Annotated in this window: 53 protein-coding genes; 35 read left to right on the top strand and 18 right to left on the bottom strand. The window is 72.0% G+C overall.

Annotation, left to right across the window (positions count from 1 at the left end; translation table 11 throughout):
• Positions 1-98: 98 nt before the first annotated feature.
• Positions 99-302: a DUF7455 domain-containing protein gene (locus KSO98_RS06715; RefSeq protein WP_225284322.1), complete on the bottom strand. Its 204-nt coding sequence runs from the start codon at positions 300-302 to the stop codon at positions 99-101.
• Between the two features lie 197 nt (positions 303-499).
• Between KSO98_RS06715 and KSO98_RS06720 the strand changes: the two genes are divergently transcribed.
• Together KSO98_RS06720 and KSO98_RS06725 are read left to right on the top strand one after the other, a co-directional pair.
• Positions 500-2,563 carry a DNA gyrase/topoisomerase IV subunit B gene (locus tag KSO98_RS06720; protein ID WP_225284636.1) on the top strand — a complete coding sequence of 688 codons (2,064 nt, stop codon included), beginning with the start codon at positions 500-502 and terminating at the stop codon, positions 2,561-2,563.
• Between the two features lie 20 nt (positions 2,564-2,583).
• Complete coding sequence (locus tag KSO98_RS06725) at positions 2,584-2,967, top strand: hypothetical protein (protein ID WP_225284323.1); 384 nt, start codon at positions 2,584-2,586, stop codon at positions 2,965-2,967.
• 9 nt (positions 2,968-2,976) lie between these two features.
• Here the strand turns inward: KSO98_RS06725 and KSO98_RS06730 are convergent, their stop codons facing one another.
• The gene (locus KSO98_RS06730; RefSeq protein ID WP_225284324.1) at positions 2,977-3,225 is read right to left on the bottom strand and encodes a DUF4242 domain-containing protein; all 249 of its coding nucleotides are present in this window, start codon (positions 3,223-3,225) and stop codon (positions 2,977-2,979) included.
• A gap of 76 nt (positions 3,226-3,301) precedes the next feature.
• Positions 3,302-5,581, bottom strand: coding sequence for an FdhF/YdeP family oxidoreductase (locus tag KSO98_RS06735; RefSeq protein WP_225284325.1), 2,280 nt, complete (start codon positions 5,579-5,581; stop codon positions 3,302-3,304).
• Positions 5,582-5,683: 102 nt separating this feature from the next.
• Between KSO98_RS06735 and KSO98_RS06740 the strand changes: the two genes are divergently transcribed.
• Positions 5,684-6,475 (top strand): formate dehydrogenase accessory sulfurtransferase FdhD, encoded by a 792-nt coding sequence (locus KSO98_RS06740; protein ID WP_225284327.1) that lies wholly within the window; start codon positions 5,684-5,686, stop codon positions 6,473-6,475.
• Here the strand turns inward: KSO98_RS06740 and KSO98_RS06745 are convergent, their stop codons facing one another.
• Both KSO98_RS06745 and KSO98_RS06750 read right to left on the bottom strand, forming a co-directional pair.
• Positions 6,476-6,931: a PaaI family thioesterase gene (locus tag KSO98_RS06745; protein WP_225284329.1), complete on the bottom strand. Its 456-nt coding sequence runs from the start codon at positions 6,929-6,931 to the stop codon at positions 6,476-6,478.
• Between the two features lie 4 nt (positions 6,932-6,935).
• The gene (locus KSO98_RS06750) at positions 6,936-7,439 is read right to left on the bottom strand and encodes a beta-class carbonic anhydrase (protein WP_225284330.1); all 504 of its coding nucleotides are present in this window, start codon (positions 7,437-7,439) and stop codon (positions 6,936-6,938) included.
• A 93-nt stretch (positions 7,440-7,532) separates the two neighbouring features.
• Between KSO98_RS06750 and KSO98_RS06755 the strand changes: the two genes are divergently transcribed.
• From KSO98_RS06755 to KSO98_RS06770, 4 genes are read left to right on the top strand one after another with little or no spacing between them, the layout of a single operon-like run.
• Positions 7,533-8,084, top strand: a complete 552-nt coding sequence (locus KSO98_RS06755) for a nucleotidyltransferase family protein (protein ID WP_225284331.1) — start codon at positions 7,533-7,535, stop codon at positions 8,082-8,084.
• A 9-nt stretch (positions 8,085-8,093) separates the two neighbouring features.
• On the top strand, positions 8,094-8,972 hold the full coding sequence (locus KSO98_RS06760) for an AAA family ATPase (RefSeq protein WP_225284332.1): 879 nt from the start codon (positions 8,094-8,096) through the stop codon (positions 8,970-8,972).
• Positions 8,969-10,066: a vWA domain-containing protein gene (locus tag KSO98_RS06765; RefSeq protein ID WP_225284334.1), complete on the top strand. Its 1,098-nt coding sequence runs from the start codon at positions 8,969-8,971 to the stop codon at positions 10,064-10,066. Before KSO98_RS06760 ends, KSO98_RS06765 begins: the two co-directional genes overlap by 4 nt.
• The gene (locus KSO98_RS06770; RefSeq protein ID WP_225284336.1) at positions 10,059-11,180 is read left to right on the top strand and encodes an XdhC family protein; all 1,122 of its coding nucleotides are present in this window, start codon (positions 10,059-10,061) and stop codon (positions 11,178-11,180) included. The genes KSO98_RS06765 and KSO98_RS06770 overlap by 8 nt, the downstream gene beginning before the upstream one ends.
• A gap of 90 nt (positions 11,181-11,270) precedes the next feature.
• On the opposite strand, the gene KSO98_RS06775 is transcribed toward KSO98_RS06770, so the two are convergent.
• Genes KSO98_RS06775 through KSO98_RS06785 form a run of 3 tightly spaced genes read right to left on the bottom strand, consistent with a single transcriptional unit; the run spans position 11,271 to position 15,003 of the window.
• Positions 11,271-12,701 carry a YlbE family protein gene (locus KSO98_RS06775; RefSeq protein WP_225284338.1) on the bottom strand — a complete coding sequence of 477 codons (1,431 nt, stop codon included), beginning with the start codon at positions 12,699-12,701 and terminating at the stop codon, positions 11,271-11,273.
• Positions 12,698-14,191 (bottom strand): AllF/FdrA family protein, encoded by a 1,494-nt coding sequence (locus KSO98_RS06780; RefSeq protein ID WP_225284339.1) that lies wholly within the window; start codon positions 14,189-14,191, stop codon positions 12,698-12,700. The genes KSO98_RS06775 and KSO98_RS06780 overlap by 4 nt, the downstream gene beginning before the upstream one ends.
• Positions 14,188-15,003 (bottom strand): oxamate carbamoyltransferase subunit AllH family protein, encoded by an 816-nt coding sequence (locus KSO98_RS06785; protein ID WP_225284340.1) that lies wholly within the window; start codon positions 15,001-15,003, stop codon positions 14,188-14,190. The genes KSO98_RS06780 and KSO98_RS06785 overlap by 4 nt, the downstream gene beginning before the upstream one ends.
• A 120-nt stretch (positions 15,004-15,123) precedes the next feature.
• Between KSO98_RS06785 and KSO98_RS06790 the strand changes: the two genes are divergently transcribed.
• The 12 genes from KSO98_RS06790 to bar all read left to right on the top strand — a co-directional run bounded on the left by KSO98_RS06790 (position 15,124) and on the right by bar (position 30,737).
• Positions 15,124-16,353, top strand: a complete 1,230-nt coding sequence (locus KSO98_RS06790) for a PucR family transcriptional regulator (protein WP_225284341.1) — start codon at positions 15,124-15,126, stop codon at positions 16,351-16,353.
• Positions 16,354-16,485: 132 nt separating this feature from the next.
• Positions 16,486-17,859 carry a uracil-xanthine permease family protein gene (locus KSO98_RS06795; protein WP_225284342.1) on the top strand — a complete coding sequence of 458 codons (1,374 nt, stop codon included), beginning with the start codon at positions 16,486-16,488 and terminating at the stop codon, positions 17,857-17,859.
• Positions 17,856-18,740 (top strand): FAD binding domain-containing protein, encoded by an 885-nt coding sequence (locus KSO98_RS18795; RefSeq protein WP_225284343.1) that lies wholly within the window; start codon positions 17,856-17,858, stop codon positions 18,738-18,740. Before KSO98_RS06795 ends, KSO98_RS18795 begins: the two co-directional genes overlap by 4 nt.
• 2 nt (positions 18,741-18,742) lie before the next feature.
• Positions 18,743-19,249, top strand: coding sequence for a (2Fe-2S)-binding protein (locus KSO98_RS06805; protein ID WP_225284344.1), 507 nt, complete (start codon positions 18,743-18,745; stop codon positions 19,247-19,249).
• Positions 19,246-21,630: an aerobic carbon-monoxide dehydrogenase large subunit gene (gene cutA / locus KSO98_RS06810; RefSeq protein WP_225284345.1), complete on the top strand. Its 2,385-nt coding sequence runs from the start codon at positions 19,246-19,248 to the stop codon at positions 21,628-21,630. The genes KSO98_RS06805 and cutA overlap by 4 nt, the downstream gene beginning before the upstream one ends.
• A 9-nt stretch (positions 21,631-21,639) precedes the next feature.
• On the top strand, positions 21,640-22,281 hold the full coding sequence (locus KSO98_RS06815) for an SRPBCC family protein (protein WP_225284346.1): 642 nt from the start codon (positions 21,640-21,642) through the stop codon (positions 22,279-22,281).
• Positions 22,278-23,669 (top strand): amidase, encoded by a 1,392-nt coding sequence (locus KSO98_RS06820; protein WP_225284348.1) that lies wholly within the window; start codon positions 22,278-22,280, stop codon positions 23,667-23,669. Before KSO98_RS06815 ends, KSO98_RS06820 begins: the two co-directional genes overlap by 4 nt.
• Before the next feature lie 96 nt (positions 23,670-23,765).
• Positions 23,766-25,841 carry a hydantoinase/oxoprolinase family protein gene (locus tag KSO98_RS06825; protein ID WP_225284351.1) on the top strand — a complete coding sequence of 692 codons (2,076 nt, stop codon included), beginning with the start codon at positions 23,766-23,768 and terminating at the stop codon, positions 25,839-25,841.
• A 1-nt stretch (position 25,842) separates the two neighbouring features.
• A complete protein-coding gene (locus tag KSO98_RS06830; protein WP_225284353.1) occupies positions 25,843-27,834 on the top strand; it encodes a hydantoinase B/oxoprolinase family protein in 1,992 nt (663 codons plus the stop codon).
• Positions 27,816-28,592 carry an NmrA family NAD(P)-binding protein gene (locus tag KSO98_RS06835; RefSeq protein WP_225284354.1) on the top strand — a complete coding sequence of 259 codons (777 nt, stop codon included), beginning with the start codon at positions 27,816-27,818 and terminating at the stop codon, positions 28,590-28,592. Before KSO98_RS06830 ends, KSO98_RS06835 begins: the two co-directional genes overlap by 19 nt.
• A 73-nt stretch (positions 28,593-28,665) precedes the next feature.
• A complete protein-coding gene (locus KSO98_RS06840; protein ID WP_225284355.1) occupies positions 28,666-29,604 on the top strand; it encodes a carbamate kinase in 939 nt (312 codons plus the stop codon).
• Positions 29,605-29,630: 26 nt separating this feature from the next.
• Positions 29,631-30,737, top strand: a complete 1,107-nt coding sequence (gene bar, locus KSO98_RS06845; RefSeq protein WP_225284356.1) for a barbiturase — start codon at positions 29,631-29,633, stop codon at positions 30,735-30,737.
• Between the two features lie 261 nt (positions 30,738-30,998).
• On the opposite strand, the gene KSO98_RS06850 is transcribed toward bar, so the two are convergent.
• From KSO98_RS06850 to KSO98_RS06865, 4 genes are all read right to left on the bottom strand, one after another.
• Positions 30,999-32,192 (bottom strand): CaiB/BaiF CoA transferase family protein, encoded by a 1,194-nt coding sequence (locus tag KSO98_RS06850; protein ID WP_225284357.1) that lies wholly within the window; start codon positions 32,190-32,192, stop codon positions 30,999-31,001.
• A gap of 73 nt (positions 32,193-32,265) precedes the next feature.
• Positions 32,266-34,029: an MFS transporter gene (locus KSO98_RS06855; protein ID WP_225284358.1), complete on the bottom strand. Its 1,764-nt coding sequence runs from the start codon at positions 34,027-34,029 to the stop codon at positions 32,266-32,268.
• On the bottom strand, positions 34,026-34,730 hold the full coding sequence (locus KSO98_RS06860; protein ID WP_225284359.1) for an LppX_LprAFG lipoprotein: 705 nt from the start codon (positions 34,728-34,730) through the stop codon (positions 34,026-34,028). Before KSO98_RS06860 ends, KSO98_RS06855 begins: the two co-directional genes overlap by 4 nt.
• 19 nt (positions 34,731-34,749) lie before the next feature.
• Positions 34,750-37,239 carry a DNA gyrase/topoisomerase IV subunit A gene (locus tag KSO98_RS06865; RefSeq protein ID WP_225284360.1) on the bottom strand — a complete coding sequence of 830 codons (2,490 nt, stop codon included), beginning with the start codon at positions 37,237-37,239 and terminating at the stop codon, positions 34,750-34,752.
• 27 nt (positions 37,240-37,266) lie between these two features.
• On the opposite strand from KSO98_RS06865, the gene KSO98_RS06870 reads away from it, so the two are divergent.
• The 6 genes from KSO98_RS06870 to KSO98_RS06895 are packed head-to-tail and all read left to right on the top strand — an operon-like array spanning position 37,267 to position 43,061.
• Complete coding sequence (locus tag KSO98_RS06870; protein WP_225284361.1) at positions 37,267-39,972, top strand: bifunctional acetate--CoA ligase family protein/GNAT family N-acetyltransferase; 2,706 nt, start codon at positions 37,267-37,269, stop codon at positions 39,970-39,972.
• A gap of 29 nt (positions 39,973-40,001) precedes the next feature.
• On the top strand, positions 40,002-40,580 hold the full coding sequence (locus KSO98_RS06875; RefSeq protein WP_225284362.1) for a DUF5998 family protein: 579 nt from the start codon (positions 40,002-40,004) through the stop codon (positions 40,578-40,580).
• Positions 40,581-40,587: 7 nt separating this feature from the next.
• The gene (locus tag KSO98_RS06880) at positions 40,588-41,715 is read left to right on the top strand and encodes an alkaline phosphatase family protein (RefSeq protein WP_225284363.1); all 1,128 of its coding nucleotides are present in this window, start codon (positions 40,588-40,590) and stop codon (positions 41,713-41,715) included.
• Positions 41,716-41,740: 25 nt separating this feature from the next.
• A complete protein-coding gene (locus KSO98_RS06885; RefSeq protein WP_225284364.1) occupies positions 41,741-42,406 on the top strand; it encodes a thymidine kinase in 666 nt (221 codons plus the stop codon).
• Between the two features lie 47 nt (positions 42,407-42,453).
• Positions 42,454-42,768: a WXG100 family type VII secretion target gene (locus KSO98_RS06890; RefSeq protein WP_225284365.1), complete on the top strand. Its 315-nt coding sequence runs from the start codon at positions 42,454-42,456 to the stop codon at positions 42,766-42,768.
• On the top strand, positions 42,765-43,061 hold the full coding sequence (locus KSO98_RS06895) for a WXG100 family type VII secretion target (protein WP_225284366.1): 297 nt from the start codon (positions 42,765-42,767) through the stop codon (positions 43,059-43,061). Before KSO98_RS06890 ends, KSO98_RS06895 begins: the two co-directional genes overlap by 4 nt.
• 164 nt (positions 43,062-43,225) lie before the next feature.
• On the opposite strand, the gene sepH is transcribed toward KSO98_RS06895, so the two are convergent.
• The gene (gene sepH, locus KSO98_RS06900; RefSeq protein WP_225284367.1) at positions 43,226-44,314 is read right to left on the bottom strand and encodes a septation protein SepH; all 1,089 of its coding nucleotides are present in this window, start codon (positions 44,312-44,314) and stop codon (positions 43,226-43,228) included.
• Positions 44,315-44,427: 113 nt separating this feature from the next.
• On the opposite strand from sepH, the gene KSO98_RS06905 reads away from it, so the two are divergent.
• Positions 44,428-45,060: a trimeric intracellular cation channel family protein gene (locus tag KSO98_RS06905; protein WP_225284368.1), complete on the top strand. Its 633-nt coding sequence runs from the start codon at positions 44,428-44,430 to the stop codon at positions 45,058-45,060.
• Positions 45,061-45,064: 4 nt separating this feature from the next.
• Here the strand turns inward: KSO98_RS06905 and KSO98_RS06910 are convergent, their stop codons facing one another.
• Positions 45,065-46,369 (bottom strand): D-arabinono-1,4-lactone oxidase, encoded by a 1,305-nt coding sequence (locus KSO98_RS06910; RefSeq protein ID WP_225284369.1) that lies wholly within the window; start codon positions 46,367-46,369, stop codon positions 45,065-45,067.
• Positions 46,370-46,407: 38 nt separating this feature from the next.
• On the opposite strand from KSO98_RS06910, the gene KSO98_RS06915 reads away from it, so the two are divergent.
• From KSO98_RS06915 to KSO98_RS06925, 3 genes are all read left to right on the top strand, one after another.
• Positions 46,408-47,529 carry a ferrochelatase gene (locus tag KSO98_RS06915; RefSeq protein WP_225284370.1) on the top strand — a complete coding sequence of 374 codons (1,122 nt, stop codon included), beginning with the start codon at positions 46,408-46,410 and terminating at the stop codon, positions 47,527-47,529.
• 49 nt (positions 47,530-47,578) lie between these two features.
• Positions 47,579-48,397, top strand: a complete 819-nt coding sequence (locus KSO98_RS06920) for an inositol monophosphatase family protein (protein ID WP_225284372.1) — start codon at positions 47,579-47,581, stop codon at positions 48,395-48,397.
• Positions 48,398-48,537: 140 nt separating this feature from the next.
• Complete coding sequence (locus KSO98_RS06925) at positions 48,538-48,828, top strand: DUF4193 domain-containing protein (RefSeq protein ID WP_225284374.1); 291 nt, start codon at positions 48,538-48,540, stop codon at positions 48,826-48,828.
• A 54-nt stretch (positions 48,829-48,882) separates the two neighbouring features.
• Here KSO98_RS06925 and KSO98_RS06930 read toward each other — a convergent pair whose 3' ends face one another.
• Positions 48,883-49,191, bottom strand: coding sequence for a DUF4235 domain-containing protein (locus tag KSO98_RS06930; RefSeq protein WP_225284376.1), 309 nt, complete (start codon positions 49,189-49,191; stop codon positions 48,883-48,885).
• Between the two features lie 67 nt (positions 49,192-49,258).
• Between KSO98_RS06930 and KSO98_RS06935 the strand changes: the two genes are divergently transcribed.
• Positions 49,259-50,083, top strand: coding sequence for an ABC transporter ATP-binding protein (locus tag KSO98_RS06935; protein WP_225284378.1), 825 nt, complete (start codon positions 49,259-49,261; stop codon positions 50,081-50,083).
• A 4-nt stretch (positions 50,084-50,087) separates the two neighbouring features.
• On the opposite strand, the gene KSO98_RS06940 is transcribed toward KSO98_RS06935, so the two are convergent.
• Positions 50,088-50,552, bottom strand: a complete 465-nt coding sequence (locus tag KSO98_RS06940) for a DUF3093 domain-containing protein (RefSeq protein ID WP_225284379.1) — start codon at positions 50,550-50,552, stop codon at positions 50,088-50,090.
• 65 nt (positions 50,553-50,617) lie between these two features.
• Between KSO98_RS06940 and dut the strand changes: the two genes are divergently transcribed.
• From dut to KSO98_RS06960, 4 genes are read left to right on the top strand one after another with little or no spacing between them, the layout of a single operon-like run.
• Positions 50,618-51,076, top strand: coding sequence for a dUTP diphosphatase (gene dut / locus KSO98_RS06945; protein WP_225284380.1), 459 nt, complete (start codon positions 50,618-50,620; stop codon positions 51,074-51,076).
• 41 nt (positions 51,077-51,117) lie between these two features.
• The gene (locus tag KSO98_RS06950) at positions 51,118-51,798 is read left to right on the top strand and encodes a DUF3710 domain-containing protein (protein WP_225284381.1); all 681 of its coding nucleotides are present in this window, start codon (positions 51,118-51,120) and stop codon (positions 51,796-51,798) included.
• Positions 51,795-52,142: an OB-fold nucleic acid binding domain-containing protein gene (locus KSO98_RS06955; RefSeq protein ID WP_225284382.1), complete on the top strand. Its 348-nt coding sequence runs from the start codon at positions 51,795-51,797 to the stop codon at positions 52,140-52,142. Before KSO98_RS06950 ends, KSO98_RS06955 begins: the two co-directional genes overlap by 4 nt.
• Positions 52,139-52,879, top strand: a complete 741-nt coding sequence (locus KSO98_RS06960) for a DUF3159 domain-containing protein (RefSeq protein ID WP_225284383.1) — start codon at positions 52,139-52,141, stop codon at positions 52,877-52,879. Before KSO98_RS06955 ends, KSO98_RS06960 begins: the two co-directional genes overlap by 4 nt.
• Positions 52,880-53,193: 314 nt before the next feature.
• Here KSO98_RS06960 and KSO98_RS06965 read toward each other — a convergent pair whose 3' ends face one another.
• Positions 53,194-53,865 carry a potassium channel family protein gene (locus KSO98_RS06965; RefSeq protein ID WP_225284384.1) on the bottom strand — a complete coding sequence of 224 codons (672 nt, stop codon included), beginning with the start codon at positions 53,863-53,865 and terminating at the stop codon, positions 53,194-53,196.
• Positions 53,865-54,542, bottom strand: coding sequence for a potassium channel family protein (locus tag KSO98_RS06970; RefSeq protein ID WP_263642509.1), 678 nt, complete (start codon positions 54,540-54,542; stop codon positions 53,865-53,867). The genes KSO98_RS06965 and KSO98_RS06970 overlap by 1 nt, the downstream gene beginning before the upstream one ends.
• Positions 54,543-54,687: 145 nt before the next feature.
• Here KSO98_RS06970 and KSO98_RS06975 point away from each other — a divergent pair, with 145 nt between their 5' ends.
• Complete coding sequence (locus tag KSO98_RS06975) at positions 54,688-55,839, top strand: class I SAM-dependent RNA methyltransferase (protein WP_225284386.1); 1,152 nt, start codon at positions 54,688-54,690, stop codon at positions 55,837-55,839.
• Positions 55,840-56,196: the final 357 nt, after the last annotated feature.

Below are 56,196 nucleotides of genomic sequence, written 5' to 3' on the forward strand. Positions count from 1 at the left end.
GCCACGCCCCCGCCCCCGCCCCCCGCGGGGGGGCGGGGGGGAAAGCCCCGCCGCCCCGGGACGGGGGCCGGGGGCCGCTGGGACGTAGGGTGTCGGGATCAGTGCTCGGCGAGCCGGTGGGTCTCGTCGGTGAAGCTCGCGGCGATCTCCTTGAGCTTGTCACCGTGCTCACGGGCGTGGTGGGCGCAGAAGAGCAGCTCCCCACCTGACTGGAGCTCCACGCGAAGGTAGGCCTGGGCTCCGCAACGGTCACAGCGGTCCGCAGCGGTGAGCGCGGCGCTGGTAGCAACGGCAGTGGTCACATCGGCCTCATTTCCTCGATCGTTCGGTGACTGGTGCAACGTAGCCGGGTAGCCCGAGATTCCCCAACCGTTGTGTCCCTGCTCACCACGGTAGTACCCATCGGCAACGAGCGTGGCGAGACGAGGTAACGGGCGTGTCGCCGGGTAGGTTTTGACGAACAGCACCACGCACCACCCGTACGACGCAGGAGCCTGTCATCGCCGAGAACACGTACAACGCCGCACACCTCCTCGTCCTCGAGGGGCTGGAGGCGGTGCGCAAGCGTCCGGGCATGTACATCGGTTCCACCGACACCCGGGGTCTCATGCACTGTGTGTGGGAGATCATCGACAACGGCGTCGACGAGGCGCTGGCCGGCCACGCCCAGCGCGTCGAGGTGACGCTGCATGGGGACGGCTCGGTCGAGGTCTACGACGACGGTCGCGGCATCCCGACCGACAAGGAGCCCAAGACCGGGCTGCCGGGCGTCGAGGTCGTCGCCACCAAGCTGCACGCCGGTGGCAAGTTCGGCGGCTCCTCGTACGCCGCGACCGGTGGTCTGCACGGCGTCGGCCTGTCGGTCGTCAACGCGCTGTCGTCGCGGATGGACATCGACGTCGACCGTACGCCCGCCCGGCAGGGGCTCAGCTTCCAGCGCGGCGTGCCCGGCGTCTTCGACGGCGACGGCACGTCCGCGACGTTCACCCCGCAGAGCGGCCTGACCCGCAAGGGTGCCCGGGTCGCGAAGGGCAAGACCGGCACGCTCGTGCGGTTCTGGCCCGACCGGCAGATCTTCACCAAGGACGCCGACTACGTCTACGAGGACCTGGTCACCCGTGCCCGCCAGACGTCCTTCATCGTGCCGGGCCTGGAGCTGGTCATCCGCGACCTGCGCGGCGAGACGCCCGTGGAGGAGAAGTTCCTGCACGCCGGCGGCATCGCGGAGTTCGTCGACTTCCTCGCCCACGACGAGGCCGTCACCCCGATCCTGCGTCTGCAGGGCTCCGACACGTTCACCGAGACCGTGCCGATGCTCGACGAGCAGGGCCACATGACCCCGCAGGACGTCGAGCGCGAGCTGATCGTCGACGTCGCCTGCCGCTGGGGGATGGGCTACGACACCGAGGTCCGCTCCTTCGTCAACGTGATCGCCACCCCCAAGGGCGGCACCCACGTCAGCGGCTTCGAGACCGCGATCACCAAGACCTTCAACGAGTCGATGCGCGCGAGCAAGACGCTCAAGGTCAACGACGACGACGTGATCAAGGACGACGTGCTGGAGGGCCTGACGGCCGTCGTCACGGTCCGACTGGCCGAGCCGCAGTTCGAGGGCCAGACCAAGGAGATCCTCGGCACGCCCGCGGCCCGTACGGTCGTGCGCAAGGTCGTCGCCGGCGAGCTGAAGGCGTTCCTGACCTCGACCAAGGCCGCCGACAAGGCGATCGCCAAGCGGGTCATGGAGAAGGTCTACGGCGCGGCCAAGACCCGGCTCTCCCTGCGCCAGCAGAAGGAGACCCAGCGCCGCAAGAACGCGCTCGAGTCGTCCTCGCTGCCGGCGAAGCTGGCCGACTGCCGCTCCAACGACAACGACCGCACCGAGCTCTTCATCGTCGAGGGCGACTCCGCGCTCGGCACCGCCAAGATGGCTCGCAACAGCGAGTTCCAGGCGCTGCTGCCGATCCGGGGCAAGATCCTCAACGTCCAGAAGGCGTCGGTCGGCGACATGCTGAAGAACACCGAGTGCGCCTCGATCATCCAGGTCGTCGGTGCGGGCTCGGGGCGCACCTTCGACCTCGAGGCGCGCCGATACGGCCGGATCATCTTCATGGCCGACGCCGACGCCGACGGCGCCCACATCCGCACCCTGCTGGCGACGCTGTTCATGAAGTACATGCCCGAGCTGATCATGGCCGGGCGGGTCTACTCCGCCGTGCCGCCGCTGCACCGCATCGAGCTGTCCAACCCGAAGAAGGGCATGGACAAGTACGTCTACACGTACTCCGACGACGAGCTGCAGCGGAAGCTGGCCGAGCTGAAGAAGAAGAACGTCAACTGGAAGGACCCGGTGCAGCGCTACAAGGGTCTCGGTGAGATGGACGCCGATCAGCTGTCCGAGACCACCATGGACCCGCGCCACCGCACCCTGCGCCGCCTCACGATCGACGACGCCGAGCGCGCCGAGGGCGTCTTCGAGCTCCTGATGGGCTCCGACGTCGCCCCGCGCAAGGAGTTCGTCATCGCCGGCGCGTACGAGGTCGACGCGGACGCGATCGACGCCTGATCCTCTGCGAGGATGGGAGCGTGGACCAGAAGGCACGCCGCGCGGCGATCACGAAGGCGCTCAAGGCCGGTGGGGCCAAGGCGAGGCGCGGGCATCTGCGCCTCCAGGCCGGTGAGCTCTTCTGGTACGTCGACGTGCGCGCGGACTCGCCCGCGCCGAGCGCGGCGCTGACCTTCGAGGTCGGGGCGTGGTTGCCCGCCGCCGGGCCCGAGCCCGACGGCGGTGCGATCGACTGTCCGTTGCTGGCCGATGTGGGTGTGGGGGAGGACCCGGGCCAGGCGACCGTCGACCTGCTCGCGCTGATCAGCCCGGTGGGGGATCTGGCCGCGCTGCGAGCGTTCGTGGAGGAGGGCACGCTGCCGGGCGCGCTGGTCGACCAGCAGCTGCGTGCACTCCTGGGCTGAGCCGCGCCGTCAGGCGCCGGCTCGGACCTCGTGGATCTCGTCGGCGACGAGACCGTGGGCTTCGCGGTGGACGGAGTTGGCCGCCTCCGCGTCGGGGGCGTCGACGAGGCAGAACACCGTGCCCTGGGCCTCGTCCACCCAGTAGCTCATGTAGTTGACGCCGTAGCCGGCCTGGGTCGCCAGGTCCGCCTCGTGCGCCTTCGCGACATCATCGAGGCTGACCTCGCCGAGATGATGGACATCCATGTAGAGAGGCATGCTCGACCGTAGGCCTGTGCCGGTCCTGTGCGCATCGGGCACCGGTCGGGATGCCCGATTTTGGGGGTCGGCGGGCTCAGGCGCTGGCGGGCTCCAGCCGGACGACGATCGACTTGGAGGTCGGGGTGTTCGACTCCGAGGCGACCGAGTCGAGCGGGACCAGCACGTTGGCCTCCGGGTAGTAGGTCGCCGCACAGCCGGCGGTCGTCGGGTACGAGACCACCCGCAGCCCGGGCAGGCGCCGCTCCCGTCCGTCGTCGGTGACCGACACCAGGTCGACCCGCTGGCCGTCGGCGAGCCCCAGTGCCGTGATGTCCTCCGGGTTCACGAAGACCACGTTGCGGCCCTGCTTGATGCCGCGATAGCGGTCGTCGTACCCGTAGATCGTGGTGTTGAACTGGTCGTGCGAGCGCAGGGTCTGCAACAGGAGGTGGCCGGCGGGGACCTCCAGCGTCTCCAACGGGTTGGCCGTGATCCGGGCCTTGCCGGTCTCGGTCTCGAAGCTCAGCGAGTCCCGGGCGCCGTTGGGCAGCTGGAAGCCGCCCGGGTGCTTGACCCGCTCCTCGAAGGCGTGGAAGCCCGGCACCACGTGCTCGATGTGCTTGCGGATCGTGGCGTAGTCCGTGGACAGGGTCTTCCAGTCGAGCTCGGGCGTGGAGCCCCAGAGCGCGTCCGCGATGCCGCAGATGATCTGCACCTCGCTCTTGAGGTGCGGCGATCCCGGGATCAGCCGTCCGCGGGAGGAGTGCACCATGCTCATCGAGTCCTCGACGGTGACGAACTGGTCACCCGCGGCGGTGACGTCACGCTCGGTGCGACCCAGGCACGGCAGGATCAGCGCCTCGCGGCCGGTGTGCAGGTGGGAGCGGTTGAGCTTGGTCTGGATGCCGACGGTCAGGCCCACGCGCGACATCGCCTCGGTGGCGACCTCGGTGTCGGAGATCGCGACCGGGAAGTTGCCGCCCAGGGCGAGGAAGACGTCGGCCTTGCCGTCGCGCATCGCCCCGACGGCCTTCACCGAGTCGAACCCGTGCTCGCGGGGCGGCTCGAAGCCGAACTCGTCGCGGATCGCGTCGAGGAAGCTGTCGGGCATCTTCTCCCAGATGCCCATCGTCCGGTCGCCCTGGACGTTGCTGTGCCCGCGGATCGGCGCCGCGCCGGCGCCGGGTCGCCCGATGTTGCCGCGCAGCAGCAGGAAGGAGGCGACCTCGCGGATCGTGGGCACGGAGTTCTTGTGCTGGGTCAGCCCCATCGCCCAGCAGACGATGACGCGGTCGTGCGCCTCGACGTCATCGGCGAGCGCCTCGATCTCGGCGCGGCTGATGCCGCTGAGCGCCTCGATCTGCGGCCACTCCAACGCCGCCCAGGCCTCGGCCGCGACCTCGAAGCCGTCGGTGTGGCGGGCGATGAAGTCGGCGTCGATCGCGCCCCGCTCGACCAGCAGCTTGTTGAGCCCGGCGAAGAGCGCCTGGTCGCCGCCGAGGCGTACCGACAGGTGCTTGTCCGCGATCTTGGTGCCCACGCCGGAGATGCCGCGCGGGGTCTGCGGGTTGCGGAACTTCACCAGCCCGGCCTCGGGCAGCGGGTTGATCGAGACGATCTTCGCACCGCGCTTCTTGGCGTCCTCGAGCGCGGTCAGCATCCGCGGGTGGTTGGTGCCCGGGTTCTGTCCCGCGATGAGGATGAGTCGCGACTGGTAGGCGATGTCGTCGTACGTCACGGTGCCCTTGCCGACGCCGAGCGTCTGGGTCAGGGCGGTGCCACTGGACTCGTGGCACATGTTGGAGCAGTCCGGCATGTTGTTGGTGCCGAGCTTCCGCGCGAGCAGCTGGTAGACGAAGGCGGCCTCGTTGGAGGCCCGGCCCGACGTGTAGAAGATCGCCCGATCGGGCGACGGCATCGCGCGCAGGCGATCGGCGACCAGGCGGAACGCGTCCTCCCATGCGATCGGCTCGTAGTGCGTGGCGCCGGCCGGCAGGTACATCGGCTCGGTGAGCCGGCCCTGGTGCTCGAGCCAGTGGTCGTCGTGGGCGAGGAGGTCCTTGATGGAGTGCTCGGCGAAGAAGTCGCGGTCCACCCGCTTGCGGGTCGCCTCCCACGCCACCGCCTTGGCGCCGTTCTCACAGAACTCAGCGGCCTTGCGCCGGTCCGGGTCGGGCCACGCACAGGAGGGGCAGTCGAACCCGTCGATGTGGTTCATCTTCAGCAGCGTCTGGAGCGAGCGCTTGGGGCCCATCTCGTTCATCGCGTACTTCATCGACCAGTAGACGCCCGGAAGGCCTACCGCCGCATGCTCCGGCTCACCGACCTGCGGGTCGGGCCGCTCGTCCTGATCGCTGACAGGGTCGTTCGCCATGGACCCACGGTATCCATCCGGGGCCGGTCTCAGCACGCCTCTCAGTGATCAAAGTGCGCCGCCGGCCACTGGGGGCGTGCAGGCCGCGCCTAGCATGGCGGCATGGCCGTGATGACGACGAGGCGCGCGATCGTACGACGAGGTGTGCGTGGGCCCGACGACCTCGCCGTCGAGTCACCGTTGGTCCTCGGCCTCGAGGGCGGCGGTGACAGCGAGGTGCTGGCGACGCTGATGCGCACGCCCGGTCACGATCTCGAGCTGGCCGCCGGCTGGCTCTGCGTCGAGTCCGGCGTCGCGGCCGCCGACGACATCGTGCAGATGCGGACCTGCCGCGAGGACGACACCGATCGGGTCCACATCACGCTCGCCGGCGGCGTACGCCCGCCGAGGCCGCGCGCGTTCGTCACCTCGGCGGCCTGCGGCGTCTGCTCGGCCGACGTCCTGGACCTGGGCCCCCTGCGCCGCGCCGCACCCCATGCCGACGGCTGGCGGGTCGACGCCGACGTGATCGCGGGGCTGCCCGACGCGCTGCGCACCGGCCAGCGGGCCTTCGCCAAGACCGGGGGCGTCCACGCCGCCGCCCTCGCGACCACGACCGGGGAGCTCGGGCCGGTCTTCGAGGACGTCGGCCGGCACAACGCCGTCGACAAGGTCATCGGCCGTGCGCTGCTCGACGGGCAGATCCCGGCGTCGGGACGATTGCTGGTGGTCAGCGGGCGGGTCTCGTTCGAGATCGTGCAGAAGGCGGTCGCCGCCTCGGTCGCCGGCATCGTCGCGGTCTCCGCGCCCTCATCCCTCGCCGTCGACCTGGCCCGCGAGCACGGCCTGCTGCTCGCCGGCATGGTCCGCGACGGCGCGCTCAACGTCTACGCCGGCGACGATCTCGTCGACTAGTCAGGCGCGCGGGCGCCAGCGCTTCCACAGCGCGTCGGCCTCGGCGCGCAGCTTGCCGTCGTACTCCAGCCACACGCGCACCGTGATCTCGGGCTCGCTGGCGGCGGTCACCTCGGCGCGCAGCGTCACCGGCTCGTGCAGCGGAGCGGGGCGGCGGTAGCGGACGTCGAGTCCGGCGGTGAGGTAGGGCAGCAGGGCATCGCCCAGCGAGCGCCAGCCGCGCTGGGCAGCGGTGTCGACCACGGCGGCGGCGCTGTGGCAGTCGAGCAGCGTGCCGATGATCCCGCCGTTGAGGAATCCGACGCCGTTGTCGTGCTCGGGCCACGGCGTGAACGCGGCGACGTACTGCTCTCCCTCCGCGAAGCTGCGCAACCGCAGCCCGCGCTCGTTCGCGGGCCCGCACCCGAAGCAGGTCAGGTCGGGGTAGAGGGTCTCCTGGAGGGAGAGCGACGTCATCGGCTCAGGCCTCGCGCTTGAGCAGGCCGCTGTCGACGTCGTAGATGAAGCCGGCGACCTTGACGGTGTCGGGGATGAGCGGGTGCGACAGGACCTTGTGCACGTCCTCCTTGAGGGCGCGGACCTGGTCGTCGATGACGTGGATCGGCTGCCACGAGGCGTCGACACCGGCCGACTCCTCGACGCGCTTGCGCAGGTCCGCCTCGGAGTTGGAGGCGACCGCACAGCGGGTGTGGGGCACCACCAGGATCCGCGAGACGTTCAGCAGGTGGGCACCGAGGACCAGGGCCTCCATGGCGGCCTCGGTGACGCGGCCGCCCGGGTTGCGGAAGATCTTGGCGTCGCCGGGCTTGAGCCCGATCATCCCGAGCGGGTCGATGCGCGAGTCCATGCAGGTCACGATCGCCACACCGGCCTGAGCGATGCCGTCGAAGCCGCCATAGGCGAAGTCCGAGGCGAAGTCGGCGTTGGCAGCGAGCAGGTCGTCGAAGTCGTTGTTCTCAGCCATGACCCGCAGGCTAGCCGAGCCCCGCGAGCGCGTTGCTCGTGGCTCCGCGCTCGAGCCGGTCACCGGCCTCGCTCGCGTCGCTACTGTGGTGGTGTGCTGCCTCCTGTTGCTGGACTCCTGCTCGCTGCCGGTGAAGGGCGCCGCTACGGCGGCCCGAAGGCGCTCGTCGAGGGCTGGCTGCACTGGGCGGTTAACGCGCTGGACGAGGGCGGCTGCAGCGAGGTCACGGTCGTGCTCGGAGCCGGGGCCGACGAGGCCCGCGAGCTGGTGCCCGATGGGGTGCGGATCGTCGTCGCCGAGGACTGGGCCGAGGGGATGGGCGCCTCGTTGCGTGCCGGCCTCGACGCGCTCGCCGACAGCGACGCCGTCGCCGCGGTCGTGCACCTGGTCGACCTGCCCGACGTACGTCCCTCGGTGGTCTCGCGCCTGCTCGGCGTCGCCGGCGAGGAGACCCTCGCCCGGGCCGCCTACCACGGCACGGCGGGGCACCCGGTGATGCTGGGTCGCGCCCACTGGGCGGCCGTACGGGAGAGCGCGGTGGGCGATCAGGGCGCCCGCGCGTACCTGAGCACCCGCGAAGTCGACGAGATCGAGTGCGGCGACCTGGCAGAAGGTACCGATGTGGACGTGAATCGGGCCGAGTAGCCTCGTGATGTGCAGGCGATCACGCAGCTCCAGGAGGCACTCGGCAACGTCGGCTACCTCGCCGACGACGAGCTGGCCACGGTGCTCCACCTCGCCACCACGATGGCGCGCCCGCTGCTGCTCGAGGGCGAGCCGGGCACCGGGAAGACCGCGCTGGCCGAGGCGCTCGCGCAGGTCCACGGGCTCGAGCTGATCCGGCTGCAGTGCTACGAGGGCATCGACGCGAGCCAGGCGCTCTACGACTGGGACTTCCCGCGCCAGATCCTGCACCTGCGCGCGCTCGAGGCGACCGCTGGCGAGACCCGTGACGGCCTCGAGGCCGAGGAGGCGGAGAAGTCGCTCTACGACGAGCGGTTCCTGCTCGCCCGGCCGGTGCTGCGGGCGTTGCGCGAGAGTCCCGCGGTGCTCCTCATCGACGAGATCGATCGCGCCGACGACGAGTTCGAGGCGTTCCTGCTCGAGGTGCTCTCCACCTGGTCGGTGAGCGTGCCCGAGCTCGGCACGATCACGGCGGTGCGCCCTCCGTACGTCGTCCTCACGTCCAACCGGACCCGCGAGCTGCACGACGCCCTCAAGCGTCGCTGCCTCTACCACTGGCTCGACCACCCGACCCTCGGCCGCGAGATCGAGATCATCCGCACCCGTCTGCCCGAGGTCGCCCCGCGGCTCGCCGAGCAGGTCGCCGACGCGGTCCAGCGGATGCGCGGCGCGGGCCTGGTCAAGCCGCCCGGCGTCGCCGAGAGCCTGGACTGGACCGAGGCGCTGCACCGGCTCGGTGCCGAGGAGCTCGACCTGGAGAGCGCCGCGCGCACGCTCGGCGCGGTGGTGAAGTACCGCGAGGACACCGACCGGGTCCGCGGTCTGCTCGACCGGATGCTCGCCGGATGACGTCCGCCGGCGTCGAGACCGCCCTGCTCGGCTTCACCCACGCGCTGCGCGCGGCCGGTGTGCCGGTCACGCCCGACCGCGCCCGTACCTACCTGGAGGCGGTGGCGGGCCTCGACGCCGGTGATCCGTCGCTCGTCCGGGCGGCGGGGCGCGCCACCCTCTGCGGCTGCCCCGAGGACCTGACCCGCCACGACCGGGTCTTCGAGGCGTGGTTCGCCCCGGAGGCCGAGCCCCTCACGCCGCGACCCCGGCCGGCCACCGTCGAGTCGGCGGTCGCGCCGCTGCTCACCGGCGAGTCGAGCGGCGGCGACGACGACCAGGAGGAGCAGGCCGTCTCGGCGAGCGAGGCCGAGGTGCTGCGACACCGTGACGTGGCCGCCCTGAGCCCGGCCGAGCGCGCCCGGATGGATGCCCTCATCGGCGAGCTGCGGCCGCGGATGCCCGTACGCCGCACCTCTCGCCGCACCGCCTGGCGTCGTGGCGAGATCGACCTGCACCGCACCCTGCGGCTGTGGCTGCGTCATCACGGCGAGCCGCTGGGCGTACGCCATCGCCGGCGCGGCACCCGGTCGCGCCAGGTCGTGCTGCTGATCGACGTGTCCGCCTCGATGCGGCCCTATGCCGATGCGCTGCTGCGGGTCGCACATCGCCTCGTCCGTACGCCCGGCGGCCGGGTCGAGGTCTTCACCCTCGGCACCCGGCTCACCCGGGTGACGACGCCGCTGCGGGCCGCCGACCCGCAGCGCGCCCTCGACGCCGCCGGACGCCAGGTCCCCGACTGGGCCGGCGGCACCCGGCTGGGGGAGACCCTGCACGCCTTCCTCACCCGCTGGGGCGCGTACGCCCGGGGTGCGGTCGTGGTGGTGCTCAGCGACGGCTGGGAGCGCGGCGACGTCAGCGACCTCGCCGAGCAGGCCGGCCGATTGGGCCGGCTCGCGCACCGCGTGGTGTGGGTCAACCCGCATCGCGGCAAGGACGGCTACGAGCCCGTCCAGCGCGGCATCGTGGCGGTGCTGCCGCACGTCGACGAGCTGATCGCCGGCCACTCCGTGGCCGCCTTCGCCGAGCTGTTGGAGGTGGTCGGGCGTGCGTGAGGTCCTCGGCGAGCTGATGGCCTGGTGGCGCGCCGGCGAGCCGGTCGGGATGGGCACCGTGATCGCCACCTTCCAGTCCGCCCCGCGCCCACCCGGCGCCTCGATGCTGGTCGGCCCGGACGGCACTGCGGTCGGCTCGGTATCGGGTGGCTGCGTCGAGGGTGCCGTCTTCGAGCTGGCCCAGGAGGTCGTCGCCGCCGGTGCCCCGGTGCTGCAGCGCTACGGCGTCTCCGACGAGAGCGCGTTCGAGGTCGGCCTGACCTGCGGCGGCATCCTCGACGTCTACGTCGAGACCGTCTCGCCGCAGACCTTCCCCGAGCTTGGCGAGATCGCCGACGACGTCGCGGCCGGGCGGCCCATCGCGGTCGCGACGGTCGTCGAGCACCCCGACGCCGCGCGCGTCGGGCGGCGTGCGCTGATCCGCCCCGGGCGGCCGCTCTCCGCCTCGCTCGGCAGCGCCCGGATCGACGACGCCGCGTACGACGACGCCCTCGGCCTGCTCGCCCAGGGCCACAGCGCCACCCTCGAGTACGGCCCCGACGGCGAGCGGCGCGGGGAGGGCCAGCGGATCTTCGTGTGGGCCTTCGCACCGAAGCCGCGGATGCTGGTCTTCGGCGCGATCGACTTCGCCGCGGCGGTGGCCCGGGTCGGCAGCTTCCTGGGCTACCACGTGACGGTCTGCGACGCGCGCCCGATCTTCGCGACCCGCACCCGGTTCCCGGAGGCCGACGAGGTGGTCGTCTCCTGGCCGCACGCCTTCCTGGAGACCGAGCGTGCGGCGGGCCGCCTCGATGCCCGCACGGTCATCTGCGTCCTGACCCACGACCCGAAGTTCGACGTGCCGCTCCTCGAGGTCGCGCTGCGCCTCGAGGAGGTCGCCTATGTCGGCGCGATGGGCTCACGCCGCACCCACGACGACCGGATGGCGCGCCTTCGCGAGGCCGGCCTGAGCGAGGACGAGCTCGCGCGGCTCTCCTCGCCGATCGGGCTCGACCTGGGCGCGCGCACCCCGGAGGAGACCGCCATCAGCGTCGCCGCCGAGATCATCGCCCGGCGCTGGGGCGGCTCGGGCCGTCCGCTGCTGGGGGAGTCCGGCCGGATCCACGGCAGCTAGCCGACCCGACCGAGCGCCGGGCGCCCCGCGCCGGGCAGACGGTGCGGGACGGACCGGGCCGGCCGGCGTCGGGACGCAGCCTGGTCCGGACTATCCCCGGGCGCGGGTACGAGCAGCGAGCTCGGCCAGCGCGGCCGGGAAGATCGACGCGGGCGGGGTGACCAGACCGGCGCCGACCTGGCCGACGCCGGCGACCTTGCCGGCCATGCCGGTGTTGATCTGCGGCAGGATGCCGGTGCGGCACACCGCGGTCACGTCGATGCCGCTGGCGGCACCCGCGAAGTCGAGCACCGGGATCGGCCAGCGGTTGTTCTCGCCCAGCGTGATCTCGCGCATCCGGCGCGAGGTGGCCAGCGCATCGGGCACGGTCCCGCCGACGAACCGCACGATCGCGGGCGCGGCGGCCATGGCGAAGCCGCCGATGCCGGCGGTCTCGGTGATCGCGGAGTCGCCGATGTCGGGGTTGGCGTCGTCGGGACCGTAGTCACCGAGGAAGAGCCCGTCGGCGAGCTGGGCCGGTCCGGTGAACCACTGGTCGCCGGTGCCGGAGACCTGGATGCCGAAGTCGGTGCCGTTGCGCGCCATCGCGACCACCATCGTGCTGCCCGGGATGTCGCGTCCGGCGTCGAGCATCAGCTTGCACGCGGGCATCGCGATGTTGAGGAAGAAGTGGTCGTTGCCGCCGATGAACGCGAACGCCTCGGCGACCTCGGCCGCGCTGCGTGAGGAGCGGACCAGGGCAGGGGCCAGGTCGCGCAGCAGCATCAGCGTGCCGGCGCGGTTGCGGTTGTGAGCCTCGTCGCCCATCTGCAGCATCTGGCCCAGGATCGCGGTCGCGTCGATGGGACCGTGGTCCGCCACCGTGGCGGCGACGGCCTCACCCAGCAGCGGGCCGAGCACGTCACGCATCCAGCGCAGCCGGGTCAGCACATCGGGTCCGTACGCGCCGTAGCGCAGCACCTTGCCGAGCCCCTCGTTGAGCGAGCAGTACGTCCGCTTCCCGCTGGCCGGGTCCTCGAGCACGAACATCCACATCGACGGCGAGACGACCCCGGCCATCGGGCCGACCGCACTCCGGTGGTGGCACGGCTCCAGCGACACCTCGGTGCCGGCGGCGAAGAGCGCGGCGGCGTCCTCCGGGTCCTCGACCAGGCCCTCGAACGCGGCGGCACCCATCAGCGCGCCGCGCAGCGGACCAGAGGCGCGGTCCCAGGCGATCGGGGGACCGGCGTGCAGGAACTGCCCCGGCTCCAGGCCGAGGACCTCCGACGCCGGCGCGACACCGACCAGCAGCGCCTGCACGTCGAGCATCCGGGAGAGCGCGAGGTCGTTGGCGGTCTTGCGGATCGGATCCGCGGCGACGACGGCGATGTCCTCGACGGTGCCGTCCATCGGCGGGCGCCAGTCGACGCGCTCGACCGGCAGGGCCTGGGCGGCGACCGCAGTGGCGAACATGTCCGCGCCGGCGGTGGCGACCGCGACCGGCGGGATGCTGGGTGCAGCAAGGGGGGAGCTGGTCATCGGGTGCCTCCGGTGGCGAGGGCGATCGCGCGCCGGGTGGCGGCGGCGTTGGACAGGTGGACCTCGGCGCCGGCGGCGACCAGCGCCTCGGCCTGGCGGGTAAGGCCCTGCGGGTCGGCAGCGGTGCCGACGCACGCGACGACCACCGGCAGCGGCGGTCCGCCACGGTCGGTACGAGCGGCGCGGGCCGCAGCGATCGCGGGTGCGAGCCCGGCGGCGGGGTCGTCCTCGGCCCCGTGCCCGAGCACCACGTCGAGCAGGACGACCGAGGTCTCCGCATCGGCGGCCACGCGGGCCAGATGCTCCAGACGGAGGGTCGGGTCGATCATCGGGTGCGCCCGGCCGCGGGTCAGCCCGTCGTCGCCGAAGTCGATCATCATGTGGCCGGGGCTCAGCAGCGAGGCGTCGAGCGCGAGCTCGGGGGAGAGCGGGATGTTGCTGCGGATCGGGCCGAGCTCCTCGGCGGCCAGCAGCATCGCCTCGTCACACAGCGTGCCGCCGACGAAGAGCCCGCGCAGGGCGCCGCCCTCGCCCGATCCGACGGCGGGCTCGCCCCATGTCGGCCAGGTCGGCGCCGCGACGCCGAGATCGCCGAGCAGAGCCTCGACCTGCGCGGTGAGGTCCGGCTGCCCGGCGCCGAGCAGCGCGAACCGCACCGGCGTGCCGAGTCCGCCGGCGTACTCCTCGAGCGCCGCGGCGACCTCGGGCGCCGGCGGCTTGGAGATGACCAGGATGTGCTCGACCGAGGGATCGGCGTCGAGGCGGTCCAGGGCGGTCAGGGAGGAGAGCCCGCCGACGGCGGCGGACAGGTCGCGCCCGCCCACGCCGAGGGCGGCGGCGACGCCGACCCCTGCGGCGTCGAGGAGGGCGAGCACCTGCTGACAGCCCGTGCCGGAGGCGGCCACGATGCCGACCTTGCCGGGAGCGACGGTGTTGGCGAACCCGAGCCCGACGCCGCCGACCACCGCGGTGCCGCAGTCGGGGCCCATCACGAGCAGGCCGCGCTGACGCGCGATCCGCTTCATCGCCAGCTCCTGCTCGAGCGGCACGTTGTCGCTGAAGATCATCACATCGCAGCCGGCATCGAGGGCGTCCATCGCCTCGACCAGCGCGGAGGCGCCCGGCACCGAGACGAGGGCGAGGCCGCCGCCCGCTCGCCGCAGCGCCGACGCGGTCGTACGGGCGGGAACGGTCACCTGACCGCCGCCCGGGTCGCCCTTGCGGGCGGCGGCGAGCGCGGCGTCGACGGCCGCGAGCGCAGCGGCCAGTGCCGTCTCGTCCTCGAGGCGTAGCGCGACCACCATGTCGTTGGGCGAGGCGGGAGGCAGGGTGAAGCCCATCGTGGCCAGCACCTCGAGGTTGAGCTCGGTCGCCATCGCGACCTGGGCCGCGGTCACGCCGGGGGTGGCGGCGACGTCACGGCTCACCTGCAGCAGGGCCACGCTGTCGGCGTACGCGCCGGCGCGGATCTCGACGTGTTCGGCACTCATCGGGGGCTCCTCATGGGTTCGGGCTCGAGTACGGGCAGGGCGAGCCGGGCGCCGAGCAGCATCCCGGCCCCGGAGGTGTGGCCGACCGCGACGAGGCCGGCGACCGCCGCCGAGATCCCGCGCCCGGTGGCCAGTGCCATCACGAGGTCACGGAACTGCGGCAGGCACTGACCCGCGACGGCGTCGAGGAGCAGCGCCGCGGAGAGCGTGGAGGTGCGGTGCGCGTGCGCGCGCACGGCGGCGCCGACCGACCCGGTGCACTGGCGGATCGACGCGGTGGCGGCCAGCCAGCCGGCCAGGACGTCGTCGCCGACCGGGGTGAGCCCGTCCCCGCGTCCGAGCAGGGTCAGGACGGCCGGAGGACGAGCGGCGGCCAGGCCACGCAGCCCGGCCGGGGGGAGCTGAGCGCGGACGGCGTCGAGCCGGGCGGCGACGTACGGCTCGCGCAGCGCCGGCGCGAGCCGGAGCGCCGCGGTGAGCGGATCATCGAGTGGCGGCGCCTCGCTGGGCACCAGCCGCTCCACGGAGATCGCGAGCCCGGCGACACAGAGCACGGCGTCCTCGATCGTGGCCGGCTCACCGACGGCGACGACGGGCAGGCGGGGGAGGGACGTGGCGATGGTCACCGGTGCGTGCACGGCGTCGCGGGCCGTGACGCCGATGACCCGGTCGCCGAAGAGGGCGTACAGCGCCTGCGTCCCGCTGTGCAGGACGGTGCCGCTCGCGCTCGCGCTCCCGGCTCGCAGGCGGTGCCAGACCGAGGAGCTCGCGGCGCCCGTCACCGGGGTCGCGAGAAGGGTGGACGAAAGCACCCATCGGACGCTAATCGGTGGTCTAGGGTCGACCGTATGGTGAGGATTGCCAACGCCAACGTCGAAGTCGGGCAACTGTTGATAGCCACCCCGCGCCGTCCCGTCGTCCACCATGACGACGTGGACGTCGAAGAGCTGGCCGAGCTCCTGCCCCAGCTCGTTCTCGCCGGAGCCGAGCTCGATGAGCTGGTCACCGCCATCGGCGAGGTGCTGCGCGCCGATGTCATGGTCACCACCGCCGACGGCCGGCAGCGCTCGGCCCTCATCACGGTGCCGATGCGCGCCCGCTTCGCCGAGGCGGGCCTCACCGACAACACCGGCCGCATCCGGGTCGAGTGGCTCGGGAGCTGGGACGACGAGGCCAGCCAGCCCGTCGTCGGCACCCGGATCCACCGCCTCCAGATCGCCGCCCCGGGACAGACCCTCGGGTATCTGATCGCGGCGAGCAGCCGCGGCTTCACCGAGGTCGAGCTCGGTGCCCTGCACCGCGCCGCCACCGCGATCGCGCTCTCCATCACCCGCGACCAGGCGGTCTCGGCGGTGGAGAACAAGTACCGCGGCGACTTCCTGCGCGACATCTTCCTGGGCCGCGCCGGTGCCGACGAGTTCGTCCGCGAGCACGTCATCGGATTCGGCTGGGAGATGAGCGGGCCGATGCAGGTGCTCGTCGCCCAGATCGATCCGCACGCCCCGTTCCAGCCCCACGGCACGCTCGAGGAGCAGCGCCAGTGGCAGGAGCGCTTCGCCAACGCGTGGCGCCAGGTCGCCGGCTCGATCGACCGGTCCATCCCGGTCGCCGACTTCGGCTCGGAGGTGGTCGCCGTCCTGCCCGGAGGGGATGCGGAGACCGCGAGCGCGCTGGTGCGGCGGATGGTCCACACCGTCGCCGGTGACAAGGGCGGCGGACGACGGCCGTTCTCGGTCGGAGTCGGCCGGGTCGTGGTCGGCGCGGCCGGCCTGCCCGAGGCGTACGCCCAGGCCCGGCGGGCCGTCGAGGTCGGGCGGCGCGTGCACGGCGGCAGCACGACGACCTGGTTCGACGAGCTCGGCCTGCACCGGCTGATCGCGATGGTGCCGGACAACGAGGAGCTGCGGGCCTTCGCCCATGACGTCCTCGGGGAGCTCGCTGCCGAGACCGACGAGGCGGCCACGCTGCGCGAGACGCTGCAGGTCCTGCTCAACACCAACTTCAACGTCGCCGAGGCCGCGCGCACCCAGTTCTTCCACTACAACACGATGCGCTATCGGGTCGGCAAGCTGGAGCGCCTGCTGGGCCCGATCGTCTCCGACCAGAACCTGCGGCTCGACGTCGCGGTCGCGCTCAAGGTCCTCGAGGTCCTCTCCGCCTGACAAGCCAGCACGACACTGGGCAACTTCCGCCAGAGTTCGGCGGTCCGTTCGGCGACACTCGCCCATGAGAGTGTGACCTGGCCCTCACTAGGTTGGTGCACCTCATGAGCCCCACCCCGAGGAGAAAACAGCATGACGATGTTCAAGTGGGAGGTCGTTGACCCCGCACCGGGTCAGCCGGTCGCGCCGCAACAGCGGCTCCCGTGGGGCCGCACGATCGGCCTCGGTGCACAGCACGTAGTCGCGATGTTCGGGGCGACCTTCGTCTTCCCGCTCGTGATGGGCCTGGACCCCAACCTGGCCATCCTCTTCTCGGGTATCTGCACGATCGGCTTCCTGATCGCGTGCAGCAACAGGGTTCCCAGCTACCTGGGCACCAGCGCCTCCTTCGTCGCGGGTGTCGCGGCGATCCGCGCCCAGGGCGGCGACTCCTCGGACGTCACCGGAGCCATCCTGGTCTCCGGTGTCGTGCTCGCCCTGGTCGGTCTGCTGGTGCACTTCGCCGGCTCCGGCGTGATCCACAAGATCCTGCCGCCGGCCGTCACCGGTGCCGTGGTCATGCTGATCGGCTTCAACCTGGCGCCGGTCGTGGCCGGCGTCTACTGGCCGCAGGACCAGTGGATCGCGCTGCTGACCGCCGCGTTCATGGTCTGTGCCGCAGTCCTGCTGCCCGGCTTCTGGTCGCGGATCGCGGTCTTCCTGGCCCTGATCTTCGGCTACGTGCTGTCGTTCCTGGCCGACAAGGCCTTCGGGTCGATCCACTCGATCACCGGCGGCAGCAACGGCAAGGAGATCGACCACGACCGCGTCTCGTGGGCCGGCGTGAAGGGGGCCGACTGGCTCGGCTTCCCGCACGGCACGCTGGCCGACGGCGTCTCGGTCGTGCACAGCCCCAGCTTCTCGATGACCTTCATCCTGCTGGTCCTCCCGGGCGTCATCGCCCTGATCGCGGAGAACACCGGTCACGTGAAGGCCGTCGCCGAGATGACCGGACAGAACCTGGACGGCTACATGGGCCGCGCGCTCACCGCTGACGGTGTCGCCACCGCGTTCGCCAGCGCATTCGGCGGCTCGCCGACCACCACCTACGCCGAGAACATCGGCGTGATGGGTGCCACCAAGGTCTACTCCACGGCCGCCTACTACGTGGCCGGCATCGTGGCGATCCTGCTGGGCCTGTGCCCGAAGTTCGGTGCGATCGTCAACGCCACCCCGGGCGGTGTCCTGGGCGGCATCACGATCGTCCTCTACGGCATGATCGGCCTGGTCGGCGCCAAGATCTGGGTCGAGAACGGCGTCGACTTCGGCAACCCGGTCAACATGGTCGGCCTCGCGGCCGGTCTCATCGCCGGCATCGGCGGCGTGACCCTCAAGATCACCGACAACTTCACCCTGAGCGGCATCGCTCTGGGCACCATCCTGGTGATCGTCTTCTACCATGCCGTGGCGTTCCGCAAGAACGACCTCGGCGCGGGCGACGCGGGCGAGGTGACCAAGAGGCTGTGAAGCCCGCACCGTTCGACTACGTCCGGCCAAGGACCCTGGACGAAGCCGTCCAGGCCTTGGCCGGACGGCCCGAGGCCAAGGTCCTCGCCGGCGGCCAGAGCCTGGTCCCGCTCCTCTCCATGAGACTCGCGGCGCCTTCTCTCCTGGTCGACATCAACGCGCTGCCCGACCTCGACCACGTCCGCGTGGACGAGACGGGCGTACGGATCGGGGCACTCGCGCGGCATGCGCGGGTGCTCGCCGATCCCGAGGTACGACGGGTGCAGCCGTTGGTCAGCCTGGCGCTGGCCAACGTCGCACACCCCACCATCCGCAACCGCGGCACCACGGTCGGCTCCCTCGTCCACGCGGACGCCGCCGCCGAGATGCCGATGGTGCTGCGGCTGCTGGAGGGCTCGGTCGACGTGGCCGGCCCCTCCGGCCGCCGCACCATCGAGGCGGCCGACCTCTACGTCGGCCCGCTGGAGTCGAGCCTGCACCACGACGAGATCGCGGTGGAGGCGTTCTTCCCGACCCTGCCCGCCCGTACGGGGGTGGCCTTCGAGGAGATCTCGCGGCGCCACGGCGACTACGCCATGTGCGGGGTCGCGGCGCTGGTCACCCTCGACGGAGGCGGCGCCGTCAGCCGCGTCCGGGCCGGCTACCTCTCGGCCTCCGACGTCCCGGCCGTGGTCGACCTGACCGAGCCGCTCGCCGGCGGGATCACCCCGGCGTCGCTGGAGCAGGCCGCCGCCGTCGCCCTCACCCAGCTCGACCCGGAGACCGACATCCACGCCACCGCCGCCTACCGCGCCCACCTCGTCGAGGTGCTGACCGCGCGCGTCGTCACCGCGGCGTACCAGAACGCCTCCGAGCACACCCACCAGAGCACGCAGGAGTAGCAGTGAGCACCGAACAGCTCCACCGGATCCGGCTCCAGGTCAACGGGGTCGCGCACGAGGTGGAGGTGCCGGCCCGTCGGCTCCTCTCCGACGCGCTCCGACACGACCTCGGCCTCACCGGGACCCACGTCGGGTGCGAGCACGGCGTGTGCGGGGCCTGCACGATCCTGGTCGACGGGACGCCGATGCGCTCCTGCCTGATGTTCGCCGTCTCCGCAGCGGACAGCGAGCTGACCACCGTCGAGGGGCTGGCCAACGCCGACGGCACCCTGGGCCCCGTCCAACAGGCCTTCCGGGAGTGCCACGGACTGCAGTGCGGCTTCTGCACCCCGGGCTTCCTGACCACCATCACCGCCGGCATCAAGGAGAACCCGAGCCCCAGCGAGGACGAGGCCCGCGAGATGATCGCCGGCAACCTGTGCCGCTGCACCGGCTACCAGAACATCGTCAAGGCGGTCTGCCGGGCCGCCGAGCTGGCCGCGACCCACAGCGGGGAGGCGGACCAGTGACCACCCGGATGATGGGCGCCAAGGTCGCCCGCGTCGAGGACGACCGCTTCGTCCGCGGCCACGGCCGCTACGTCGACGACGTCGCGCCCGACGCGCTGCACGCGGCGGTGCTGCGCAGCCCGCACGCCCACGCCCGGATCCGCTCCATCGACGTCGACGCCGTCCTCGACCTCGACGGCGTGCACGCCGTGTGGACGTACGAGGATCTCGCGCCGCTGGCGCCCGCGATGGGCGAGCCGCTGCCGCTGCTGATCCCGCACCCGACGCTGACCCACGGCCGCACCCAGTACGCGCTGGCCAAGGACGAGGTCAACTACGTCGGCGAGGCGATCGCCTTCGTCGTCGCCGACGACCGCTACCTCGCCGAGGACGCGCTGGACCGGATCGTCGTCGAGTACGACCTGCTGCCCGCCGTCGTCGGCATCGACGCCGCCCGTGCGGCCGAGCGCCTCGTGCACGAGGACGTGCCCGGCAACGTGGCCGCCCGGATGGAGCAGGCCAACGGCGACGCGGCCGCCGCGATCGCCGCGGCACCGCACACCCTCAGCCTCGACCTGGAGATCGAGCGCAGCGCCTGCATGCCGCTGGAGGGCCGCGGCGTGGCCGCCCGTTGGGACACCGACAACGGCCGGCTCCAGCTGTGGACCTCCACCCAGACCTCGACCGGCGTCCGCGCCGCGGTCGCGGCCAAGCTCGGTCTCGACCTGATGCGCGTCGACGTCATCACCCCCGACGTCGGCGGCGGCTTCGGGGTGAAGATCAACCACCCCTGGCCCGAGGAGCTGCTGGTCCCGCTCGCCGCGCGGCTGCTGGGGCGCGCGGTGAAGTTCACCGAGGACCGCCGCGAGCACTTCATCTCCTCGGCCCACGAGCGCGGCCAGCAGCACCACGTCGAGGTCGGCTTCGACGACGAGGGCCGCCTGCTCGGGCTCGACGTCCGGTTCTGGCACGACAACGGCGCCTACACCCCGTACGGGCTGATCGTCCCGATCATCACCTCGACCCAGCTGCTCGGGCCGTACAAGCCGGGCGCCTATCACGTGCAGTTCGACTCGCTCTACACCAACACCGTCATCGTCACGCCCTATCGCGGCGCCGGGCGCCCGCAGGGCTGCTTCGTGATGGAGCGGACCATGGACGCGATCGCCGCCTACCTCGGCAAGGACCGCACCGAGGTCCGCTCGATCAACCTGATCCAGCCCGACGAGATGCCGTACGAGCACGGCCTGACCTTCCAGGACGGGCGCGAGCTGACCTACGACTCCGGCGACTTCCCGACCATGCTCACCAAGATCAAGGAGCTGGTCGGCTGGGACGAGTTCGAGACGTTCCGCGCCGAGATGGCCGCCCAGGGCCGCCGGGTCGGCATCGGCCTGGCCGCCTACGTCGAGGGCACCGGCGTCGGCCCGTACGAGGGCGCGCACATCACCGTCGAGACCTCCGGCAAGGTCAAGGTCGCCACCGGCCTGACCACGCAGGGCCAGGGCCACCAGACCGCGTTCGCGCAGATCGTCGCCGACGAGCTCGGGGTGCCGTTCGAGGACGTCGAGATCACCACCGGCGACACCCGCCGGATGCCGTACGCGGTCGGCACCTTCGCCTCGCGCGCCGCGGTGATGAGCGGCTCGGCGATCCACCTGGCCGCCAAGAAGACCAAGGAGAAGGCGCTGCGGATCGCTGCCGAGGCGCTCGAGGCCGACGTCGAGGACCTCGAGATCGTCGACGGCGTCGTCCAGGTGAAGGGCAGCCCGGGCTCCGGCATCGGCCTGGGCACCGTCGCGGTGCTCTCCAACCCCCTGCGCTACGCCTTCGACGAGGCCTCCAAGGCGGCCACCCAGTTCAACGTCGGCGACCCGACCAAGCCGCCGGTCGCCGCCGGCGAGGAGCCCGGCCTGGAGGGGAAGGACTTCTACTCCCCGCCGCGCTCGACCTTCGCGTCGGGCATGCACGCCGTCATCGTCGAGACCGACCCGCTGACCGCCGAGATCACGATCCTCAAGTACGCGGTCGTGCACGACTGCGGCCACCTGATCAACCCGATGATCGTCGAGGGCCAGATCCACGGCGGCGTCGCCCAGGGCGTCGGGGGAGCGCTGTACGAGCGGATGGCCTACGACGAGGCCGGCCAGCTGCAGAACGCCTCCTTCATGGACTTCCTGATGCCGTACGTCACCGAGGTGCCGACCTCGATCGACATCGACCACCTCGAGACCCCCTCGCCGCTCAACCCGCTCGGCATCAAGGGCGCCGGCGAGGCCGGCGTCATCCCCGGCTCGGCTGCGTTCGCCGCCGCGATCGAGGACGCCGAAGGATTCCCCATCACCGCCATGCCCATCTCGCCCTCGCAGCTCTTCGACCTGCGCGCGGCCCACCACGCCTGAGGAGGACCGATGAAGATCACCGGTCAGAACACCATCGCCGCCCCCGTCGAGAAGGTCTGGGAGTCGCTGCTGGACCCGCGGGTGCTGGTCGCCACGATCCCCGGCTGCGAGCGACTCGAGGAGACCGGAGAGAACGCGTACGCGATGACCGTCAGCGCCGGCGTCGCCGCGATCCGCGGCACCTACTCGGGGGCCTGCACGCTGTCGGACCTGGTGCCGCACGAGTCGCTGACGATGAAGCTCCAGGGTGCCGGCGCCCCCGGCACCATCGATGCGGGCGTCGCGGTCCGCTTCGAGCGCGCCGGCGACACCACGGTGCTGTCCTACGACGCCGACGCGGTCGTCGGCGGCATGATCGGCGGCGTCGGGCAGCGGATGCTGACCAGCGTCTCGCGCCGGATGGCCGCGGAGTTCTTCGGCAACGTGGAGAAGGCGATCGCGGGCGTGCTGCCCGCCGCGCCCACCGCCGACGCGGGTCGTGTCGCGAGCGCCGGCGACCGTGTCGAGACCCGCGGCGAGACCCCGACCGTCTTCGCCGCCCCGCAGCGCTCCGCGAGCGACGACCGCTCCTTCCTCACCGGCGTCGCCGTCGGTGGCGCGCTCGTGCTGGCCGGTGCGATCGTCGGCGGGATCCTGGGTCGCCGTCGATGAACCCCGTGTCGGTCGACTCGACCGCCCGCGAGCAGGCCGCGGCGCTGCGTGCCCGGGAGATCTCGGCGCGTGAGCTGCTCGATCTGCACCTGGCCCGCATCGCCGAGCGCAATCCGCGGCTCAACGCGATCGTCTCGCTGGACCGGGAGCGCGCCCGGTCGGGCGCGGCCGAGGCCGACGAGCGGCTCGCGCGCGGTGCGGCCGTCGGCGCGCTGCACGGGCTGCCGTTCGCCTTCAAGGACACGCACGCGGTCGCGGGCTGGCGCACCACGTACGGCTCGACGCTCTTCGCCGAGCACGTGCCCGAGCGCGACGAGCTGCTCGTCGAGCGGGTCCGCGCCGCCGGCGCGGTGCCGATCGGGAAGACCAACGTGCCGGAGTTCGCGGCCGGCTCGCACACCTTCAACAAGGTCTTCGGAACGACCCTCAACCCCGTCGACCCCTCCCGTACGGCCGGCGGCTCGAGCGGTGGGGCGGCCTGTGCTCTCGCCTCCGGCATGGTGCCGCTGGCCGACGGCTCCGACATGGGTGGCTCCCTGCGCAACCCCGCGTCCTTCTGCGGCGTGGTCGGGATGCGGCCGAGCCTGGGCCGAGTGCCGGAGTGGCCGCTCTACAACCAGTGGGAGACCACCTCGGTGGGCGGCCCCATGGCACGCAACGTCGGCGATCTCGCGCTCCTGCTCTCCGTGCTCGCCGGCCCGGACCCGCGGGCGCCGCTGGCGCTCGGCGACCCCGGGGCGACCTTCGCCGATCCCGCGCCGGCCTCGCTGGCCGGGCTGCGGGTCGCGCTCAGCATCGACCTCGGCGGCGCCTTCGCGGTCGACCACGAGGTCGCCGCAGTGGTGGAGTCGGCCGGCGCCCGGCTTGCCCGAGCGGGCGCCCAGGTCCGCGGCGCGCACCCCGACCTGGGCCTGGCCGAGGACACCTTCCGCACCCTGCGGGCCTGGCACTTCCAGGCCAAGCTCGGCGCCCTGCTGGCCGCGCACCCGGACGCCTTCAAGCCCTCGCTGGCCGACAACATCCGGGCCGGGGAGTCGTTGACCGGTGCCGACGTCGCCCGGGCCTACACCCAGCGCACCGCGCTCGCCGAGACGATGCGGCTCTTCTTCCGCGACCACGACGTGCTCGTGCTGCCGGTCTCGCAGGTGCCGCCGTTCCCGGCCGACCAGGAGTTCCCGGCCCACATCAACGGCGAGCCGATGGCGACGTACCTGGACTGGATGCGCTCGGCGTACTTCATCACCGTCACCGGCTGCCCGGCCATCTCCGTCCCCGCCGGCACCACCCGCGACGGGCTGCCGATCGGTGTGCAGATCGTCGCCCCGCACGGCGCCGACCGGCGCCTCCTCGAGGTCGCCGCGGCCTTCGAGGCGTTGGGCGTCCACTGATCGAGCACACGTAAGCAACATCTGCCGACGATCAGGCGGCTGGTCGGCAGAAGATGCCGTCGTCCCCACCCGGGTCCGGTCACTTGAATGTGACGTATGACAAGGCGGATCAGGATCGGCATCGACACCGGCGGCACCTTCACCGATGTCGTCGCGTTCGACGAGGACAACGGCACGGTGGTCACCACCAAGACCCCCAGCACGCCGGCGAACCCGGCGGACGGGTTCCTTGCCGGGATCGACAAGGTGCTCGGCCTGGCCGAGGCGGAGTTCGCCGACGTGGTCGCCGTCAGCCACGGCACCACGGTCGCCACCAACCAGCTCCTCGAGGGCAAGGTCGACGCACTCGGGTTCATCACCACCGAGGGCTACGAGGCGATGCTCGAGATCGCCCGCCAGTCCGTCCCCGACGGCTACGGCAACTCGTACTTCTGGGTGAAGCCGGAGCGGATCGTGCCGCGGCACCTGGTCAAGGGCGTCGGCGGCCGGCTCGACTTCACCGGCGCGGAGCTGCGCCCCTTCGACGAGGACGGCGCCCGCACGGTCGCGCGCTGGTTCCGCGACCAAGGCATCGACACCCTCGGTGTCTGCTTCCTGCACGCCTACGCCAACCCCGCCCACGAGGAGCGGATGCGCGCCATCCTGCTCGAGGAGCACCCCGGCGCGGTCGTCTCCATCTCCAGCGAGGTGCTGCGCGAGTACCGCGAGTACGAGCGCTCGATGACGACGCTGGTCGACGCCGCGGTGAAGCCGAAGCTCTCGCGCTACGTCAACAACATCAAGGAACGCCTCGCGACGCAGGCCGGCCGCACCGTGCCCTTCTACGTGATGAAGTCCAACGGCGGCGTGCTCTCGGCCGACGAGGTGGTCCACCAGCCGATCACGACCGTGCTCTCCGGGCCGGCCGCCGGCGCCCTGGGCGCCGCGCTGATCGCCAAGGTCGCCGGCTTCGACAGGGTCCTCACCTCCGACGGTGGCGGCACCTCGACCGACGTCTCCGTGGTCATCGACGGCGAGCCCACCCTCACGACCGAGGGCAGCGTCGGGGTCTACCCCTCCAAGATCCCGATGATCGACGTGGTCACCGTGGGCGCCGGCGGCGGCTCGATCGCCTGGCTCTCCCCGGAGGGCACCCTCAAGGTCGGCCCGCACTCGGCCGGCGCCGACCCGGGCCCGATCTGCTACCGCAAGGGCGGCACCGAGGTCACCATCACCGACGCCCACGTCTTCCTCGGGCGCATCCCTCCGCACCTGCTCGGCGGCGAGATCCCGCTCGATGTCGAGAGCGCGGCGAGCGCCGTACGAGCCCTGGCCGCGACCCTCGCCATCACCCCGGAGGCCTGCGCCACCGGCATCCTCGAGATCTCGGCCTGGAACCAGGCCAACGCGCTGCGCCAGGTCACGGTCAAGCGTGGGCTCGACGTCCGCGACTTCACCCTCACCACCTTCGGCGGCTCCGGCTCGCTGCTGCTGTGCCGCCTGATGGACATCCTCGGCATCCCGACCGTGCTGGTCCCGCCGAACCCGGGCAACGTCTCCGCCTTCGGCCTGCTCACCGTCGACGTGAAGAACGACTACGTCCAGACGCACGTCGCGCTGGCCGAGAGCCTCGACGTCGCCGACCTCCAGGGCGTGTACGACGACCTCACCGCCCGAGCCGCGGCCGCGCTGACCAAGGAGGGCTTCGCCGCGGAGCAGCACGCGTTCGTCCGTACGGCCGACGTGCGCTACTTCGGCCAGGCCTTCGAGGTGCGCGTCGGCGTCCCCGACGGCCCGGTCACCGCCGAGACGCTGGTCGCGGTCGTCGCGCGCTTCCACGCCGAGCACCGGGTGCTCTACGGCTACGACTTCTCCGGCGACGCCACCCAGCAGGTCGAGGTGGTCAACCTCCGTGTCTCGGGCATCGGCCCGATCCGGCGCCCCGAGATCCTGAAGAGCGCCGGACCCGCCGACGCGCCCCGGCCGACCGGCTCGCGCACGGTCTGCTTCGACGCCGAGACCGGATCCGTCGAGACCCCGGTCTACTGGCGCCCCGACCTGCCCGCGGGGCAGGTGCTCGTCGGCCCGGTGATCATCGAGGAGTTCGGCTCCACCGTGCCGATCCACCCCGGCTTCACCGCCCGGGTGGACGACTTCGCCAACATCATCGTCACGCGTACGGAGAGCAACTGACATGTGCCTGAGCTGCCAAACCGCATCCGTCGGCAAGCCGTCCGCGCACGCCGACCACACCCAGCACAACGGGTCCCGCCGGGCGCCGACCCAGTTCCCCTTCGGCACCCTGACCACCGACGCCGGCGCCAGCGCCGACCCGGTGCTCGTCGAGATCGTCCAGGGCTCCCTGGCCGCCGTCGAGCATGAGGTCGAGACCGCGATCGCCCGCACGTCGCGCAGCCCGATGATCCGCGACGCGCACGACTTCCGCGCCGGCATCCACGATCGCCTGCTGCGCAAGCTCACCGGCCGCTCCTACTCCGCGCTCGTGCACCCGGTGGCGCGCGACTTCCCGATCGAGGAGATGAAGGAGGGCGACGTCTTCTTCCACAACGACGTCTACCTCTCCGAGGGCGGCATCGGCCACCTGCCCGACCTCTGCGTGACCGTCCCGGTCTTCGCCGGGCCCGAGGGGGAGCGGCGCGTCGTCGCCTTCGTCCAGGCCTTCGGTCACCACGACGACATCGGCGGTGCGGTGCCGGGCTCGATGCCCTCGCACGCCACAAGCGTCTTCGAGGAGGGCCTGGCGGTCCCGCCGATCAAGCTGTGGGACGCGGGCGTGCCCAACCGGGCCGCGCTCACGATCATGACCCGCAACTCCCGGATGCCGGAGTCGCTGGCCGCCGACCTCGACGCCGAGTGCTCGGCCTGCCTCATGGGTGCGCGCCGGCTCGGTGAGCTCTTCGACCGCTACGGCATCGAGACCGTCGAGGCCTGCTTCGACGCGGTCATCGACCGCTCCACCCAGACCTACCGCCGCGAGATCCTGTCCAAGATCCCGGTCGGCACCTGGACCTGGGAGGACTACGCCGAGCACGACGGCGTCGACGAGCCGCAGCTGCACACCCAGCGCATCACCCTGACCCGTACGGCCGCCGACGACCCGGACGGGGAGCGCCTCATCCTCGACTTCGACGGCACCGGCCCGCAGGCCAAGGGCCCGATCAACCACTGCGGCGACTACAGTGACGGCGTCTTCCTCAAGAAGTGGCTGGCGCCCATCCTGCGCAACCTCGCCGACACCCCCGAGCGGATGGCCGAGCTCGACGTCAACGAGGGCGTGGTGCCGCTCATCGAGATGCGGTTCCCGCCGCCCGGCACGCTGCTCACGCCGGTCTTCCCGGCACCGACCAACGCCCGTACGTTCGTCATCCTGCGTCTCCTCGGCGTGCTCGCCGGCGTGCTCGCCAAGGCGGTGGACGGCCGGATGCCGGCCGACCAGGAGACGATCCGCTACACCGGCGTCTACGGCGAGGACCTCGACGGCCGCTCGTACCTCATGCGCGAGGTCCTCGGCGGTGGCTCGGGCGGTCGCTACTACGCCGACGGCGAGGACACCATCCACGTCGTCCCCGACTCCCGCAACCTGCCCAGCGAGTTCACCGAGTCGCGCTTCCCCTTCATCGTCGAGTCGCTGGCGCTGGCCAAGGACAGCGGCGGGGCGGGGGAGTACCGCGGCGGACTCGGGTACGAGAAGCAGATCCGGATGCTCAAGGACGCCCACTTCATGTCGATCGCCGACCGGTCGATCCTGGCCTGCTGGGGCGTCAAGGGCGGCAAGGCCGGCAAGCCGTTCCAGGTCACCATCGACCCGGGCGGTCCGAACGAGCGCGAGGTCGACGCCCTGGCCGACGCCGAGCCCGTCAAGGCCGGGGAGCTGATCCGGATCCGGACCACCGGAGGTGGTGGCTGGGGTGACCCCCTGGCTCGCGACCCCGAGCTCGTGGTGCGCGACGTGCGCTGGCAGAAGGTGTCCGCCGAGGCCGCGCTCGCCGACTACGGCGTGGTGCTGACCGGCTCGGGCGACGGCCTCGGCTTCGATGCCGCGGCCACCGAGGCCGAGCGCGCCGCGCGCCCCGCGGTCGCCGATGACGACGCGTTCTTCGACCGGGGTCCGGGCTACGCGGCGCTCGCCGGCGGCGCGGAGTACGCATGGGTCGACCACCGCTGATCGCCCTCATCGGCGGCACCGGCAAGACCGGTCGCGCCGTGCAGGCGGCCCTGTCCGGGGTGGGCGTGGAGGCTCACGCCCTCGGCCGGGCCGCCTCTGCGGACCTGTCCGCCGCGCTCGCCGGCGCGGACGCGGTCTACCTGATCGCGCCCAACCTCCATCCGGACGAGCCGCGCTATGTCGCCGACGCACTGGCGGCGATGCGGGCGGCGGGTGTCGGCCGGGTCGTCTACCACTCGGTCGCCTCGCCGTACGCCCCGGCGATGCCGCACCACCTCGGCAAGGCGACCGCCGAGGACCTGGTCCGGCGCTCGGGGCTGGCCTGGACGATCCTCCAGCCCTGCGCGTACCTGCAGAACCTGCAGGCCGGGGTGATGACCGGCGCCCTGAGCGTCCCGTACTCGCTCGAGACCCGCTTCGGCCTGGTCGACCTCGACGACGTGGCCCGGGCCGCCGCCGTCGTGCTCACCGAGCCCGGCCACGACGGCGCCACCTACGAGCTGGGCGGTCCTGCCCTGGTCACTCTCGCCGAGGTCGCCGCGATCGCGACCGAGGTGCTCGGCCGACCGGTCACCGCGACCCGGACCGACCCGGACGCCTGGGCCGGTGAGGGGTTGGGCGAGCGCGAGCAGGTGTGGCTGCGCGCGATGTTCGGCTACTACGACGCGTACGGCCTGCCGACCGGCGGGCGAGTTCTCGCGGCCCTGCTCGGCCGCACACCCGCCACGGTCGCGGACGTGATGACGCGCTGGCAGTAGTTGCCAGGGATCGGCGGCGGAGTCGGCAGTTCCGCACGGTGAACGCAGTGGTCGGGCTCACTAGGTTCGGAGCATGAGGATCCTGCTGGCCCTGGGCGGCAACGCGATGACGTCGCCCACTGGCGGCGCCCGCCCCGAGGACCAGATCACCGCGGCGACGACGGCGATGGAGGCCGTCGCGGCGCTCATCGCCGAAGGCCTCGAGGTGGTCATCACCCACGGAAACGGACCCCAGGTCGGCAATCTCCTGGTCAAGAACGAGCTCGCCGCCCACGTCGTGCCGCCGGTCCCGCTGGACTGGTGCGGAGCGCAGACCCAAGGCACCCTCGGCGACATCCTGATGAACGCCCTCGACGGCTCCCTCACCACACGCGGGCTCGCCCGCCCGACGGCCGCCCTGATCACCCGCACGCTCGTCGATCCTGGCGACCCGGCGTTCGCCTCGCCCAGCAAGCCCGTCGGTCGCTACCTGTCGGCCGACGAGGCGCAGGTGATGATCGAGCACGGGGAGAACTGGGAGGACCGCGGTGCGCGCGGCTGGCGGCGCGTGGTCGCCTCGCCCGAGCCCCGCGAGGTCCTCGAGGCTCCCGCCGTCGTCGCCCTGGTCGAGTCCGGCTTCGTGGTGATCGCCAACGGCGGAGGCGGGATCCCGACCGTACGCCGGCCCGACGGCAGCCTCACCGGGATCGAGGCCGTCATCGACAAGGACCTCGGGGCCGCCCTGCTCGCCGAGAGCGTCGAGGTCGATCTGCTGGTGATCGCCACCGACGTACCGCACGCGATCCTCGACTTCGGCACCCCCGACGCCCGCCCGATCGGCGAGGTCACCCTCGACGAGATGCGCGCGTACGCCGCCGCCGGGCACTTCGCCGGCGGCTCGATGGGCCCCAAGGTCGACGCGGTCTGCCGCTTCGTCGAGCGGTCCGGGCGGCGCGGCGTCATCACCGACCTGAACACCATCGTCGCGGCCGCCTCCGGGCAGGCCGGGACCATCGTCGTACCCAACTCCTGAGTCCGAACCGAAGGGAAACGCCTGACATGCCTGCAGCCATTGAGGTCCGCAAGGTCCCGATCCACTCCGTCGCCGACGCCTCCGAGCTGGCCAAGCTCATCGACGACGGCGTGCTCGACGCATCGCGGGTGATCGCGATCATCGGCAAGACCGAGGGCAACGGCGGCGTCAACGACTACACCCGGATCATCGCCGACCGCGCCTTCCGCGAGGTGCTGATCGCCAAGGGCGCCCCGGCCGAGCAGGTCAAGGGCGTCCCGATCGTCTGGTCGGGCGGCACCGACGGCGTGATCAGCCCGCACGCCACGATCTTCGCCACCACTGACGTGCCCGAGGACGACCCGAGCCGTGGAGAGCAGCGCCTCACCGTCGGCTTCGCGATGAGCGAGCCGCTGGCCCCCGAGGAGATCGGGCGGACCAGCATGGTCTCGAAGGTCGCCGACGCGGTGAAGGTCGCCATGGAGCGCGCCGGCATCACCGACCCGGGCGACGTGCACTACGTGCAGACCAAGACGCCGCTGCTCACCATCCACACCATCCGCGACGCCAAGAGCCGCGGCAAGACGGTCTGGACCGAGCACACCCACGAGTCGATGGACCTCTCCAACGGCTGCACCGCACTCGGCATCGCGGTGGCGCTCGGCGAGATCGAGATGCCGACCGACGCCGATGTCATGCACAACCGCTCGCTGTTCTCCTCCGTCGCCTCCTGCTCCTCGGGCGTCGAGCTCGACCAGGCCCAGGTGGTCGTGGTCGGCAACGCCACCGGCGTCGGCGGCCGCTACCGGATCGGGCACTCGGTGATGAACGATGCGCTCGACCAGGACGGCATCTGGGCAGCGATCAAGGACGCCGGTCTCGATCTGCCCGAGCGCCCGCACCACACCGACCTCGACGGCCGGCTGGTCAACGTCTTCCTCAAGTGCGAGGCCTCGCAGGACGGCATGGTCCGCGGACGCCGCAACGCCATGCTCGACGACTCCGACGTGCACTGGCACCGCCAGATCAAGTCCTGCGTCGGCGGCGTCACGGCGGCCGTCACGGGCGACCCCGCGGTCTTCGTCTCGGTCTCGGCCGCGCACCAGGGCCCCGAGGGAGGCGGCCCCGTCGCCGCCATCGTCGACCTCAGCTGACGCCGACTCGGCCCTCGTGCACTGCTGACTCGGCCGTCACGCGCCTACGACTCGGCCCTCCGACTGCTTTCCGCGGTCGGAGGGCCGAGTCAGTCGTGTCTGAGGGCCAGGCCGGGCGTGCGGGAGGGCCAGGTCGGGCGTGCGGGAGGGCCAGGTCGGGCGTGCGGGAGGGCCGAGTCGGCGGTGTCTAAGGGCCAGGTCAGTCGTGTCTGAGGGCCAGGTCGGGCGTGCGGGACGGCCAGGTCGGCCGTGTCCGAGGGCCTACTCGGCGGTGTCGGAGGGCCGAGTCAGCCAGGCGCGGATCTCGTCGTTGTGCTGGCCGAGCGTTGGGGGAGCGGCATGCTCGGTGCGCCCGCCGGCGTACGGGTTGTCGTCGAAGCGCAGGGTCGGGCCGGGGAGCTGGATCGGGCCGAGGGTGGCGTGCTCGACGTCGATGAGCAGCCCCTGGGAGCGGGTCTGCTCCCAGGCGTAGACGTCGTCGAGGGAGCGCACCTTGCCTGCCGGCACGCCGGCGGCGTCAAGCCGGGCGAGGACGGTCTCGGCGTCGAGGTCGGCGAGCAGCCCCTCGATCAACGCGATCAGCGCGTCGCGGTTGGCCACGCGCTCGGGATTGGTGCCGAAGCCGGGCGTGGCCGGGTCGATCCGGAACTCGCCGGCGAAGGCCGCCCACAGCTTCTCCGAGCCGCACGCGATCTGGACCGGCGCGGTGCGCGTCGCGAACATCCCGTACGGCGCGATCGACGGGTGGTGGCCGCCGGCCAGCCCCGGGACCTCGCCGGCGACGGTCCACTTGGTGCCCTGGAAGGCGTGCACCCCGACCATCCCGGCCAGAAGCGACGTGTGCACCACCCGGCCGCGCCCGGTCCGCTCGCGCTCGTAGAGGGCCGACACCACGCCGTACGCGCCGTTCATCCCGGCCAGCAGATCGGCGATCGGGACCCCGACCTTGGTCGGCTCGCTCAGGCCGGTCAGCGACATCAGGCCGCCCTCGCCCTGCGCGATCTGGTCGAAGCCTGCCCGCTGCGCCTCCGGGCCGTCGTGGCCGAAGCCGGTGATCTGGAGGACCACCAGGCGCGGGTTGAGTTCGTGCAGTCGCTCGATCGGGAAGCCGAGCCGGTCCAGGACGCCGACCCGGAAGTTCTCCATCAGCACGTCGGAGCGCTCGACCAGCCGCGCGAGGACCTCCTGGTCCCCGGCGTCCTTGAGGTCGAGGGTGATCGACTCCTTGTTCCGGTTCGCGGAGAGGAAGTACGTCGACTCGCGCGCGCCCTCGGTCGGGTCCATGAACGGCGGACCCCACGTACGGGTGTCGTCGCCGGTGGGGCTCTCGACCTTGATCACGCGCGCGCCGAGGTCACCGAGCATCATCGCCGCGTGCGGTCCGGCGAGGGCGCGGGTGAGATCGAGGACCACGATGCCCTCGAGCGGGCCGGAGGGCGCAGAGATGCCAGACATGCCGGTGACGCTAATGACGAAAGCGGGGCCGAAGTAGGGCAAATGCTGCCAACGGCCTGCCGGGACTTTGGCGTCAGTCGCGCTGCTGGTGCAGCACACCCAGCGCCAGCAGCGCCCCGGCGACCGCCACCACCGCGGCCCACCCGAAGACGGTGTGCTCCTGAGCGATCCCGGCGCCCTGGAGCAGGTCGCGGTAGGCGTCGCACAGCCCCTGGCCGGCTCCGCAGACCGAGGTCATCGGAGGAAGGTCGGCCTGGGCGGCGTAGTAGTGCCGCAGTCCGAGCGTCGTCAGGGTGGAGATGCCGACGAGCATGCCGACCATCCTGGCCACCACGACCAGCGAGCTGGCCAGGCCGTGGATGGCGGCGTCGGTGCTGGCCAGGATCGAGGCATTGACCGGGGCGAGCACCAGCCCGAAGCCGAGCCCGGCGAGGAGCAGCGGCAGGGTCGCGGTCCCGTGCCGGAGCGCGTCGACGTCCCATCGCGCCATCCAGGCCAGCCCGGCTGCTGCGAGCAACAGCCCGGCGGCCGCGATCACGCCGGCAGGAAGCCGGCGGGTGAGCCAGCCGCCGAGGACGGCCCCGACCGGCAGCGCGACCAGGAAGCGGACCAGCACCAGTGCGGCCTTCACCTGGCTGTCGGCGTAGACGGTGGTGCGCGCGAAGAGCGGTACGTCGATGAGCGCCGCGACCAGCGCGACGCCGATCAGCAGGCTGACCGCCACCGATCCCCACGCCGCGCGCGGGCGCAGTGCGCCGCGGGGGATGAGCGGACGGGCGGCGGTGCGCTGCCGCAGCGCGAACGCCGTCAGGGCGAAAGCCGCGATGCCGAGATAGAGCCAGCCGCGTGGCGCCATCGCCGCCACCTGCGGATCGGCGGTGGCGAAGGCCAGGATCACTCCGGCCAGCGCGACGGCCAGCAGCAGCGCGCCCGGCAGGTCGACCTCGCGCGCGCTCGCGGTCCAACCCCGGACGTCGATCAGCGGCCAGCGTGGCGCCCGGGCCAGCGCGCAGCGCACGAGGTAGAGCGCGAGCGCGGCCAGGCAGGCGAGCCCGAGCGGGGTGGTCCACCGCCCGGAGCCGACGGCGGGGATGAAGAGCTGCCCCCAGGTGAGGTCGCGCATCATCGCGGTCGGCTGGAGGAGGACCAGGGCGCCGCTCACGGCGGTGAGGAGCAGAAGAAGGACGCCGTACGGATCCGCGTGTCCTCGGGTGACCCCGGGACCCGCTACGCGCACCTCGGCGACGGGGTCCCCGCAACGGCGCAGCGCGAGGGCGAGCACCACCCCGACGACCAGGTTGACCCCGAAGATCGCCCGCCAGTCCGCGACCGCGAGCACGATCGCACCCGCGAGCGGGCCGAGCAGCGAGCCCGCCTCCTGCACGGCCGACACGATCCCGAGCGGGACGCCGCGGCGCTGCGCCGGATACAGATCGGCGACCAGTGCGAGGGTCGCGGGTACGAGAGCACCGCCGCCCACGCCCTGCAGCGCCCGGCCCAGGATCATCGGCCCGAGTCCGTACGCCAGCGCCGTCAGCAGCGACCCGAGGGAGAAGAGCACCAGCCCGGCGACCAGCACCGGCACCCGGCCGCGCCGGTCCGCGATGGAGCCGATCAGCGGCAGCATCGCGACGTAGCCGAGCAGGAACGCCGAGATGATCGGCGTCGCCTGCTGCAGCTGCTCGATGGAGAGCCCGACGCCGGCCATCATGTCCGGCAGCGCCAGCACGACGACGTACGTGTCGGCTGCCGCGAACGCTACCGCGATCGCCGCCAGCGGGAGCAGCCGGCGCTGGCCCCGCCCCGTGGTCACGTCTGCGGTCGCGCCAACGGTCACGGCGCCGTGATGGTCTTGTCGGTGCCGTACTCGTCGAGCGTCACCGTGTAGGTCGACGCCTGCTCACCCTCGCCGTAGAACCTCCCGGTGAGCACCGCCTGGGACAGCTCGTGGCCGGAGCCGATCGTGTACGACACGTCGAAGGTGCCGCTCGCGCTCGAGATGATGGAGGCGACCGCCGATTCGGGCAGCGTGCCGGTGTAGGTGGTCAGCACCTCCTTGTTGTCCGTGCCGCCGCGCACGCTGTCGCCCGCCTTGGGATGCTCGGTCGCGGTGAGGAGGTTGGAGATGCCGGTCTCCGGGGAGATCAGCGAGGCCGGGTCCGGGACGCCGTAGTCGGCCGGGTCGATCGTCTGCCAGCTCGTGGTCAGCGGCAGCTGCGCGTGGACCTTGCCGTCGACCGCGATCACCGGCACCTTCGCCGAGGTCCCGAGGATGTGCACGGTGATCGTGCCGTCGAACGCAGGCGCGTGGGTCAGGGTGCCCTCGGCCGCCGCCAGGACGTTGCCGCCCGGCAGGTCCTTGCCCTCGAGCGCGAGGCGCACGCCCGGGGTCGTGTCCAGCGTCTTCTTGGCGCTCGCCAGGGCCTCGGCCGGCGACTCGTCCGGCGCCGAGGACCCGCCACAGCCGGCGAGGGTCGCGGCGAGGAGGGCCGAGGTGACGGCAAGGGGGAGGGCCCATGAACGAGTACGTCGCTGCACGGGCCTCACCCTTGCACACTCACTCAACCGTCGGAGTGCCCACCAGCGCGCTCACCGGGCCGCCGACGGCGTCGACCGGCTGGCTCAGCGGGATGCCCGATCCGTCGCGCCGGCCGTCCGCCGGGGGCAAGTCGACCGGGGCGCCGCTGGCTGCGGCGGCGCGGGCCGGATCGGTGCCCGCCCACGCGAAGATGAGGGTGTCCTCGCCCTTGAGATAGCGCTGGCAGCGCACGCCGCCGGTCGCGCGACCCTTGCCGGGGTACTCGCTGAACGGCGTCACCTTGGCCGATCCGGTCTCGGTGCCGGGCAGCGCCGTCGAGGCGCCGGCCACGGTCACCACCGAGGCGCCCTCGCCGGCCTCCGGGTCGAGCGCGCCGAAGAAGACCACCTTCGAGCCGTGCGCCACCCGTACGCCCGCGATGCCGCCACCCGTACGCCCCTGCGGGCGCACCTGGTCGGCGCCGAAGTGCAGCAGCTGCGCATCCGAGGTGATGAAGCAGAGCGTCTCGGTGCCGGTGCGCAGCTGGACCGCGCCGACGACCTCGTCGCCGTCCGCGAGCCGGATGACCTCCCACTCGTCCTTGCTCAGCACCTCGGGGTTGACCCGCTTGACCGTGCCGAGCTTGGTGCCCAGCGCGAGACCCGGGCCCTCGCTCGTGATGGTGCATAGCCCCAGCGCGCGCTCGCCCGGGTCCAGCGACAGCAGGGCCGACAGCGGCAGGCCGCCCTGCAGGTTGGGCTCGCCGGCGGTCGGCGGGATCTCCGGCAGCTCCAGCACGCCCAGGCGCAGCAGCCGTCCGGTGGAGGTCAAAATGCCGATGTCACCGCGCGCGGTCGCCGGGACGGCGGAGACGATCACGTCGTGGTTGGCGCGACCACCACCCGACGCCAGCGGCTCGTCGGAGCGCGTCCGCGCCAGCAGGCCCGTCGAGCTCAGCAGCGCGAAGCAGGGGGAGTCGGGCACCTCGAGCGGCGAGGCGGCCGCAGCGGCGGCGGCCGTCCCGGCCGAGGAGAGCAGGACCGTGCGCCGGGGCGTGCCGTACGTCTTGGCGACCTCGGCGAGCTCGTCGGAGACGACCTTCTTCAGCAGGTTCTCGTCGTTGAGGATCGCGTCGAGGGCCTCGATGGTGGCCTGCAGCTCCGACTGCTCCTTCTCCAGCTCGATGCGGGAGAACTTGGTGAGCCGGCGCAGCGCCATGTCGAGGATGTACTCGGCCTGCAGCTCGGAGAGGTCGAACACGTCCATCAGGCGCGTCTTGGCCTCGGCGCCGTTCTCCGAGGAGCGGATCAGCTGGATGACCTCGTCGATGTCGATGATCGCCAGCAGCAGGCCCTCGACCAGGTGCAGGCGCGCTGCGGCCTTGTCGCGGCGGAACTGGGAGCGGCGCCGGACGACGTCGTACCGGTGGCCGAGGAAGACCTCCAGCAGCTCCTTGAGCCCCAGCGTGCGCGGCTGGCCGTCGACCAGGCAGACGTTGTTGATGCCGAACGAGTCCTCCAGCGGGGTCTGCTTGTAGAGCTGCTCGAGCAGCGCCTCGGGCACGAACCCGTTCTTGACCTCGATGACGATCCGGGTGCCGTTGTTCTTGTCGGTGAGGTCGGTCAGGTCGCTGATGCCCTGCAGCTTCTTGGCCTGGACGAGCTGCTTGATCCGCTCGATCACCTTCTCGGTCCCGACGCCGTACGGCAGCTCGGTGACGACGATGCCCTTGCGGCGACCGATCGTCTCGACCCGGGCGGTGGCGCGGATCTTGAAGGTGCCGCGACCGGTCTCGTACGCGTCACGGATGCCGTCGAGGCCGACGATGGTGCCGCCGGTCGGTAGGTCCGGGCCCGGGATGAACCGCATCAGCTCGTCGAGGTCGGCAGCGGGGCGCGTGATCAGGTGACGGCAGGCCGCGACGACCTCGATGAGGTTGTGCGGGGCCATGTTGGTCGCCATGCCGACCGCGATGCCGGCGGCGCCGTTGACCAGCAGGTTGGGGATCGCGGCGGGGAGCACGGTCGGCTCCAGCTCGCGGCCGTCGTAGTTGCTGCGGAAGTCGACGGTGTTCTCGTCGATGCTCGCGGTCATCGCCACGGCGGGGGCGGCCATCCGGCACTCGGTGTACCGCATCGCGGCCGCTCCGGAGACGCCGTCGGGGGAGCCGAAGTTGCCGTGCCCGTCGATCATCGGCAGCCGCATCATCCACTGCTGCACCAGGCGCACCAGCGCGTCGTAGATGGCGCTGTCGCCGTGCGGGTGGAGGCGACCCATCACCTCGCCGACGACACGCGCGGACTTCACGTGACCGCGATCGGGCAGCAGCCGCATCTCGTTCATCGTGTAGAGGATCCGGCGCTGCACGGGCTTGAGCCCGTCGCGCGCGTCCGGGAGCGCCCGGGAGTAGATGACCGAGTAGGCGTACTCCAGGAAGGACGACTCCATCTCGTCCTTGATGTCGGTGTCGAGGATGTGCTCCTCGAAGTCGTCGTCCGGGAGCTCCTGCTGGGTCTTGCCGCGTGCCATGGGGGCATTGTTCCGTAGAGTTCCCCTGTGACCACGGAGGACACCCCGACCTTCCCCGCGCACTGGACCGCCGACGTCCTGCTGCGCGACGGCCGTACGGCCCATATCCGTCCCGTCGAGCCCGGCGACAAGGAGCTGCTCGTCGAGTTCTACGCGCGCGTCTCCGACGAGTCGAAGTACTACCGGTTCTTCTCCCCGATGCCGGTGCTGTCGGACAAGGACGTGCACCGCTTCACCGAGGTCGACTACGTCGACCGGGTGGCGTTCGTGCTGACCCTGCGCGGGCGGATGATCGCGATCGGGCGCTACGACGTGGTGAAGCCCGGTCGCGCCGAGGTGGCCTTCCTGGTCGAGGACGCCTACCAGGGTCGCGGCATCGGCCAGGTGCTGCTCGAGCACCTCGCCCAGGCCGCCCGGGAGCGCGGGATCTCTAAGTTCGTCGCCGAGGTGCTCCCGGACAACTCCCGGATGATCCAGACGTTCCGCGATGCCGGCTACAAGGTCGCCAGCGGTTACGAGGACGGCGTGATCTCGCTCGAGTTCCCGATCGAGGTCACCGAGACCGCGATCGGCGTCCTCGCCGCCCGTGAGCACGAGGCCGAGGCCGCCTCCATCAACCGGTTCTTCAACCCGCGCAGCGTCGCCATCATCGGCGCCTCGCGCCGGCAGGAGACGGTCGGACAGCTGATCGTGCGCAACCTGGTCAACGGCGACTTCACCGGCCGCGTCTACGTGGTCAACCCCAACACCTCGGCCGTCAGCGGCATGCCGGCCTACAAGTCGGTCGCCGAGATCCCCGACGAGGTCGACGTCGCGATCGTGGCCGTCCCCGCCGAGGCGGTCCAGGAGGTCGTCCTGGACTGCGCCGCCAAGGGCGTGCACGGCCTGGTCGTCATCTCCAGCGGCTTCGCCGAGACCGGCGACGAGGGCCGACGGCGCCAGCGCCGCCTGGTCGGCCTGAGCAGGTCGTACGGCCTGCGGCTGATCGGCCCCAACGCGCTCGGCATCATCAACACCGACCCCCAGGTCTCGATCAACGCCTCCCTGGCGCCGACGATGCCGCCGCGCGGCCGCGCCGGCTTCTTCTGCCAGTCCGGCGCGCTCGGCTCGGCGATCCTGGAGAAGGTCAACAACCGAGGCCTCGGCCTGACCACCTTCGTCTCCGCGGGCAACCGCGCCGACGTCTCCGGCAACGACCTCCTGCAGTACTGGGAGGAGGACGAGTCGACCGAGGTCGTGATGATGTACCTCGAGTCGATCGGTAACCCTCGCAAGTTCTCCCGCATCGCGCGCCGGGTGAGCCAGCGCAAGCCGATCGTCGCCGTCCGCTCCGGCCGTACGACCCAGGGCGTGCCGATGGGCCAGATGGTGCGCCGCATCGCCGCGCCCCCGCAGGCCGTCGACGCCATGTTCAAGCAGGCCGGGATCATCCAGGTCGACACCCTCGAGGACATGTTCGACGTCGCCCAGCTGCTGGCCCACCAGCCGCTGCCGCGCGGTCGGCGCGTCGCCATCGTCGGCAACTCCGACGCCCTCGGCCTGCTGGCCGCCGACGCGGCCGCCGGCGTCGGACTCGCGGTCAACAAGCAGGTCGCGCTGCCCGCCGAGCCGTCACCCGACGAGTTCGAGGACGCCCTCGACGCGGCGATCGACGACCCGGACGTGGACGCCGTCGTCGCCGTCTACATCCCGCCGCTCAACGTCTCCGGGGACGAGATCGCCAACGTGCTCGCCGCGGTCGGCGAGCAGTCCGACAAGCCGCTGGTCACCTCCTTCCTCGGGGCCGAGGGTGTCCCGGAGCTGCTCCGGGTGCCCGACGTCGCCGGCTCGACCGCGGGGCGCGGCTCGGTGCCGTCCTACTCCAGCGTGGAGTCGGCCGTGCGCGCGCTCGCCCGCGTGGTCGAGTACGCCGTCTGGCTCCGTACGCCCGACTCGCCGGCCCTGCCCGACGTCGAGGAGCAGGTCGACGTGATCGCGGCCCGTCAGATGGTCCGCGAGATGCTCGCCGACCTCCCCGGCGGTGGGGAGGTGGGCCGTGACCAGGTCACCCGGCTGCTCGCGACGTACGGCGTCGAGCTGTGGCCTTCGCGCCCGGTCGCGAGCGTGGAGGAGGCCGTGGCGGCTGCCTCCGACTTCGGCTGGGACGTCGTCCTCAAGGCGACCGCCGACCACCTGCGCGAGCGGCCGGACCAGGCCCACGTGGTCTCCCACATCGGCGACGCCGAGGAGATGCACGACGCCTGGCACGAGCTCGTCGCCGCGGTGGGGGAGCCGACAGCGGGCAAGGGCTTCTTGGTGCAGCGCACCGCGCCTCCGGGCGTGCCGATCACGATCCGCACCACCGAGGACCCGCTCTTCGGCCCGGTCATCTCCTTCGGCATGGCCGGCCCGCTCTCCGAGCTGGTGGGGGACCGGTCGTACCGGATCCCCCCGCTGACCCACCGCGACGCCGCGGCGATGGTCCGCGAGGTGAAGGCGGCCCCCCTGCTCTTCGGCTACCGCGGCGCCGACGTGGTCGACGTGGACGAGGTCGAGCGGCTCATCCGCCGTGTCGCCCAGCTCCAGAACGACCTGCCCCAGGTCAGCATGCTCGAGCTCGGTCTGGCCCTCGTCGGCACCGAGGGGGCGGCGGTGCTCACGGCCAGCGCGCGGCTCGATCCGGTCGACGACGCCCGCTCCGACTGGTTCGTGCGGCGGCTCAACGCCCCGGCGATGGACACGCTTCCGTCGTGAGGTGGCGCACGGGTGAGAGAATCCGTTCCATGAGCACCACCGAGGTCGACCAGAGCCGAGCGATGCGCGCGGAGATCGAGCGCACCGGCTACTACCCCGATGTGGTCTTCGAGGGCGTGAAGACCGCGCTCGCCGGCGAGGAGGCGGTCGCCTACTTCGTCCACCACGAGCCGACCTTCGAGCACGACGAGGTGCGCCGCCACCTCAGCGTCCTGGTGCTGACCGCGAGCCGGCTGATCCTGGCCCACACCGACGAGCACGCCGGCGACGACCTCCTGCCCGAGCCGTACACCTCCACCTCGACCGAGGCCGTCGCGCTCTCCGCGGTGAAGTCCGTCGTCGTGACCCGGATGGTGACCGCCCCGACCGAGGGCCCCGGCCGTCCCGCGGAGGCCGTCCTGACCATCGGGTGGGGCGCGGTCGCGCGCGTCGACCTGGAGCCGGCCGGCTGCTCGGACCCCAACTGCGACGCCGACCACGGCTACACCGGCTCGCTGACCTCCGACGACTTCTCGCTGCGGATCTCCGCGGCCGCCGAGGGCGCCGACGCGGTCGTCAAGCTGCTCGACTTCGCCGAGGCGCTCTCCGCCCGCACGGGCCGGGCATGAGCCCGGCGTGAGGCCCGCGCCGGATCCGACCTTCGTCGACCCCGCCTACTCCACGCGCTCGCTGGGCGACGTCGTCCCGGCCATCGCGGCCGCGCTCGGCTGCGCCGGCTCGCCGGCCGGGCTCGCGCTGCCGAGCGCCCCGGCGTACGTCGTCATGCTCATCGACGGCCTCGGCGCACGGCTGCTGGAGCGGTACGCCCACGCCGCGCCGTTCCTCTCCTCGCTGCTCGCGCACTCGGAGCCCGGCACCGCCGGCGTCCCGTCGACCACCGCGACCAGCCTGACGTCCTTCGGCACCGGGCTCACCCCGGGCTCGCACGGCCTGGTCGGCTACACCTCCCGCGTCCCCGGGACCAACCACCTGCTCAACGCGCTGCAGTGGCCCAAGGATGTCGACCCGACGGAGTGGCAGCCCAACCCGACCGCCTTCCAGCGGCTCGCCGAGAACGGCGGCAGCGTCACCGTGGTCAACAAGCGCGAGTTCTTCGGGTCCGGCCTCACCGTCGCGGCCCATCGCGGCGCGGAGTTCGTCGGCGCGGACAAGGTCGGTGAGCGGCTCGCCGCCGCGGTCGAGGCCGCCAAGCAGCAGTGCTCGCTGACCTACCTCTACGACGGGGACCTCGACTGGACCGGCCACCGCTACGGCGTCGCCTCCTCGCCATGGCTCCAGCAGCTCTCCATGATCGACTCCGAGGCCGAGCAGCTGCGTGACGCGCTGCCGCACAGCACCCGGCTGATGGTGGTGGCCGACCACGGCATGGTCGACTCGGCCAAGGAGAGCCGGATCGACGTCGACGAGCGGCTCGAGCTGCGTGACGGTGTCGCCCTGCTCGGCGGCGAGGCCCGCTTCCGGCACCTCTACTGCGCCAGCGGCGCGGTCGCCGACGTGGTCGCCACCTGGCGCGAGGTGCTGGGTGATCGCGCCGAGGTCCTCACCCGCGAGCAGGCCATCACCGCGGGCTGGTTCGGCCCGGTCACGCCGGGGGTCCTGCCGCGGCTGGGCGACGTCGTGGTCGCCTCCCGAGGCGATCACGCGGTCGTGTCCAGTGCGGACTTCCCGTACGAGACGAAGCTGGTCGGGCTGCACGGCTCGCTCACCGCCGACGAGATGCTGATCCCCATCCTGATCAGCTGATGGCGACGTGGGAGGATCCTGCGTCGTGGCGTCGCTGACCTTCTTCACCGGACCGATGGACTCGGGCAAGAGCACCCTCGCCCTGCAGACGAACCACAACCGGGCCGCGCGCGGCCTCGCCGGCCTCATCTTCACCGCCCACGACCGCGCCGGTGACGCCGTCATCTCGTCGCGGCTGGGGCTCACGCACGGCGCGATCGAGGTGGGCCCGGAGTTCGACTTCTGGCGCTACACCGTCGACGCGCTGACCCACGGCAAGCGGATCGACTACTTCATCTGCGACGAGGCCCAGTTCTACACGCCCGACCAGATCGACGCGCTCGCCAAGATCGTCGACGAGCTGCAGATCGACATCTTCTGCTTCGGCATCCTCACCGACTTCCGTACGCGTCTCTTCCCGGGCTCCGCCAGGCTCGTCGAGCTCGCCGACTCCACCCAGGTGCTCCAGGTGGAGGCGCTGTGCTGGTGCGGCAAGCGCGCGACGCACAACGCCCGCGTCGAGGACGGGATCATGGTCACCGAGGGTGAGGTGATCGTCGTCGGCGACACCGAGGAGAGCGCGCCTGCAGTGAACGCGGAGCCCGGCAATGTCTCCTACGAGGTGCTGTGCCGCCAGCACCACCGCCGTCGGATGACCGCGGGCCGCGCCCGGGCGGTCTCGCTCGGCGCGGAGCCGCTGCCCTTCGACTGATCCGACCGGCTGGTTTCAGCTGTGAGGAGGCTGGGTAGGAGCCAGCCATGACCCTCCAGGTCGAGCCGGCCGAGCTCACCATCGCCCGCCAGCGGATCGGCGCGCTCCACGACGAGCTGGTCACCGAGCAGGCCGCGTTGAGTCGCCAGGTGGAGCATCTGCTCGACGGCAGCTGGTCCGGGGGAGCGGCCACGCAGTTCCGTACGTCCTGGACGCAGTGGTGCCGGGGGATGCGCGACCTGCTGACCGGTGTCGGCCTCGAGGGCGACGCGATCGCGCTCACACGCGCCGAGCTGGTGGGCGTCGATGAGGAGCGCGCCGCCGTGACCCGGCGCCTGCACGAGCGGTTGGGGCAGGCATGACCGCCTACGACGTGGATCTCGCCGAGCTCGACGCCGCCATCGGTCGGCTCGACGCCTCGCGTGCCGCCCTCGCCGACCGGATCGCCGAGCTGGAGTCCGCAGTCACCCAGGGGCGCAGGCACTGGCAGGGCGAGGCGGAGGCGGCCCACGAGGCCGCGCATCAGCGGCTGATGAGCGGTGCGGCCGAGCTACAGAGCGCGCTCGCCGGGCTGCGGGCGGTCGCGAAGCATGCGCACGCCGCGTACGCGGCCGCGGCCGAGGCGAACTCGGCGACGTGGGACGTGTTGGGCTGAGGTCCGGTCGCCCTGCGACGCGCCGAGGCAGCCGTTCTGGGTGTGCGCCCGCCGTGGGCCGCGCGATGCTTCTGGTGCGCCCGCCGTGCGCGGGCGGTGTCTGGCTCGCGCCGGCTCAGAGGGCCGGCGGATGAGACGAATGAGTGGGCACTCGCGCCCGGCGACTACTTGCTGGGTCCGCCGAACATGATCTCGTCCCAGCTGGGGACCGACGCGCGGCCGCGGCGCTTGCTGGTCGGCTTGCGCGGGGCCTCCGGCTCGGGGGCCTTCTCGGGCTCGGGCTCGACGACTGCCTCGACCTCGTGCTCGGGCTCCGCCTCGGCGACCTTCTCCACCGGCGTGGCCGGGGGAGCGTCGAAGAGGTAGGCCTCGACGGGAACCTCGAGCGGGGCGGCCGCAGCGGTCTCGGTCTCGGCGGGCCTCGCCTCGTCGCGCTTGATCTCGACGGTGGGCTCGGTCGCGCTGACCTCGGCGACCGGCTCCGGCTCGACCGGGGCGTACAGGTCGACCGCGGGGGGCTCCTCGATCGGCTGCAGCCGACGCAGACGGGCGAGCTCCAGGTCGTCGCGGACCGGCTCGGGCGCGATCGGCTCGGGCAGGACCTCGCCGACCAGCCAGCGGGCGTCGTCGTTGTCGAGGGAGACGTAGTTGCCCGGGATGTCGTAGGTCAGCTCGGCGATGCCGGCGCGGTTGGGCAGGTCGTACGTCGCGAGGAGCTTCCAGCGGCCGTCGTGGCGACGGTAGGAGTCCCAGACGACCGACGCGTCGGCGCTCTCCGGCTCCATGTCGAAGCCGCGCAGGTGCGCGGTCACCGCGTCGCCCAGGGTGCGGGCCGCGGCGGCCTCGCCGGGCTTGCGGCGTACGGACGCCTTCTGCGCGCGCTGCGCGGTGTACTCGCGCTCGGCGAGCGCGGGGCCGGCGAACGGCATGATCTTCTCGACCGTGCTGCCCGCTGCCTCGGCGACCTGCTCGGGGCTCTCGCCTGCCCGGATCCGGGCCTGGATGTCGCGGGGGCGCATGGCGCTTTCCATCGGGACCTCCGTCCGGCGGGTGGGTGTCTGGGGTGCGGCGGGACGCCCGCGCGGATCGAGCTGGCTGCTCATCTGCGGGTCGAGGGCCAGGGTGAACTCGCGACCCTGCTCATCGACCAGGATGGCGCGCCGCCCGTCGCGGGTGACCGAAGCGAGGGTGACCGAGACCGGACGCGTGTCCGCGTCCTGCTCCGGCGGTGAGACCGGGCTCGTCAGGGGCATCTCTTCAGCCGACATGATGCGTGCAACCCTACGACACCGGGCGCGCCGTTCGGACGCGGCACACCGGCGCGCCGGATTCCTTTCGGTCCTGCGTGACCTGGGATCATGAGGCCGTGCCAGCTGATCCGTCCCTGACCGTCGCCGTCGCCGACTACGTCGGCATCTTCGTGTTCGCGGTGACCGGTGGGCTGGTGGCGGTCCGCAAGGGCCTGGACATCTTCGGCGTGCTGGTGCTGGCCGGCACGACCGCGCTCGCTGGCGGGTTCCTGCGCGACGTCTTGATCGGTGCCACCCCACCTGCGGCGCTCGCCGACTGGCACCACCTGATCGTGCCGATCGGGGCGGGCCTGCTGACGTTCTGGTTCCACCCGGCGGTGAGCCGGCTGGAGAAGATGATCAACATCTTCGACGCCGCCGGCCTGGCGCTCTTCTGCGTCGCGGGTGCGCTCAAGGCGATGGACTTCGGTCTCGGCCCGCTGCCCTCGACGATCCTGGGCATGGTCACCGCCATCGGCGGCGGCATGATCCGCGACATCCTCAGCGGCCGCATCCCGACCGTCCTGCAGCAGCAGATCTACGCCATCCCGGCCTTCGCCGGGGCCGCGGTGGCCGGCTTCGGGCACGAGCTCGGGCTCTCGCAGCTGCTGCTCGGCATCGTCGGCGGTCTGCTGTGCTTCATCTGGAGGGTGCTGGCGATCTGGAAGGACTGGCAGGCGCCCCTGCCGCGCGGGTCCGCCTCCGTCTGAGCGCTCAGGCGCCCAGCACCCGACGCAGGTAGTCGTTGCCGAAGACCCGGTCCGGGTCGAGCCGGTCGCGCAGCGCGACGAACTCCGCGAAGCGCGGATAGCGCTCGGCGAGCGAGGCCGCGTCCTGGGTGTGGATCTTGCCCCAGTGCGGACGCCCGCCGGCGGCGCGGAGGATCGGCTCGAGGAGCGCGAAGTACGCGCGGTGCTCGGCGGCGTGGTGGGTGTGGAAGGCGAGATAGAACGAGTCGCGCTCGTACGCCGTCGACAGGGCGACGTCGTCGGCCGGGGCGACCCGCAGCTCCACCGGGAACGAGATCCGCAGGTCGGAGGCGTCCAGGGCACGGCGGCACTCACGCAGCACCTCGAGGCCGTCGGCGCGCGGGACGGCGTACTCCATCTCCCGGAACACGACCCGGCGCTCGGCGACGAAGACCCGGTGCGCGACGTCGGAGTAGGTGCGTGGGGAGAGCAGCGAGGCGTTCATCCGGTTCATCCGCGGGATCACGCCGGGGGCCAGGTTGGCCAGCGCGGCGAGGGTGCCGAAGGCCGTGTTCTGCAGGAAGTTGTCGTCGAACCACGCCTTGGTCGCCGAGAGCGGCTCGGTCTCGTCGAGCGAGGCGAGCCGGGTGTTGCGCTTGGTGAGCAGCCGGTCGGTGTGCGGGAACCAGTACGCGTCGACGTGGTGCGCCTCGGCCGTCATCGCGTCGAAGGAGCCGTGGAACTCCTCCCACGACATCGGCTGCTCGACCGCCTCCAGGGCGAAGAGCGGCTCGACCATGAACGTCACGTCGACCAGGACGCCCAGCGCACCCAGCCCGACCCGGCCGAGCGCGAAGACCTCGGGGTTGGACGTCGCGGAGCACGACAGCACCTCGCCCGTGCCGGTCACGATGGTGAAGCCCGCGAGCTGCGCGGACAGCCCAGCGGCCAGCAGCCCGCCGGTGCCGTGGGTTCCGGTCGAGACCGCGCCGGCGAGGGTCTGCTCGGCGATGTCGCCCATGTTGTGCAGCGACAGGCCGAGGCGCTCGAGGTCGGCGTTGAGCGTTTTGAGCTGGGTGCCGGCCCGCGCGGTGACGGTCATCGCCTCACGGTCGACGGCGACGATGCCGGTCATCCGGCCCGGCAGCAGATGCGTGCCCGAGCCGGGGGACGCGATCGCGGTGAAGCTGTGTCCCGTACCGGCAGCCTTCAGCGTCGTCCCGCCGTCGCGCGCCGCCACGATCGCGGCGATCACCTCGTCCAACGAGCCTGGCGTGATCACCCGTGAGGGGGAGGCGTGCTCGAGTCCGGACCAATTGCTCCAACCCATGTGCCGCAGGTTAGCGCCCGCCAAATAGGGTGGGGGCCATGGACGCCTCGCCGCGCAACACCGGTCCGTACGACGCCTTGCTGCTGCTCTCCTTCGGCGGCCCGGAGAAGCCTGAGGACGTGGTGCCGTTCCTGGAGAACGTCACCCGCGGCCGTGGCATCCCCCGGGAGCGGCTCGAGGAGGTCGGCCAGCACTACTTCCTCTTCGGGGGCCGCTCGCCGATCAACGACCAGAATCGCGCCTTCCTCGCCGCCGTACGCGCCGACCTCGCCGACAACGGGATCGACCTGCCGGTCTATTGGGGCAACCGCAACTGGGAGCCCTACCTCGACGACGTGGTCGCGCAGATGAAGGCCGACGGGATCAAGCGCGTCGCCGTCTTCGTCACCAGCGCGTACTCGTCCAACTCCTCGTGCCGGCAGTACCGCGAGAACCTGTTCGCGGCTCGCGAGCTGGCCGGTGGTGACGAGAGCGGCATCTCGTTCGACAAGCTCCGCCTGTACTACAACCACCCCGGCTTCACCGAGCCGGTCACCGACGGCATCCTCGCCGCGCTGCAGGAGCTCCCCGCCGACCTGCGCCACGACGCCCGGATCGTCTTCGTCACCCACTCGATCCCGACCGCCATGAACGATGCGTCGGGCCCGCCGGACGCCGGCGGGGGCGCGTACGTCGCCCAGCACCTCGACGTCGCCCGGACGATCGCCGCCCGGGTCGCCGTCGAGACCGGCATCGTCCACCCGCATGAGCTGGCCTTCTGCTCACGCTCGGGCTCTCCGCAGATCCCGTGGCTGGAGCCCGACGTCAACGACCGGCTCGAGCAGCTGGCCGCCGACGGCGTCAAGGCGGTCGTCCTCTGCCCGGTCGGTTTCGTCTCCGACCACATGGAGGTCGTCTACGACCTCGACACCGAGGCGCTGGCCACCTGCGAGCGGCTCGGCATCGCCGCGGCCCGCAGCGCCACCGCCGGCACCGATCGGCGTTTCGTCGCCGCGGTCCGCGACCTGCTCCTGGAGCGCGCCGCCGTCGAGCGCGGCACCGATGTCGCGCGTACGGCCGTCGGCGACCTCGGCCCCTGCTGGGACCGCTGCGCGGTGGGCTGCTGCGCGAGCCAGCGGGAGAGCAAGCCGACCCTCACCGGCGTCGGGGACCCGGCATGAGCCACCCCGCCCGGATGCTCGCTCCGCTCCGGGTCGGACAGGGCCGCCGATGAGTGCGCCCACCGCGATCGAGCTGCTCGCCCTGGCCCAGGAGGCGGCCCGCGCCGCCGCCGACCTGGTCCGGGACCGCGCCCTGCGCGCGGTCGAGGTCGCCGCGACCAAGTCGACCGACACCGACGTCGTCACCGAGGCCGACCGGGCCAGCGAGGAGCTGATCCGCCGGATCATCCTGGCCAAGCGCCCCGACGACTCGTTCCTCGGTGAGGAGGGCGACGACGTCGAGGGCACCTCGGGCGTGCGCTGGATCGCCGATCCGATCGACGGCACCGTCAACTTCCTCTACGGGATCCCGCGCTACGCCGTCTCGATCGCCGCCGAGCGTGACGGCGAGGTCGTCGCCGGCGTGGTGATCAACGTGCCCCACCGCATCGAGTACACCGGCCACATCGATGCCGACGGTCGCCCGGTGGCCCGTCGCGACGGCCGTGCGATCACCGTCGCCGCGCCGGCCCCGCTGGGCAAGCGCCTGATCGCCACCGGGTTCGGGTACGACGCCGGGCTGCGCCGCCTCCAGGCCCAGTGCCTGGTCCGGCTGCTGCCGCAGGTGCGCGACATCCGCCGCCTGGGCTCGTGCGCGCTCGACGTCTGCGACGTCGCCCAGGGCATCTTCGACGGCTACCTGGAGGAGGGCGTGCACCTGTGGGACCACGCCGCCGCCGGCCTGATCGCCCGCGGCGCGGGCGCGCGTACCGAGGTCGCGGTCGGACTCGGCGGTGGCGAGCTCCTCCTCGCGGCCCCGGAGCACGGCTTCGATGCCCTGCGTGTGGCCGCCGTGGAGGCCGGGTACTTCGCCCCGCCGGGGGAATAGCTGACCTTCACCTGACGTTCATGGAGCGAATCTCGATCAGGGCGTGCATCCACCGCGTCCATACGGCACAATCACCGCCCGACCGGTGACATGGGGCCGGGTCGGCAGATGACGCTGGTAGCACGAAGAAGGGGACGGGTATGGCGACGGACTACGACGCACCGCGCAAGAACGAGGAAGAGCAGTCCGAGGAGAGCATCGAGGAGCTCAAGGCCCGGCGTCACGACAAGAACTCCGGCAAGGTCGACGAGGACGAGGCGGAGGCCGCCGAGTCGTTCGAGCTCCCGGGTGCGGATCTGTCGCACGAGGAGCTCGCCGTCGAGGTCAAGCCCAAGCAGGACGACGAGTTCACCTGCATGAGCTGCTTCCTGGTCCACCACCGCAGCCAGCTGGCTGACGCGAAGAAGATGATCTGCCGCGACTGCGCCTGACGCAGAACCGACGAAGGGCCCCGCCATCGGCGGGGCCCTTTCACGTTCTGTCCGCTACTTGCCGTCCTTGGAGAGCTGCGGTGGCAGCTGGCCGGTCGACTTCACGTAGTAGGTGGCCGCGCGCCGCTGGGCGAGCATCTTGCCCAGCGCCATCGCCGCGCCGGTCATCGCCGACCAGGCCACGGCCTCCCACAGCTGCACGTCGGGGTCGGCGGGGTTCGTCGGCGGCTTGCGCTTGGTGCTGGTCTGCCAGAACTTGTTCAGCGCCACATTGGTGACGCGGGCCGCGGCCAGGCCGGAGCCCAGGGCCATCACGGACCACACCTTCGAGTTCTTCTGGCCGGCTGCCTTCTTCTTCCCCATGGATCACAGACTAGCGGCATACCCGAGGTACGCTCCGGTGCCTTCTGCCGCACAAGGAGAGTCGTCGATGAGCCACCCCGTCCTCGAGCTGAGCGAGGTCACCTTCCGCCGCCAGGGCAAGGAGATCCTGCAGGGCATCGATCTGACGGTGCGCGCCGGCGAGCACTGGGCGCTGCTGGGCCCCAACGGCGCCGGCAAGAGCACCATCCTCGGCTTCTGCGGCGCCCAGGCACACCCGTCCTCCGGCACCGTCGACGTCCTCGGGCACCGCCTCGGGCGCGTCGATGTCCACGAGCTGCGCCGCGTGATCGGCCACGTCAATCCCCGTCACGGCCTGCAGTCGGCCCTCAGCGTCCTCGAGGTCGTCCTGAGCGGCCTGACCGGCACCGTCGAGCTCCCGGCCCGCTGGGAGCCCACGCCCGAGCAGCTCGAGCGGGCGCACGCCCTGATCGCCGAGGTCGGCCTCAGCGGTCGTGACGAGCGTCGCTGGCCGACGATGTCCCAGGGCGAGCGCGGCCGCGCGCTGATCGCCCGGGCGCTGATCGCCGAGCCCCGGCTGCTGCTGCTCGACGAGCCCTCGACCGGCCTCGACGTCGCCGCGCGCGAGCAGCTCCTCGCCACGGTGGGGGAGCTGGTGCGCACCCACCCCGAGCTCTCCTCGGTGCTCGTCACCCACCACCTCGAGGAGCTGCCGGTGACGACCACGCACGCGCTGGTCATCGCCCACGGTCGCGTGATCGCCTCGGGCGATGTCGGCGCGACCGTCACCAGCGAGACCATCACCGCGGCCTTCGAGCACCCGATCCGGGTCGAGCGCGAGCGCGGCCGGTGGAGCGCCCGCTCCGCGTGGCACGCGGACTGGCAGGACGGCGACACCGAGAGCGTCGCCTGACCTGCTACCTGCGGGTCAGCGCCGTGATCGCGGCGGCGAGCCGGTCCGGGTGGCGGGTCGCGATCAGCCAGTACGGCGCCGGGTCGGCCGGGTCCTCGATCGCGACCCTCACCGCTCGCTTCAGGTAGGGCCGCAGCACGAGGTAGGCCCGGGCGTCGGCGTCCTGCCCGGCGAGCCGGCGAGCGGCGTCCGGGTCGAGCGCCTCGGCCGTCCCGAGGAAGCTGGCCTCGATCTGCGCGCGGCCGGCGCGCAGCGCGCCGTCCCCGACCACGATCCGCGCGCCGCCGTACGAGATGAACCCCAGCGCGAGCAGCGCCAGGATGGCGGCCGTCAGGCCCCAGGCCAGAGCGGCCGGCATCGACACGCTCATCGCCAGCCAGAGGGTGGCGACGAACATCGTCCCCTGCACCCACCAGCGCAGCGGCACGGTCAGGCGCTCGACGTACGGGGCGGTGCTCGCTGTGCTCACGAGGCGAGAGTTTTTCATCCCTGCCACCAGAACCCGTGATCCGGGTGCCGCGATAGGGTCCCGCCGTGTCCGAACCCACCGTCGAGATCGCCCTGCACCGCCTCGATCCGGAGCTCTCGCCGCCCGCCTACGCCCACCCCGGCGACGCCGGCGCGGACGTGGTCACCGCCGTCGACGTCACCCTGGCGCCCGGTGAGCGGGCGCTGGTGCCGACCGGGATCGCGATCGCCCTGCCGCACGGGTACGTCGCCCTGCTGCACCCGCGCTCGGGCCTGGCGATGCGCCACGGCCTGTCCATCGTCAACACCCCCGGCACCGTCGACGCGGGCTTCCGCGGCGAGATCAAGGTGCTGCTGGTCAACCTCGACCCGCGCGAGCCGATCGTGCTGCGCCGCGGCGACCGGATCGCCCAGATGGTGATCCAGCGCGTCGAGACCGCTCGCTTCGTGGACGTCGAGGTCCTGCCTGACTCCGTCCGGGGTACAGGGGGTTACGGTTCTACCGGAGGGTTCTCGCAGGGTTGAGCCCGGCGAGACGTCCCCATCGATCAGAGAGAGCATCCGCGTTGAAGTTCCGTCGCAAGTCCACGACCGAGGCCGTCGAGATCGACCTAGACGCCATCCCCGACGACGACGAGATCGATCTCGACCGCGCTGAGGACGCCGGCGAGGGCGCTGTCGCCGACGGCCCGCGCGGCCCCTACGACATCGACGAGATCCCGGCCGACGCCCAGCCGATCGGCCGCATCGACCTCGGCTCCCTGCACATCCCTAGCGTCGACGGGCTCGAGCTGCGCCTCCAGGTCGACGAGGCCACCGGCCAGATCGCGGCCGTCATGCTCACCGGCGAGGACGGCGCGCTCGAGCTGCGCGCCTTCGCCGCCCCCCGCAACGGCGACCTCTGGGGCGAGGTGCTGCCTCAGCTGGCCGCCGACGTCCAGGCCCGCGGTGGCCAGGTCGGCCAGCGCGACGGCAACTTCGGCCCCGAGCTGCTCTGCCAGCTCGCGGTCACCTTGCCCGACGGCGAGCAGGGCGTGCAGCCCTCGCGCATCCTCGGCATCAACGGCCCGCGCTGGATGCTGCGCGCCACCTTCCTCGGGCGCCCCGCGGTCGAGGCCGAGGTCGGCCAGGCCTGGGAGGGCGTGCTGCACCACGTCGTCGTCAGCCGTGGCAAGACCGCCCTGCCCAAGGGCGAGGCGCTCCCCATCGTCATCCCGCCGAACGCCCAGCAGGTGCAGGAAGCATGAGCAAGATCCGGGACGCCATCACCGCCTGGTCCAAGGACGCCGACGGCTTCGGCGAGCAGCCCGACTTCGTCTGCGACGGGGTCACGCCGATCGCCGAGGCCGCCGATCGTGACCGCACCTGGCTGCGCGGCACGCTTCGCACCGTCACGATGCGCCCGCGAGGCGGCGCGCCCGCGCTGGAGGCCGAGCTCTTCGACGGCTCCGACGTGGTGACGGTCGTGTGGCTGGGCCGGCGCCAGATCAACGGCATCGCGCCCGGCGTCTCCCTCGAGGTGAAGGGCCGGATCGCCCGCTACGACGGCGTCCGGACCATCTTCAACCCTCGCTACGAGCTCATCCCGTGACCGATCCGGCGACCCCCGAGCCGTCGGAGCACGCAGAGCCGGAGCACCCGGAGCACCACCACGTCGGTGTCGACACTGTCGAGGCCGTCGTACGCCGCCAGATGGCCGAGTCGCTCGGCGGTCGCCGCGGCATGCTCGAGGCCGCCCTTCCCGGCCTTGCCTTCACGCTCGTCTGGCTGGTCGCCAAGGACATCAAGCTGGCGATGATCGCCGGCATCGCGCTGGCCGGCGTCGCCCTGCTGTGGCGCCTCGTCGAGCGCACCACGATCCAGTACGTCGCCAACGCCATCGTCGGCATCGGCATCGGCTGGCTGGTCGTGCACATCGCCCGCAACATGGGCGGCTCGCAGGAGGACCAGGCGCTCGCCTTCTTCGTCCCGGGCGTCGTCATCACCGGCGTCTACACCGTGCTGCTGGTGATCAGCTGCCTGGTCCGCTGGCCCGCCATCGGGTTCATGGTCGGCAGCGTCGCCGGGGACCCGCTCGAGTGGCACGACAACCGGCAGATCGTCACGCTCTGCACGCGGCTGACCTGGCTCTTCCTCGCGCCCGGCGCGATCCTCGCGCTCGTCGAGGGGGTCGTGATCCTGCTCGGCTACGGCGGGGCGATGCACAAGGACGCCGCCGTCCTGGTGCTCGGGATCATCCGTCTCGGGATCGGGTGGCCGCTGCGGCTGCTCGCCTGGGGTGGGATGGTCTGGCTGCTGGCGAGGAACGCCACCCCGCTCGAGGGCTGAGCCTGCCGGGGCACCGCGGCCGCCCGGCCGCCACGTCATGGGGCCCGCGGCGCGAGCCCGCGGCCGGCACGCGCCCTTGCGGCAGACGACGGGGCGAGCTGCGCTCGCTGCTCCTCGCTCGTCGCGACGCCTTCGAGCTTCGTTCCTCGCTCGGGCGGCTCCTCGCTTCGTCGCTACCGCGCAGCGGACTTCGTCCGGCGCGTTCCTTTCGTAGCGCCCCTGCGGGCGGCACCGTCCGCCGTCCCGCACCAGTGGTCGCTGACGCGATCCGGTCGCCCACGGTGCTGCGTGGGCGACCGCGAGCGGGGTGGGCGTTACTCGCTGTGGGTGGTGGGGGAGAGGAGTCGCTCGAGAGCATCCTCGTTCTCCGCGGGGACGACGAAGAGGAGCTCGTCGCCGGCCTCGACCGGGGTGGTCGGGGTCGGGGTGTAGACGTCGCGGGCGCGCAGGATGGTGACCAGCGCACAGTTGGTCGGCAGCGGGATGTCGGCGATCGGCTTGCCGACGTACGGGCTGTCGGCCGGCAGGGTCAGCTCGACCAGGTTGGCCTGGCCCTGGCGCAGCGAGAAGAGCCGGACCAGGTCGCCGACCGTGACCGCCTCCTCGACCAGGGCGGACATGATCCGCGGAGTCGAGACGCTGACGTCGACACCCCAGGCGTCGGTGAAGAGCCATTCGTTGTTCGGGTGGTTGACCCGACCGACCGTGCGCGGCACCCCGAACTCGGTCTTGGCGAGCAACGCGGTGACCAGGTTGACCTTGTCGTCGCCGGTGGCGGCGATGACCACGTCGCAGCGCTCCATCCGCGCCTCCTCGAGCGAGGAGAGCTCGCAGGAGTCGGCGAGCAGCCACTCGGCGTCCGGGACGCGCTCGGGGCGGATCGAGCGGGGGTCCTTGTCGATCAGCAGGATGTCGTGACCGTTGGTGATGAGCTCACGTGCGATCGAGCGGCCGACCGCTCCGGCTCCGGCGATGGCGACGCGCATCAGCTGTTCTCCTTCAGGGCGTAGTCGTGCCAGTCGCCGCTCGGTCCGGCGTTGAGGGAGGTGAAGACGTCGGTGGCGCGGTCCTCGCGCATCACCAGGTGCAGGACGTCGCCCTCCTGGATGATCGAGTCACGCGTCGGCAGCATGCCGTCGCCGAGCCGGTCGATCCAGGCGATCCGCGATCCGGTCTGCTGCTGCAGGCGGATGGTGCGCTCGCCGACCCAGGTGGTGGGCGCGAGCAGCGGGTCGACGCGGATGGTGCCGGACATGTCGCGGAAGCTCGGCTCGGCCCCCTGCGGCAGCAGCCGGCGCAGCACCTGGTCGGCGGTCCACTTCACGGTCGCCACCGTGCTGATGCCGAGTCGCTCGTAGACCTCGGCCCGGCCCGGGTCGTAGATGCGGGCCACCACGTTGTCCACGCCGAAGGTCTCGCGGGCCACCCGGGCCGCGATGATGTTGGAGTTGTCGCCGCTCGAGACGGCGGCGAACGCCTCGGCGCGCCGGATGCCGGCCTTCTCCAGGACCTCCTGGTCGAAGCCGATGCCGGCCACCTTGTCACCGCCGAAGCCGGGGCCGAGGCGGCGGAACGCGTCCGGCTCGCTGTCGATCACCGACACGGTGTGGTTACGGTCCTCGAGGCTGCGGGCGAGGGTCGAGCCGACCCGGCCACAACCCATGATCACGACGTGCACAGGGCCACGCTGTCACAGTTGCGTACGGAGTCGTCAACCTGCGTAGCCTTCGGACGTGCCAACCCAGAATCGTGGACCCCGTCGCCCCGGCCGTCAGACTCGTGCGAAGGCGGTCCGAGGTCGGTCGCGGGTGGGCGAGCGGTACGACGTCACCGCCGGCTCGGTCGCCCACGGCGGCCACGTGATCGCCCGGGTCCCCACCGGCGACACGCGGGACGACGGCACCCCGGAGCTGCGCGTCGTCTTCGTCCGGCACGCGCTGCCGGGTGAGCGCGTCACCGTGGAGATCACGGAGGGCACCGATGGTGACCGGTTCTGGCGCGGCGATGCGGTCGAGGTCCTCGAGGCCTCCGCCGACCGTGTCGAGGCGCCCTGCCCGTTCAGTGGTCCGGGCGCCTGCGGCGGCTGCGACTTCCAGCACGTGGCGGTGCGCGCCCAGCGCGAGCTGAAGGCCACCGTCGTGCGCGAGCAGCTGGTCCGGCTCGCCAAGCTCGACGCCGACTCCCCGCTCGTGGCGGGCCTGGTCGTCGAGGCGGTCCCCGGCGACGAGAACGGACTGCGCTGGCGCACCCGGCAGCGCTACGTCGGACTCCCCGGTGGGGGCAAGGGGATGCGCAAGTACCGCTCCCACGACGTCATCCCGGTCGACGACTGCCGGATCGCCCGCACGGATGCTCGCGAGACCGCCTCCGGTGACACGCGCACCATCTCGGAGACCGTCACGGCCGCGGGTGAGACCCACCGCTTCGATCTGGCCGCCGACGGCTTCTGGCAGGTCCACCCCGGCGCGCCCACGGCGCTGACCGAGGCGGTCCTCGCCGCGCTCGACCCGAAGCCGGGGGAGTCGGTCCTGGATCTCTACGCCGGCGTCGGGCTCTTCGCCGCCTTCCTCGCGGACCGCGTGGGTGCCGAGGGCCGGGTCGTCGCGATCGAGGGCGACCCGCAGGCGTCCGCGTACTCGCTCGCGAACGTCCCCGGCGCCGACGTGAGCGCCGGCGATGTCGCCACCGTGCTCGCCTCGAGCCACCCCGAGGCGTTCGACCTGGTCGTCCTCGACCCGCCGCGCGAGGGCGCCCGCCGTCCGGTCGTCGAGGCCGTCGCCGCCCGCACGCCGCGCGCGGTGGCGTACGTCGCCTGCGATCCCGCCGCGCTGGCCCGCGACGTGGCGATCTTCGCCGAGCATGGCTACACCCTCACCGCCCTGCGCGGCTTCGACCTCTTCCCGATGACGCACCACGTCGAATGCGTCGCCCTGCTGACGAGGACCGGGTCGGGTCTGTAGCGGAACGCATCGCTGGATCGCCGTCCGGGCACGGGTGGAGCCCGTCCGGAGGACCCTCGGTCGGAGGACGTTCGGCCCTGAACGGCGATGAGGGCTTCGCCGGAGGATGGAGCCCCGTCCTGCCGGCACCTCGAAAGGCCATGATGAGCCACGCAACCACTCGGGCTCCGGAGGTCCTCGCCGCGTCGCTCTCCGCGCTGTTCGCCCTACTCCTCCTCACCGCCGCCATCCTCGGGCCGCTGGTCACCGGCAGGATCCGCTTTCACATGTCGGCGGACGCGGTGGTCCAGTACGTCGGCGGCGAGGTCGTGACCATGATCGGGGCGGTCGTGCTGCTGGCATCGGTGCCGATGTGGT

Source organism: Nocardioides nematodiphilus, assembly GCF_020216525.1.
Classification (GTDB): domain Bacteria; phylum Actinomycetota; class Actinomycetes; order Propionibacteriales; family Nocardioidaceae; genus Nocardioides; species Nocardioides nematodiphilus.

What these genes read in the sequence shown, in the direction of transcription:
- KSO98_RS06915 (WP_225284370.1), top strand. Translation starts at nt 46,408, where the DNA reads ATGGACGCCTCGCCGCGCAACACCGGTCCGTACGACGCCTTGCTGCTG.
- KSO98_RS06850 (WP_225284357.1), bottom strand. Translation starts at nt 32,192, where the DNA reads ATGTCTGGCATCTCTGCGCCCTCCGGCCCGCTCGAGGGCATCGTGGTC.
- KSO98_RS06920 (WP_225284372.1), top strand. Translation starts at nt 47,579, where the DNA reads ATGAGTGCGCCCACCGCGATCGAGCTGCTCGCCCTGGCCCAGGAGGCG.
- KSO98_RS06820 (WP_225284348.1), top strand. Translation starts at nt 22,278, where the DNA reads ATGAACCCCGTGTCGGTCGACTCGACCGCCCGCGAGCAGGCCGCGGCG.
- KSO98_RS06815 (WP_225284346.1), top strand. Translation starts at nt 21,640, where the DNA reads ATGAAGATCACCGGTCAGAACACCATCGCCGCCCCCGTCGAGAAGGTC.
- bar (WP_225284356.1), top strand. Translation starts at nt 29,631, where the DNA reads ATGCCTGCAGCCATTGAGGTCCGCAAGGTCCCGATCCACTCCGTCGCC.
- KSO98_RS06765 (WP_225284334.1), top strand. Translation starts at nt 8,969, where the DNA reads ATGACGTCCGCCGGCGTCGAGACCGCCCTGCTCGGCTTCACCCACGCG.
- KSO98_RS06935 (WP_225284378.1), top strand. Translation starts at nt 49,259, where the DNA reads ATGAGCCACCCCGTCCTCGAGCTGAGCGAGGTCACCTTCCGCCGCCAG.
- KSO98_RS06740 (WP_225284327.1), top strand. Translation starts at nt 5,684, where the DNA reads ATGGCCGTGATGACGACGAGGCGCGCGATCGTACGACGAGGTGTGCGT.
- KSO98_RS06895 (WP_225284366.1), top strand. Translation starts at nt 42,765, where the DNA reads ATGACCGCCTACGACGTGGATCTCGCCGAGCTCGACGCCGCCATCGGT.
- sepH (WP_225284367.1), bottom strand. Translation starts at nt 44,314, where the DNA reads ATGCCCCTGACGAGCCCGGTCTCACCGCCGGAGCAGGACGCGGACACG.
- KSO98_RS06925 (WP_225284374.1), top strand. Translation starts at nt 48,538, where the DNA reads ATGGCGACGGACTACGACGCACCGCGCAAGAACGAGGAAGAGCAGTCC.
- KSO98_RS06835 (WP_225284354.1), top strand. Translation starts at nt 27,816, where the DNA reads ATGGGTCGACCACCGCTGATCGCCCTCATCGGCGGCACCGGCAAGACC.
- KSO98_RS06830 (WP_225284353.1), top strand. Translation starts at nt 25,843, where the DNA reads ATGTGCCTGAGCTGCCAAACCGCATCCGTCGGCAAGCCGTCCGCGCAC.
- KSO98_RS06875 (WP_225284362.1), top strand. Translation starts at nt 40,002, where the DNA reads ATGAGCACCACCGAGGTCGACCAGAGCCGAGCGATGCGCGCGGAGATC.
- KSO98_RS06750 (WP_225284330.1), bottom strand. Translation starts at nt 7,439, where the DNA reads ATGGCTGAGAACAACGACTTCGACGACCTGCTCGCTGCCAACGCCGAC.
- KSO98_RS06775 (WP_225284338.1), bottom strand. Translation starts at nt 12,701, where the DNA reads ATGACCAGCTCCCCCCTTGCTGCACCCAGCATCCCGCCGGTCGCGGTC.
- KSO98_RS06865 (WP_225284360.1), bottom strand. Translation starts at nt 37,239, where the DNA reads ATGGCACGCGGCAAGACCCAGCAGGAGCTCCCGGACGACGACTTCGAG.
- KSO98_RS06735 (WP_225284325.1), bottom strand. Translation starts at nt 5,581, where the DNA reads ATGGCGAACGACCCTGTCAGCGATCAGGACGAGCGGCCCGACCCGCAG.
- KSO98_RS06745 (WP_225284329.1), bottom strand. Translation starts at nt 6,931, where the DNA reads ATGACGTCGCTCTCCCTCCAGGAGACCCTCTACCCCGACCTGACCTGC.
- KSO98_RS06965 (WP_225284384.1), bottom strand. Translation starts at nt 53,865, where the DNA reads ATGCGCGTCGCCATCGCCGGAGCCGGAGCGGTCGGCCGCTCGATCGCA.
- KSO98_RS06970 (WP_263642509.1), bottom strand. Translation starts at nt 54,542, where the DNA reads ATGGGTTGTGGCCGGGTCGGCTCGACCCTCGCCCGCAGCCTCGAGGAC.
- KSO98_RS06780 (WP_225284339.1), bottom strand. Translation starts at nt 14,191, where the DNA reads ATGAGTGCCGAACACGTCGAGATCCGCGCCGGCGCGTACGCCGACAGC.
- KSO98_RS06840 (WP_225284355.1), top strand. Translation starts at nt 28,666, where the DNA reads ATGAGGATCCTGCTGGCCCTGGGCGGCAACGCGATGACGTCGCCCACT.
- KSO98_RS06930 (WP_225284376.1), bottom strand. Translation starts at nt 49,191, where the DNA reads ATGGGGAAGAAGAAGGCAGCCGGCCAGAAGAACTCGAAGGTGTGGTCC.
- KSO98_RS06730 (WP_225284324.1), bottom strand. Translation starts at nt 3,225, where the DNA reads ATGCCTCTCTACATGGATGTCCATCATCTCGGCGAGGTCAGCCTCGAT.
- KSO98_RS06890 (WP_225284365.1), top strand. Translation starts at nt 42,454, where the DNA reads ATGACCCTCCAGGTCGAGCCGGCCGAGCTCACCATCGCCCGCCAGCGG.
- KSO98_RS06795 (WP_225284342.1), top strand. Translation starts at nt 16,486, where the DNA reads ATGACGATGTTCAAGTGGGAGGTCGTTGACCCCGCACCGGGTCAGCCG.
- KSO98_RS06910 (WP_225284369.1), bottom strand. Translation starts at nt 46,369, where the DNA reads ATGGGTTGGAGCAATTGGTCCGGACTCGAGCACGCCTCCCCCTCACGG.
- KSO98_RS06955 (WP_225284382.1), top strand. Translation starts at nt 51,795, where the DNA reads ATGAGCAAGATCCGGGACGCCATCACCGCCTGGTCCAAGGACGCCGAC.
- KSO98_RS06825 (WP_225284351.1), top strand. Translation starts at nt 23,766, where the DNA reads ATGACAAGGCGGATCAGGATCGGCATCGACACCGGCGGCACCTTCACC.